The organism is Amycolatopsis saalfeldensis (assembly GCF_900110575.1).
Taxonomy (GTDB): Bacteria; Actinomycetota; Actinomycetes; order Mycobacteriales; family Pseudonocardiaceae; genus Amycolatopsis; species Amycolatopsis saalfeldensis.
Map to the genome: position 1 here is coordinate 1 of NZ_FOEF01000029.1, position 55,523 is coordinate 55,523.

Annotated in this window: 60 protein-coding genes; 31 read left to right on the plus strand and 29 right to left on the minus strand. The window is 68.6% G+C overall.

Features of this window, described 5'->3' with window-relative positions; genetic code table 11:
- Positions 1-363: 363 nt before the first annotated feature.
- Positions 364-621: a hypothetical protein gene (locus BMY97_RS40655; protein ID WP_091628342.1), complete on the minus strand. Its 258-nt coding sequence runs from the start codon at positions 619-621 to the stop codon at positions 364-366.
- 279 nt (positions 622-900) lie between these two features.
- Between BMY97_RS40655 and BMY97_RS40660 the strand changes: the two genes are divergently transcribed.
- The 5 genes from BMY97_RS40660 to BMY97_RS47475 are packed head-to-tail and all read left to right on the plus strand — an operon-like array spanning position 901 to position 4,776.
- A complete protein-coding gene (locus BMY97_RS40660; RefSeq protein ID WP_091628343.1) occupies positions 901-1,380 on the plus strand; it encodes a hypothetical protein in 480 nt (159 codons plus the stop codon).
- Between the two features lie 2 nt (positions 1,381-1,382).
- Positions 1,383-1,931: a hypothetical protein gene (locus BMY97_RS40665; RefSeq protein ID WP_091628345.1), complete on the plus strand. Its 549-nt coding sequence runs from the start codon at positions 1,383-1,385 to the stop codon at positions 1,929-1,931.
- 24 nt (positions 1,932-1,955) lie between these two features.
- Positions 1,956-2,510, plus strand: coding sequence for a hypothetical protein (locus BMY97_RS40670; protein WP_143086417.1), 555 nt, complete (start codon positions 1,956-1,958; stop codon positions 2,508-2,510).
- A 5-nt stretch (positions 2,511-2,515) separates the two neighbouring features.
- Positions 2,516-3,664: an MAB_1171c family putative transporter gene (locus BMY97_RS47470; RefSeq protein ID WP_091628348.1), complete on the plus strand. Its 1,149-nt coding sequence runs from the start codon at positions 2,516-2,518 to the stop codon at positions 3,662-3,664.
- Positions 3,661-4,776, plus strand: coding sequence for an FAD-dependent oxidoreductase (locus BMY97_RS47475; RefSeq protein ID WP_091628349.1), 1,116 nt, complete (start codon positions 3,661-3,663; stop codon positions 4,774-4,776). The genes BMY97_RS47470 and BMY97_RS47475 overlap by 4 nt, the downstream gene beginning before the upstream one ends.
- Before the next feature lie 136 nt (positions 4,777-4,912).
- Here BMY97_RS47475 and BMY97_RS40685 read toward each other — a convergent pair whose 3' ends face one another.
- Complete coding sequence (locus BMY97_RS40685; protein WP_091628351.1) at positions 4,913-5,383, minus strand: NUDIX hydrolase; 471 nt, start codon at positions 5,381-5,383, stop codon at positions 4,913-4,915.
- 8 nt (positions 5,384-5,391) lie between these two features.
- Positions 5,392-7,104 (minus strand): vitamin B12-dependent ribonucleotide reductase, encoded by a 1,713-nt coding sequence (locus BMY97_RS40690; RefSeq protein WP_091628352.1) that lies wholly within the window; start codon positions 7,102-7,104, stop codon positions 5,392-5,394.
- A gap of 182 nt (positions 7,105-7,286) precedes the next feature.
- Here BMY97_RS40690 and BMY97_RS40695 point away from each other — a divergent pair, with 182 nt between their 5' ends.
- Positions 7,287-8,672, plus strand: coding sequence for a helix-turn-helix domain-containing protein (locus tag BMY97_RS40695; RefSeq protein WP_091628354.1), 1,386 nt, complete (start codon positions 7,287-7,289; stop codon positions 8,670-8,672).
- A 175-nt stretch (positions 8,673-8,847) separates the two neighbouring features.
- Here BMY97_RS40695 and BMY97_RS40700 read toward each other — a convergent pair whose 3' ends face one another.
- Positions 8,848-9,420 (minus strand): kinase, encoded by a 573-nt coding sequence (locus BMY97_RS40700; RefSeq protein WP_091628526.1) that lies wholly within the window; start codon positions 9,418-9,420, stop codon positions 8,848-8,850.
- A 136-nt stretch (positions 9,421-9,556) separates the two neighbouring features.
- Here BMY97_RS40700 and BMY97_RS40705 point away from each other — a divergent pair, with 136 nt between their 5' ends.
- Positions 9,557-10,414, plus strand: coding sequence for a helix-turn-helix domain-containing protein (locus BMY97_RS40705; protein ID WP_091628355.1), 858 nt, complete (start codon positions 9,557-9,559; stop codon positions 10,412-10,414).
- A 22-nt stretch (positions 10,415-10,436) separates the two neighbouring features.
- Here the strand turns inward: BMY97_RS40705 and BMY97_RS40710 are convergent, their stop codons facing one another.
- The gene (locus tag BMY97_RS40710) at positions 10,437-10,658 is read right to left on the minus strand and encodes a hypothetical protein (protein ID WP_091628357.1); all 222 of its coding nucleotides are present in this window, start codon (positions 10,656-10,658) and stop codon (positions 10,437-10,439) included.
- A gap of 136 nt (positions 10,659-10,794) precedes the next feature.
- Between BMY97_RS40710 and BMY97_RS40715 the strand changes: the two genes are divergently transcribed.
- Positions 10,795-11,625 (plus strand): hypothetical protein, encoded by an 831-nt coding sequence (locus BMY97_RS40715; RefSeq protein WP_143086418.1) that lies wholly within the window; start codon positions 10,795-10,797, stop codon positions 11,623-11,625.
- A gap of 160 nt (positions 11,626-11,785) precedes the next feature.
- On the opposite strand, the gene BMY97_RS40720 is transcribed toward BMY97_RS40715, so the two are convergent.
- Positions 11,786-13,099: an ApeA N-terminal domain 1-containing protein gene (locus BMY97_RS40720; protein WP_091628361.1), complete on the minus strand. Its 1,314-nt coding sequence runs from the start codon at positions 13,097-13,099 to the stop codon at positions 11,786-11,788.
- 254 nt (positions 13,100-13,353) lie between these two features.
- On the opposite strand from BMY97_RS40720, the gene BMY97_RS40725 reads away from it, so the two are divergent.
- Positions 13,354-13,764, plus strand: coding sequence for a hypothetical protein (locus BMY97_RS40725; RefSeq protein ID WP_143086419.1), 411 nt, complete (start codon positions 13,354-13,356; stop codon positions 13,762-13,764).
- Positions 13,765-13,793: 29 nt separating this feature from the next.
- On the opposite strand, the gene BMY97_RS40730 is transcribed toward BMY97_RS40725, so the two are convergent.
- Positions 13,794-14,786, minus strand: coding sequence for a hypothetical protein (locus BMY97_RS40730; protein WP_091628364.1), 993 nt, complete (start codon positions 14,784-14,786; stop codon positions 13,794-13,796).
- A 226-nt stretch (positions 14,787-15,012) separates the two neighbouring features.
- Here BMY97_RS40730 and BMY97_RS40735 point away from each other — a divergent pair, with 226 nt between their 5' ends.
- Positions 15,013-15,420, plus strand: a complete 408-nt coding sequence (locus tag BMY97_RS40735) for a hypothetical protein (protein ID WP_091628366.1) — start codon at positions 15,013-15,015, stop codon at positions 15,418-15,420.
- Between the two features lie 83 nt (positions 15,421-15,503).
- A complete protein-coding gene (locus BMY97_RS40740) occupies positions 15,504-15,749 on the plus strand; it encodes a hypothetical protein (RefSeq protein WP_091628367.1) in 246 nt (81 codons plus the stop codon).
- An 87-nt stretch (positions 15,750-15,836) separates the two neighbouring features.
- Here BMY97_RS40740 and BMY97_RS40745 read toward each other — a convergent pair whose 3' ends face one another.
- The 12 genes from BMY97_RS40745 to BMY97_RS40805 all read right to left on the minus strand — a co-directional run bounded on the left by BMY97_RS40745 (position 15,837) and on the right by BMY97_RS40805 (position 25,867).
- Positions 15,837-16,685, minus strand: coding sequence for a hypothetical protein (locus tag BMY97_RS40745; RefSeq protein ID WP_143086420.1), 849 nt, complete (start codon positions 16,683-16,685; stop codon positions 15,837-15,839).
- Between the two features lie 187 nt (positions 16,686-16,872).
- Positions 16,873-18,027 (minus strand): hypothetical protein, encoded by a 1,155-nt coding sequence (locus tag BMY97_RS40750; RefSeq protein WP_091628370.1) that lies wholly within the window; start codon positions 18,025-18,027, stop codon positions 16,873-16,875.
- A 170-nt stretch (positions 18,028-18,197) separates the two neighbouring features.
- Complete coding sequence (locus BMY97_RS40755; protein ID WP_143086421.1) at positions 18,198-19,061, minus strand: LppA family lipoprotein; 864 nt, start codon at positions 19,059-19,061, stop codon at positions 18,198-18,200.
- 74 nt (positions 19,062-19,135) lie between these two features.
- Positions 19,136-19,546: a hypothetical protein gene (locus tag BMY97_RS40760; RefSeq protein ID WP_143086422.1), complete on the minus strand. Its 411-nt coding sequence runs from the start codon at positions 19,544-19,546 to the stop codon at positions 19,136-19,138.
- 304 nt (positions 19,547-19,850) lie between these two features.
- Positions 19,851-20,333 carry a hypothetical protein gene (locus tag BMY97_RS40765; protein ID WP_218157000.1) on the minus strand — a complete coding sequence of 161 codons (483 nt, stop codon included), beginning with the start codon at positions 20,331-20,333 and terminating at the stop codon, positions 19,851-19,853.
- A gap of 28 nt (positions 20,334-20,361) precedes the next feature.
- Positions 20,362-20,631: a hypothetical protein gene (locus BMY97_RS40770; protein ID WP_143086423.1), complete on the minus strand. Its 270-nt coding sequence runs from the start codon at positions 20,629-20,631 to the stop codon at positions 20,362-20,364.
- A gap of 5 nt (positions 20,632-20,636) precedes the next feature.
- Positions 20,637-21,338, minus strand: coding sequence for a hypothetical protein (locus tag BMY97_RS40775; protein WP_091628379.1), 702 nt, complete (start codon positions 21,336-21,338; stop codon positions 20,637-20,639).
- A gap of 56 nt (positions 21,339-21,394) precedes the next feature.
- The gene (locus tag BMY97_RS40780; RefSeq protein ID WP_091628381.1) at positions 21,395-21,718 is read right to left on the minus strand and encodes a hypothetical protein; all 324 of its coding nucleotides are present in this window, start codon (positions 21,716-21,718) and stop codon (positions 21,395-21,397) included.
- A gap of 261 nt (positions 21,719-21,979) precedes the next feature.
- Positions 21,980-23,170: a hypothetical protein gene (locus tag BMY97_RS40785; protein ID WP_177231776.1), complete on the minus strand. Its 1,191-nt coding sequence runs from the start codon at positions 23,168-23,170 to the stop codon at positions 21,980-21,982.
- 334 nt (positions 23,171-23,504) lie between these two features.
- Entirely contained in the window at positions 23,505-23,996 is a 492-nt protein-coding gene (locus BMY97_RS40795; protein WP_091628386.1) for a GntR family transcriptional regulator, read from the minus strand.
- Between the two features lie 701 nt (positions 23,997-24,697).
- Complete coding sequence (locus BMY97_RS40800; protein WP_091628388.1) at positions 24,698-25,480, minus strand: hypothetical protein; 783 nt, start codon at positions 25,478-25,480, stop codon at positions 24,698-24,700.
- Positions 25,481-25,510: 30 nt separating this feature from the next.
- Positions 25,511-25,867 carry a hypothetical protein gene (locus BMY97_RS40805; RefSeq protein WP_143086426.1) on the minus strand — a complete coding sequence of 119 codons (357 nt, stop codon included), beginning with the start codon at positions 25,865-25,867 and terminating at the stop codon, positions 25,511-25,513.
- Positions 25,868-26,112: 245 nt separating this feature from the next.
- Between BMY97_RS40805 and BMY97_RS40810 the strand changes: the two genes are divergently transcribed.
- Together BMY97_RS40810 and BMY97_RS46540 are read left to right on the plus strand one after the other, a co-directional pair.
- On the plus strand, positions 26,113-26,448 hold the full coding sequence (locus tag BMY97_RS40810; protein ID WP_091628391.1) for a hypothetical protein: 336 nt from the start codon (positions 26,113-26,115) through the stop codon (positions 26,446-26,448).
- Positions 26,449-26,489: 41 nt separating this feature from the next.
- A complete protein-coding gene (locus tag BMY97_RS46540) occupies positions 26,490-26,846 on the plus strand; it encodes a hypothetical protein (RefSeq protein ID WP_143086427.1) in 357 nt (118 codons plus the stop codon).
- A 253-nt stretch (positions 26,847-27,099) separates the two neighbouring features.
- Here the strand turns inward: BMY97_RS46540 and BMY97_RS46545 are convergent, their stop codons facing one another.
- From BMY97_RS46545 to BMY97_RS40825, 3 genes are all read right to left on the minus strand, one after another.
- Positions 27,100-27,561 (minus strand): hypothetical protein, encoded by a 462-nt coding sequence (locus BMY97_RS46545; RefSeq protein ID WP_143086428.1) that lies wholly within the window; start codon positions 27,559-27,561, stop codon positions 27,100-27,102.
- A gap of 104 nt (positions 27,562-27,665) precedes the next feature.
- Positions 27,666-27,938, minus strand: coding sequence for a hypothetical protein (locus BMY97_RS40820; RefSeq protein WP_091628395.1), 273 nt, complete (start codon positions 27,936-27,938; stop codon positions 27,666-27,668).
- Between the two features lie 201 nt (positions 27,939-28,139).
- Positions 28,140-28,922 carry a hypothetical protein gene (locus BMY97_RS40825; protein ID WP_091628397.1) on the minus strand — a complete coding sequence of 261 codons (783 nt, stop codon included), beginning with the start codon at positions 28,920-28,922 and terminating at the stop codon, positions 28,140-28,142.
- Between the two features lie 131 nt (positions 28,923-29,053).
- Here BMY97_RS40825 and BMY97_RS40830 point away from each other — a divergent pair, with 131 nt between their 5' ends.
- The 4 genes from BMY97_RS40830 (at position 29,054) to BMY97_RS40845 (ending at position 31,841) form a co-directional block, all read left to right on the plus strand.
- The gene (locus BMY97_RS40830) at positions 29,054-29,854 is read left to right on the plus strand and encodes a hypothetical protein (RefSeq protein ID WP_091628399.1); all 801 of its coding nucleotides are present in this window, start codon (positions 29,054-29,056) and stop codon (positions 29,852-29,854) included.
- A 201-nt stretch (positions 29,855-30,055) separates the two neighbouring features.
- Positions 30,056-30,496, plus strand: a complete 441-nt coding sequence (locus BMY97_RS40835; protein WP_143086429.1) for a hypothetical protein — start codon at positions 30,056-30,058, stop codon at positions 30,494-30,496.
- Between the two features lie 151 nt (positions 30,497-30,647).
- Complete coding sequence (locus BMY97_RS40840) at positions 30,648-31,145, plus strand: hypothetical protein (RefSeq protein ID WP_143086430.1); 498 nt, start codon at positions 30,648-30,650, stop codon at positions 31,143-31,145.
- A 30-nt stretch (positions 31,146-31,175) separates the two neighbouring features.
- A complete protein-coding gene (locus BMY97_RS40845) occupies positions 31,176-31,841 on the plus strand; it encodes a hypothetical protein (protein WP_091628405.1) in 666 nt (221 codons plus the stop codon).
- Between the two features lie 633 nt (positions 31,842-32,474).
- Here the strand turns inward: BMY97_RS40845 and BMY97_RS40850 are convergent.
- On the minus strand, positions 32,475-32,732 hold the full coding sequence (locus BMY97_RS40850) for a hypothetical protein (RefSeq protein ID WP_091628406.1): 258 nt from the start codon (positions 32,730-32,732) through the stop codon (positions 32,475-32,477).
- A gap of 251 nt (positions 32,733-32,983) precedes the next feature.
- Here BMY97_RS40850 and BMY97_RS40855 point away from each other — a divergent pair, with 251 nt between their 5' ends.
- From BMY97_RS40855 to BMY97_RS40890, 8 genes are all read left to right on the plus strand, one after another.
- A complete protein-coding gene (locus BMY97_RS40855; protein WP_091628408.1) occupies positions 32,984-34,267 on the plus strand; it encodes a coiled-coil domain-containing protein in 1,284 nt (427 codons plus the stop codon).
- Positions 34,268-34,455: 188 nt separating this feature from the next.
- On the plus strand, positions 34,456-35,391 hold the full coding sequence (locus BMY97_RS40860) for a hypothetical protein (protein WP_091628410.1): 936 nt from the start codon (positions 34,456-34,458) through the stop codon (positions 35,389-35,391).
- An 82-nt stretch (positions 35,392-35,473) separates the two neighbouring features.
- Positions 35,474-36,748: a tyrosine-type recombinase/integrase gene (locus BMY97_RS40865; protein ID WP_091628412.1), complete on the plus strand. Its 1,275-nt coding sequence runs from the start codon at positions 35,474-35,476 to the stop codon at positions 36,746-36,748.
- Positions 36,749-36,945: 197 nt separating this feature from the next.
- Complete coding sequence (locus BMY97_RS40870) at positions 36,946-37,506, plus strand: hypothetical protein (protein WP_091628413.1); 561 nt, start codon at positions 36,946-36,948, stop codon at positions 37,504-37,506.
- A 330-nt stretch (positions 37,507-37,836) separates the two neighbouring features.
- The gene (locus tag BMY97_RS40875; protein ID WP_091628415.1) at positions 37,837-38,436 is read left to right on the plus strand and encodes a hypothetical protein; all 600 of its coding nucleotides are present in this window, start codon (positions 37,837-37,839) and stop codon (positions 38,434-38,436) included.
- Positions 38,437-38,465: 29 nt separating this feature from the next.
- Positions 38,466-39,023 (plus strand): hypothetical protein, encoded by a 558-nt coding sequence (locus tag BMY97_RS40880; RefSeq protein WP_177231777.1) that lies wholly within the window; start codon positions 38,466-38,468, stop codon positions 39,021-39,023.
- Between the two features lie 264 nt (positions 39,024-39,287).
- Entirely contained in the window at positions 39,288-40,400 is a 1,113-nt protein-coding gene (locus tag BMY97_RS40885; RefSeq protein ID WP_091628418.1) for a hypothetical protein, read from the plus strand.
- Positions 40,401-40,755: 355 nt separating this feature from the next.
- Positions 40,756-42,807 carry a nucleotide-binding protein gene (locus BMY97_RS40890; protein ID WP_143086431.1) on the plus strand — a complete coding sequence of 684 codons (2,052 nt, stop codon included), beginning with the start codon at positions 40,756-40,758 and terminating at the stop codon, positions 42,805-42,807.
- 328 nt (positions 42,808-43,135) lie between these two features.
- Here BMY97_RS40890 and BMY97_RS40895 read toward each other — a convergent pair whose 3' ends face one another.
- Positions 43,136-43,603 carry a hypothetical protein gene (locus tag BMY97_RS40895; RefSeq protein ID WP_091628421.1) on the minus strand — a complete coding sequence of 156 codons (468 nt, stop codon included), beginning with the start codon at positions 43,601-43,603 and terminating at the stop codon, positions 43,136-43,138.
- 347 nt (positions 43,604-43,950) lie between these two features.
- On the opposite strand from BMY97_RS40895, the gene ligA reads away from it, so the two are divergent.
- From ligA to BMY97_RS40910, 3 genes are all read left to right on the plus strand, one after another.
- The gene (ligA, locus tag BMY97_RS40900; RefSeq protein WP_091628423.1) at positions 43,951-45,990 is read left to right on the plus strand and encodes an NAD-dependent DNA ligase LigA; all 2,040 of its coding nucleotides are present in this window, start codon (positions 43,951-43,953) and stop codon (positions 45,988-45,990) included.
- 443 nt (positions 45,991-46,433) lie between these two features.
- On the plus strand, positions 46,434-46,883 hold the full coding sequence (locus BMY97_RS40905; protein ID WP_091628425.1) for a single-stranded DNA-binding protein: 450 nt from the start codon (positions 46,434-46,436) through the stop codon (positions 46,881-46,883).
- A 55-nt stretch (positions 46,884-46,938) separates the two neighbouring features.
- Positions 46,939-47,133, plus strand: a complete 195-nt coding sequence (locus tag BMY97_RS40910) for a hypothetical protein (protein WP_143086432.1) — start codon at positions 46,939-46,941, stop codon at positions 47,131-47,133.
- 203 nt (positions 47,134-47,336) lie between these two features.
- Here BMY97_RS40910 and BMY97_RS48890 read toward each other — a convergent pair whose 3' ends face one another.
- The 3 genes from BMY97_RS48890 to BMY97_RS40925 are packed head-to-tail and all read right to left on the minus strand — an operon-like array spanning position 47,337 to position 50,307.
- Positions 47,337-48,809 carry an ASCH domain-containing protein gene (locus BMY97_RS48890; RefSeq protein WP_245787762.1) on the minus strand — a complete coding sequence of 491 codons (1,473 nt, stop codon included), beginning with the start codon at positions 48,807-48,809 and terminating at the stop codon, positions 47,337-47,339.
- Positions 48,809-49,414, minus strand: a complete 606-nt coding sequence (locus BMY97_RS40920; RefSeq protein WP_177231778.1) for an AAA family ATPase — start codon at positions 49,412-49,414, stop codon at positions 48,809-48,811. The genes BMY97_RS48890 and BMY97_RS40920 overlap by 1 nt, the downstream gene beginning before the upstream one ends.
- A complete protein-coding gene (locus tag BMY97_RS40925; protein WP_143086433.1) occupies positions 49,411-50,307 on the minus strand; it encodes a hypothetical protein in 897 nt (298 codons plus the stop codon). The genes BMY97_RS40920 and BMY97_RS40925 overlap by 4 nt, the downstream gene beginning before the upstream one ends.
- A 313-nt stretch (positions 50,308-50,620) precedes the next feature.
- Here BMY97_RS40925 and BMY97_RS40930 point away from each other — a divergent pair, with 313 nt between their 5' ends.
- From BMY97_RS40930 to BMY97_RS40940, 3 genes are all read left to right on the plus strand, one after another.
- Positions 50,621-51,166 (plus strand): hypothetical protein, encoded by a 546-nt coding sequence (locus BMY97_RS40930; protein ID WP_091628432.1) that lies wholly within the window; start codon positions 50,621-50,623, stop codon positions 51,164-51,166.
- Between the two features lie 147 nt (positions 51,167-51,313).
- A complete protein-coding gene (locus BMY97_RS46550) occupies positions 51,314-52,126 on the plus strand; it encodes a hypothetical protein (protein WP_143086434.1) in 813 nt (270 codons plus the stop codon).
- 101 nt (positions 52,127-52,227) lie between these two features.
- Positions 52,228-52,437 (plus strand): hypothetical protein, encoded by a 210-nt coding sequence (locus BMY97_RS40940; protein WP_091628435.1) that lies wholly within the window; start codon positions 52,228-52,230, stop codon positions 52,435-52,437.
- A gap of 110 nt (positions 52,438-52,547) precedes the next feature.
- On the opposite strand, the gene BMY97_RS40945 is transcribed toward BMY97_RS40940, so the two are convergent.
- A complete protein-coding gene (locus BMY97_RS40945; RefSeq protein WP_091628436.1) occupies positions 52,548-53,165 on the minus strand; it encodes a hypothetical protein in 618 nt (205 codons plus the stop codon).
- Positions 53,166-53,200: 35 nt separating this feature from the next.
- Entirely contained in the window at positions 53,201-54,967 is a 1,767-nt protein-coding gene (locus BMY97_RS40950) for a 3'-5' exonuclease (protein WP_177231779.1), read from the minus strand.
- Positions 54,968-55,523 lie beyond the last annotated feature (556 nt).

Consider the following 55,523-nt stretch of genomic DNA (forward strand, 5'->3'; position numbering starts at 1 on the left):
CCAGGATCGCCGGCAGCAACTCGATCCGGCGGCCACTGTGGTCACCGACCTGCTCGAGAAACCCCTCCAACGTGAACGGCGCCGGAATCGGCAGCCTCCGTACCGCGGACTCGCACCGCTCCCGCAGCTTCCGCGGTGTTGCCGCGGCCGGCAAACGGACCCTTCGTGATGCCTCTGCTTCTCGAGACCGCATAGACCTTCCCTCCCAAGATCACGTGCTTGCCCTTGTGCATGGATTTCCTGGCTGGTGTCAGCACCTCGCCGGAATCAGTTCGTGTTGACTGATGCGGGGGCACTGGCCGAGACCCGCCATTTCTCTCGTCGGCGCCGGGGTGACCGGCTGATCGCGGGGGATGGACCTGTTCACCGGAGCGTTCCGGAGTAGGCCAGCAGGCCCAGCGCGACCATGGCGGCCACCATCGCGGCCACCATCAGCACCGCGGCGCCCTGCGCTGGCCCGGGTCGCCAGAGGTAGGGGATTTGATCTGCCACGTCCTGCTCCGGCGGTAGCCGCGTGTTCGCGTCTCGATCGTGCACGTGGGCGGCGCGCGAGGTGCCGGCGGTGGGGTCGCTGCTGTCCGGGACATCGGCGCGGCGTGGGACGTCGCTGAGTCGGATCACGACGTGTGCTCTCCTTCGCCTCGAGGAACCTTCTGTCCCCTGCGCGACGAGTACCGGCACGTGTCAGTGCGGACTGGGTCATAGTCGCGCTTCGGCATATGCCAAGGTGAGCGTCGGTCTCCATCACGACAGTTGAAGCTGGACGACTTACACCTTAAACTCATGTGAGGAAAACTTTCAACCAGCGTGACGATCTTTCTTAACTAGCGTGAGAGTTCTCGGGTGGCCTAGGGTGCGACCCGGGACGCGACGACACAGTGGACGGGGAGGCCCTGACAGGTGAACAAGCCCAAAAGGACCCTGGCCGCCAAGCTGAACCAGCTGTACGCATCCCACCCGCGGCCCGACGGCAAGGAATGGTCCAACGACCAGGTGGCCGACGCGATCGTCAAGAGCGGGATCGTGAAGTCGTTCTCCAACAGCTACATGTGGCAGCTGCGCAACGGCGTCAAGGACAACCCGACCATGCGGCACCTGGCCGGTCTGGCCTGGTACTTCGGCGTGCCCGGTGACTACTTCTTCGACGACGACGTTGCGGCGGCGATCGACGCCAAGATCGCGGTAGCCAGCTCCGAACCCGGTCAGCCTGCCACCGATCCCGAGATCCGACTGCTGGCGATGCGAGCCGGCGAACTGTCTCCCGCCCGCCGCAAGCAGGCGCTGGAAATGCTGTCCGTGGTATACGAACTCGACCGGCGCGAGCAAGAAGGCTCAGCGCAGACCTCGCCAGAAGATCCACAACACCGCACAATGGGCTGACCATGAGCGAACGACAACTGCGGCGTCGGTATCGCGACCTGCTGCGGAGTCTGGACGTCCAGCCACCGCTGGATGTCGCCGAACTCTGCCGCCGTCTGGGCGCGGTCCGGGGTAAGCCGATCGAGTTGGTCGCTCACGCGATTCCTGAACCCGGGCCGTTCGGTGCGTGGATCACCAGCCCGCGGGCGGAGTACATCTTCTATCAGAAGAACACGAGCCGGCTGCATCAAGACCACATCATCCTGCACGAACTCGGCCACATCCTCGCAGGTCATCCTGGCACCGAGCACGACGATTCGTTGGTCGCCGAGTTCTCCTCTGACGCCGACGAAGCCGGACTGCGGGCGGCCTACCCCGACATCCCGCTCGATGCCGTGCGCCTGGCCAGCCGCCGCAGCGAATACGACTCGGAGCAGGAGCACGAGGCCGAGACGGTGGCCACGATCATCCTGGACTGGGCTTCCATGCTCGATGCCACGGCCTCGCGGTCGTCCCAGGGATGGGCTCGGGGGATGGATACCGCCCTCGGCGACCGGCTCGGGTGGCTGTGATCAGGTCGCACCTGGGGGTCGAGGATGACAGGCACACCGAACTTGCCACGGGCATGCCGGCGGCTGCTGCGCGGGTTGGATATCCGACCTCCCCTCGACGTGGGACAGCTCTGTGAGCGTGTCGCCGAGCATCGCGGACGTGCCATCCGGCGCGTGGCTTGCGACATTCCTGCTGGTGGTCCGTTCGGCGCCTGGCTCAGTGGCGCACGAACCGACTACATCCTCTTCCAGCAGTCCACCAGCTCGGTGCACCAGGACCACATCGTCCTGCACGAGCTGGCGCACATCCTCGCCCGCGATCTCGGGGCCTCGGCCGAGGACGCCGCTCGCGCCGAGCAGACCGCGATCGTCGCGCCCGAGCGGTGGACCGGCTCCGCCGGTCGGGCTGAACCCGAGCTCGACATGGACGCCGTCCGCCGCGCCTTGCGCACGGGACGGTACGACCAGGCGCACGAGCGGGACGCGGAAACCGTCGCCACGATCATTCTGGTGTGGCGCACGCTGCAGGAAAGCATCGGTATAGAGCCAGGTGACCAGCGGTTTGCGGCACTGGGCGACGTAGTGGGGTGGGGGATATGACAGTCGTGTTCACGGTGCAGTTCATCTTGCTGGCCGGCGGCCTGCTGTGGAAAGGGTCGCAGGTGGCCCGGCGGCCGCGCGATCTCCCGCTGTGGGCGGTGGTCGGCACGCTGGCTGCGGGCCTCATCGGATGGTTCATCACCACCTACGCCGGCGGCCGCACCAGTCAGCCCTCGATCACCCCGAGCACGCAGATGTTCTGGCTGGGGCGGGTGTTCAACCCGTTCCTGATGGTGTTCGGTATCGCCGTGTTCTACATCCTGGCGAGCAACACCCGGGTGAAGCCGCGTCTGCTCACCCACACGGCCTTCCTGCTCGCCGCCCTGACCCTCGGCACGGTTCTCGCACTTACCGCGCCACCTGGCCCGGCGCCGAACCACACCTACCCGATCTACCTCACGTCCTTCACCTACGCCGGCACCACGATGTTCGTCGTGGTGGTCATGCTCACCCGCCGCTATGCCCAGGCCGCGGCGCCCCGCCTGCGCCACGGCCTCTACATCGCCGGAATCGGCGCCGGCCTCATCTCAGCCGCATGCCTGGTCCAGGTGGTTCTCTTCCTGCTCCGGTGGCTGAAGGTCTTCACCCTGCCCGCCTCGGCGTCCGGCGTGCTGGGACTGCTACCGCTCATCGGCGGCCTGATCTTCGTGATCGGCCTGCTCTACCCGGCCACGATGATGCGCGCGGCCGCTGTTCGGGCCTGGTACCAGCACGGCCGCGACTACCGCCGGCTGGCTCCGCTGTCGGACGCCCTCTACGCCGCCTACCCCGAACTCGCCCTCAGCCGCGTGCCCAGCGCCGCCCCCGCGCCTCAAACCGACGAGACGCCCTCCGCTCACCGCGTGGCCGACACCGGGTGGAGCCGAGTCAGCCCCTTCGGGATCAACCGGCGCCGCTACCGCCGGATCATCGAGATCCGCGACGCCCTCGTGAAGATCTCGCCCTACCTCGGGGACAACCCCCCGACCGACCCCACCGCCCTCGCCGAACGCCTGCGCGACGCACTGGCCCGCCGCAGCCGCGGCGAGGAACCCCACAACGAAACCGTTTCGCCGCTCGCCCTGCCAGACCAGGGCGGCACCCGGGCAGAGGTCGACGCGTTGCTTGCCCTATCCGACGCTATGGCGCGCACCGCGCCGAAGGGGGATCGATGATTCGTCACGCCATCGTGGCCGGCGGTGGAATCGCAGGCCACGCCGCCGCGATCGCACTGCGCAAGGCCGGCATCGACGTCACCGTCCTCGAGCAGCGGCACGCCGAAGACGGCCTGGGATCGTTCATGCGCCTGAACCCGAACGGCCTCGACGCACTGGCCGCACTCGACGTCCTCGATCCCGTCATGAACGTGTCCTTCCCCATGACGCACGTCGAGGCCTACGGACCGGACGGAACCCTTCTCGTCAACCGCCCGCTATCCGACCCGGTGCCCGAGCGGGGACTCGGAGCCCGCTTCGTCACCTGGACGAACCTCGAGCAGGCTCTGCGCGCCGAGGCCGTGCGGCGCGGAGCCAGCGTTCGGCATGCTGTTCGCGTCACCGGAGCGACAGGAGCCGATGACGGCGTAGCGGCGCTGCTCGCCGACGGCGGTCGCGTCGACGGTGACGTGCTGATCGGTGCCGACGGGACTCGATCGGTCATCCGCGCCGCTATCGACGACGAGGCCCCGGCGCCGGAGTACTGCGGCTCCCGCACCGTCTACGGCTACACCCCGAAAACCCCGGCAGACGTCCCGCCCGCTCCCGCTCAGCTGCGCGCCTACCGCGGCGAGGGACGGCTGCTCGCGCACATCGACGACCCCGTCACCGGCGAGCAGTACTGGTTCACCAACCTGAAAACACCCGACCAGCTCCCAGAACCCGGCCCCAGCACCGACGAGTGGCGCGACCAGTTGCTCGCGCTCTGGCCCGACGCCGACGCCCCGGCCGCCGGAATCATCGCCGCGGCGAGCAGCATCCGCGCAGCGGACGACAAAGCGTTGCACCACCTGCCCCGATGGCACGCCGATCGGCTCGTCGTCATCGGCGACGCCGCCCACGCCGCGCCCCCGGCCACAGAGCAAGGCGGCGCGATAGCCCTCGAAGACGCCGCGGTCCTCGGCCAGTGCCTCCGCGACCTCGAGCTCCCACTCGCCTTGGCCCGTTTCGAACAGCTGCGGCGCGACCGGGTCGAGAAGATCATCGGCTTCGCCACAGGAAGACTGACGACGACGGAGAGCCCGAACTGGTCCTATCACCACCACATCGACTGGTCTCGCCAGATCCGGTAGGCATGTGCTCGCGTCCACGCATGCCTGCATCGAGGTCCCTGGGCACGAGCACTCACCTCGACGGTAAGACGCGCAACTCGCTCTGAGCCACCAGTTGGGCCCCGCCCACGTCGGACTCAGGCCCGGGCGGGCTTCCTTACGCCGGGACCGGAGTGAAGCCGAATTCCCGCAACACGCGCCCGTTTTGCGCGTCGTTCCACGCGGGCCCGATGAACTCGAGCGCGTCCTCGGGCAGCTGCTCCGGGTCGGCCCAGACCAGTTCGGTGCACTTGTGCGGCTCGCGGATCTCCGGGGTGCCGTCCCACGATCGGGTGGTGAAGAAGATGTCCACCCGCGGTTCCTGGGAGTTGCGGAACATCGTCCCACCCGCCCGAAGCTCGCCCGGGTCCAGCGTGATGCCGAGCTCTTCGGCGACTTCGCGCACCGCGCACGCGGTCGGGGTCTCGCCGAGATCGACGTGCCCGGCCGGAAGTCCGAGCTGGCCGTCCGCGTAGCCGCTCCCGGCCCGACGCATCAGCAGGATGTTTCCTTGCTGGACAAGGAAGACGTGCACGGCGAGGGGGTAGCGGTCGTGCTTGGTGTCGAACACGTACTGCGGGGCGGCCATGGGTCTCCTCAGCTGGCGGTCGCGGTGGCGAGGGCTTGCGGCTGGACGTCGCGTGATCCGTCGACGTACACGGTAATGCCCTTGCAGCCCAGCTCGAACGCGGTGGCGTAGGTGTCGTACACCTCGATCGAGGTCGCCGAGGCGGGCAGGTTCACGGTCTTGGACACCGCCTCGTCGACGCAGGCCTGCACCGCGGCCGCCATCGCGAGGTGTCCGCCCGGGCTGATCTGTGTCGCGGTCGCCAGCACGGCCCGCAGCCGCTCGGGCAGCGTCGGGTCAGCCGGGAGTCGCCCGTGGGTGGACGCGAAGCTGAGCACGTCGGTGCGTCCGGCCGCCTTCAGTGCAGCTACGACCCCGGCCCGCTGGTGGCCGGGCAGGTCGTCGGAGAGCCGGAACAGCGGCTCGATACCGGTCGAGGCGCGCACGACCGGCGCCGAGCGGCCGGTCGGCGGGACCGCGATCGTGGAGGAGTTCCGCAGGTGCCCGGTGGTGGCGATCTCGTCGGCGAGGGCTGCCCAGTCGCCGCGGGTCACGCTGTCCACCTCGAGGTCGGCGAAGCGGCGCAAGAAGGCGGGGTCGGCGTAGCGGGACAGGCCGCCGGCCACGGCCGGGCAGCCGCCGCGGGTGCGGGCGAGCTCCACCGACGCCAGCTTGGAGGTGTAGTTGACCAGCGCCAGCACCTCCTGCGCCAGTCGACGGCCCTCGACGCTGTCGTACGGGAGCCCGGCGGCCAGCAGCAGGTCCGCCAGGCCGCACACGCCGACCCCGATTTTGCGCTTGGTGCCCATGACCTGCGCCGACAGCGGCGACGGATAGTGGGCGAGGCTGGCCTCGATCGCGTCGTCCAATGCCCTGACCAGCGTGCGGGTGGTGTCGGCGAGGGCGCCGAGGTCGACCGGGACGCCTGCGTCGCCGGTGTGGAAGCGGCCGAGGTTGAGGTAGCCGAACTGGCAGGTCTCTCCGGCGACCAGGCCGACCTCCGCGCACGGCGCGGTAGAGACGTAGGCGCCGACCTCCGAAGTCGGGTTGCCCTCGTTCATCCGGTCGGTGAACAGCAGCCCCGGATCCGCGCAGGCGTGCGCGGCCTCCGACGCGGCGGTCAGCAGGTCCCGCTCCCGGCCGGGGCCGCCGAGCGCGGCCCGCATCTGCGCGTCGGTGATGTGCAGGGAGATGTTGAACTTCCAGGTCTCGCCGCGGGCGTCGGCGCCGACCTTGCAGCCGATGAACTCGGCCGCGGCCGGGTGATCCAGCGCGAGGATGGCCATGTTCCCGACCGGCCGGTCCTCCGTGCCGGAGTTCGCGCCGGCCACCGCGACGTCGTTGAGGTAGAGCAGCACACTGACTGGGTCGTCGAGCTCGTCGAGGTTGAACCCGGTGCCCATCCCCGCCCGGTGGTGGTCGTCGACAACGGTTTTGACCTGTGAGAGGTCGCCGCGCAGGTCTACCGGCGGCACCGCGCACGCGGCCAGCGGCCGGTCGAAGTGCCGTCCGGCGTTGGTCATGATCGGGGTGGAGAACACGATCCGTTCGGTGTCGCACGCCCAGCCGAGCCGCTCCCCGAAGGCCTCGGCCCCGGCCGGGTCGAAGCGGGCGTCGGCGTGTTCGAGTGCGGCGACGATGCGGGTGACCATGTCCTGTGCGGTCTCGTGCTCGGAGATCATCCGGCCGGACCGCAGGTATGCCTCCAGCTGCGGGCTGGTGGGAAACGTCGACTGGTACATGACGGAAGGCCCTCCTCGGGTGCGGATCATCAGGCCCTTGCCACACAACCGCCGTCGTTCATCGGCGGGCAGAGGGCTGCGCGGCCCCCGCGCGTGGTGTGCACGTCGTGCACATTCGGTTGACGCGCTGGAAAATCGGCTACTGTGAGACGGCTGAGCTGGACATTCCCGGGAGGAGTCCGATGCCCTCGACCACGCACCGCGGGGTCGTCGCAGCCCTGATGAACCAGCACCACACGCCCGGTGAGATCGTGCGGATCGCGCGGACCGCCGCCGGCTGGAACCAGGCCGAACTCGCACGCCGCTGCGGCTACTCCCGCAGCCAGATCTCCCGCTGGGAAACCGGCAGCTCCCCGCTGCGCGACGTCGAGACCCTGCGCGCCCTGGCCCGGGTGCTGTTCCTGCCGGTGGAGGTGTTCGGGCTGGCTCTCGACCACTCCACCGGGGTGTCCACCCGGCCCGCGGCCCCGCCAGAACATAAGGTGAGCGGCGATCCGATGCCGGTGTGGGAGGAGCAGGACCCGATGCGTCGTCGCACGTTGCTCGCGGGGATGGGAGCCCTCGCCGGCAGCGCGGTCCTGGGCACCCCCGCGAACGGGGCGGCCGCCGCGGCGGCCGACCCGATCTCGGCACTGGAGAAGGCGCTGCTCGCCCCGCCGCTGACCACGGGCGCCCCGGCCGAGGTTGCCCAGCTACGCCACGCCGTGGCCGTCGCCCGGTCCGTGTTCGCCTACGGCCGCTACGGCGAGGTCGCCGCGCGGATGCCCGGCCTGATCGTCGCCGCGACCGCCACCCGCGCCGATCCACGCGCCGGCGACACCGCCACCGCGGCGCACGCCCAGCTCGCCGAGCTCTACACCCTGACCACCGACCTCGCCATCAAGACCGGGCACGACCGGCTCGCCTGGACCGCCGCCGACCGCGCGTCACAGGCCGCCGACGCCAGCGGTGACCTGCTGACCCAAGCGACCGCCCGCCGGGTCTGGGCAATCGTGCTGCGCCGCGCCGGACACGGCGACACCGCCCAGCAAATGGTGATCGACACCGCGCACGCCCTCCAGCCCGACCTGCGTGGTCCCGAGCAGCTGTCGGTATTCGGGTCGCTGATGGAGACCGCCGCCTACACCGCCGCAGCGGACGGCGACCGCGACACCGCCCGCACCTTCATCGCCGAAGCCGTCGACGCCGCCACCCGACTCGGCACCGACGGGAACCACCGCTACACCAGCTTCGGCCCCACCGGTGTCGGGCTATACCAGCTCAGCATCGCCCGCGTCATGGGTGACTCCGGCGCCGCGATCGAGCACGCCCGCCGCATCAACCCGGCCAGCATCCCGAGCACCGAACGCAGGGCCCGCTACTGGGTCGACGTCGCCCGCGCCTACCACCAGTGGGACAAGCCCGAACACTGCTACCGCGCGCTGCTCGCCGCCGAACAGGCATCCCCGGACGAGGTCCGCTACCGCAAGCCGACCGCCGCGATGACCACCACCCTGCTGCGCCACCCCACCGCCAACCGGCTGCCAGGTCTGCGGGACTTCGCCCGGCGCACCGGCACGTCGGTCTGACGGCGGCACCCGGGGTGGAACCGATGTTCGGCTGGACGTTTCGGCCTGGTCGCGGCAGCCGACGGCGGTCCGCGCGATCCCGATGACCGTCGCTGGGCAGAGGCCGGCTCCACACGCAGGCTCACGCCCTGCGTTGTCGCCGCTAGGGCCTTTTCCGTTGGTGTTCGCAGAAATGTCAGGGAACCTGGGGGAGAGTGGACTCCGTGAAGAGGGCGATGACGCGGTCCACGGTGTCCTTTGCCGACGAGGACGCGGTGACGGTCTGCTCGCCTGGGACGTCCAGGCGGTCGCTCGCGGCGAACCAGCTGCGCATGTTCTCCGGGGTGAACTCGCTGGCTTGATCTCGGGTGGCGTGGCGGCGCACGGTCTCCTCGAACGGCACGTCGAGGTAGAGGAAGGTGGTCTGCCCGCGGTGGTCGGCGGCGAGCTGACGCAACATCGGGCCGTAGCGGGCCGTTGTCAGGATGCCGTCGAGGATCACGTGGTAGCCGGCGTCGAGGCTGAACCGGCACACCGTCGCGATGAGCCCGATGTTCACGCCGTTGGGGACGTCGCGTTCGCGTAGCACGACCCTCCGCAGTAAATCCTGCTGGACCAGGGCTACTCCGCGGCCGAGCCGGGCACGGGCAGCGGTCGCGACGGTGCTCTTGCCAGCGCCGGACGGCCCCCGCAGCACAACAAGCCGAGTGGCTGCTGAGCCTGTCGGCCCCGTGGGCAGCGGCTGCTCGGTGGGATGCTGCACGGTCATCCGCTGCTTCCCGCCCACCTTCTCCGCTTCTCGTCGCACAGCGCAGCCATCGTAGCTCGCCCAATCTTGATTCCCTGGTCAACGACGACGGCTATAAAATTTGGCGTCGCGCGGCGACTCAGGAAGGGTTGCGAAAATGGCCAGTCGGGTAAGCGATGACTCGGAGCAGCTCGCTCTGGCCGAGCGGATCCGCGACGCCCGCGCCGCGCTCGGCCTCACCCAGCAACAAGTCGCCGACGCGAGCGGCATTGACCGGGTCGCACTGGCCAACGTCGAACTCGGCCGCCGCCGCATCAACGTCCTGGAACTCCGCCACCTCGCGCGGACCTTGAGCACGACGATGGCCGTGTTGCTTGACCATCCCGATCGCGACGCCGTCCCCGCAACCGCGGTGACCCGGCTCGTCGTCGGCCTCACCCCGGCGCAGATCGGCCATCTCACCACCTACGCCCAGTTCCTGCTGTGGTTGCACAACCGGGCGGAGCCCGCTGAGATCGAACTGGGAGAACAGGAGCCAGAGATGCCCGATGACCGCGTTTCCGCTCACCAGCATGACGACGAACCGATGCTGCGGCCGGAGGTGACGGCCGTGATGGCCGTCGACGACAGCGCGAAGTCGATGGCGGCGGCTCACGGCGCGGTCATGGCCGCCGAGAGCGCGGTCGGCACGCAGCGAATCCACCAGCTGCGCGACGAACAGTCCTCGGCGATGAAGCGGTGGCAGGCTGCGCAACAGGAGCTCGCCGACGCGCGTGAGGCTGGCGACCCGGCCGCGATCCAGGCCGCCGGCGTCGCCGAGGCAAAGACCTACCGCGACTTCATGCTGCTGAGCGAGTCCTGTGTCACCGAAGGGCTCGCGATCAACCGCGTCCTGGGAGACGCCCTGGGCAAGCAGCTCGATCTGCTGCGCCAGTGCGACACGACCCACGTCACGGTGATGGACACACTTCGCGACACCAACCCCGAAGCCGACGGATCTCGCCATCCTGGCTGAGCCCAAGGAGTACTTTTCAGGCTCACTTCGCCACGCCTCTGAGGGCGGCGGTGATCTCCTCGGCATCAGCCTGCACCACCGCTCGGTACGCCTCGATCAGCTCCGCGGTCAGCGGCCACGACCCGACCTCTTCGGCGGTCACCGCGCCGCGGATCTCCCAGGCAACCTCGCCAGGGTCGGCGATCTGATCTGCCGGAACAACGTACTCCGCAGTGACCTTCTGGATAGCGATCGTGAGATCCATGATCCGAGGCACTCCCTGCCTCAGCCGTCTGCCCGTTCGGATTTCCACCTTCGCAGCTCGGTGGACGGCGAACAGCACGTCCGCAACGGACCGCTCGCGGAAGTCGCCCGAGGACTTGGGGCGCTACGCTGCGGAGATGACGTTGTCGCCTGACCAGGAACGTGCGCTCGGCCGGTTACGAGAGCTACGGCGCCTGGCTCCGGATCCCGCGCCAACAGCGGATTTCTCGCTCTGGGGCGAGTTGGCGCAGGAGCGCCGCCGAGCCGAAATCGACCAGGCCGAGCGGCTGGCCCGCAACGGCCTGGGGTTCGGCGACCAGATCGTCAGCGGTGAAGAGCGCGTGCAGCTGGCGAGCTGGCTGGCGGCAATGACGGGCTGGTGGACAACCCAGGAGCCGCTGGCCACGCTGGACGACCTGGTCGCAGAATTGCCCGCGGACGAAGTGGTCCGGATCTGCGGCGAGGAGGGCCTCGCCCTGATCGGCGAGCGTGAACACCACGGGGATCGCCAACTGTTCCTGGTGGACGAAGGCGGACTGCTGGCCGAGCTGTTCCTGGAACGCAGCCTGCCCGGCAACCCGGAGCCATGGTCGCTGACGATCTACGGCAACGTCGAGATCGTCGATCCGGTCCTGCTGGTTCTGGCGGCGCGCACCTGGTCGTGTACCACCGAATCGGACGGCAGGCGGCTGGCGGCGGGTTCGCGGGGCTGGCATCTACGCAACTCGATCGCGACTGGCGGGAGCTTGCGGGCCGCGCTGGCCGCAATGCGCGCGTCCACCCGGCCGGTCCTGCCGTGGAAGATTCCGCCGATCACCGGCTGGCTCGGCCCGGACTCACCCCGCGGCCTGGAGAAGCAGCCGCACGAGCAGATCGCCCTGGCGGCGCGGGCCGACACCCGCGCCGCGCTCGACACGCTTCCCGAGTACGTCCGCGCGAAACTCGGCCCGTGCTTGATGACTGCCTGACAACTCTCGGCATCCGCTGCCCGGGCTTCGGATCGAAAGGGCGATCCGGAGACTGTCCATCGCGGCCAGCACTCGATCATTGTGCGGACCGCCATTGCCAGGCACTGAGCTCCGGACCGGCCTTGAGGCCAACAAGCTCGTCATCGGATGTGTGGCGTCTCTACAGCAGAGGCCAGTCACCGCGGTCGATCGCGGAGGCCAAACGTGCGGGCGGAACACCGAAGGTGCGCAGGACCAGCCCTACGGCAACGGTGTGGCCGAGCCGGGTCAGCATCCGCAGCTGCTCGTCGGTCTGGCGGATGTTGCCGTGAGCGAGGTTGTTGCGCGCCTTGCCCATGATGTGCCAGACGTTGCGAGGCTCTTGCAGAATCCCCTGCAGGACAGGAGGAATCGGGGTAGTGGCTTTCTCGATCGGCGTGCGGATCTCCTCTGGCAAGCTCGTGGCGAGCTGGGTAAGTCGTTGCCACAGCTCGAATGCGGCATCGCCGGTGTCGACGCCGTGGAAGCTTTCCAGGGCGGCGACCAGGGCGATGAAGCGTGACGTCACCGGCAGCGGACGGGCGCTGATCGAGGTGAAGTAGTCGGCGAAGGTGACGTAGCGGCTCTTCAGCTCGGCCCAGCCGGCGAGCAGGTCGGTCAGCGGAGCTCCACCGGGCCCGCAGTGCACCAGCGCCCCAAGCGCACCCGGCCGCGGGCGTTCAGCCTCGTAGCGTTGCTGGGTCAGCTCGCGTCCGTATACAGAGGACTCGTCGCGGCCGCCGGATTTCACGCTGGCGAAGGTCACCGGCTGTGGCTCGCCGATGGCGAACGAGCTCAGCTCCGCGACCGGGCGGACGTAATCGTCCATCCAATCGTGCAGCGGTCGGCGGTGACCGGTCACGGTGATCACCGGCGTTGTGGTGAACGACAGTTTGTACAGCTGCGGCGCAGTGAACGACGCGAGGTAGTGCAGACGCATCTGGTCGCCGTTCGTGCCGGTCCACTCCTGCGTGGAGTCGGCGTTCCAGGTTCCGCCGAACGGCGCGTCGTCGCCGAACTGCTCGATGTACCGGTAGGTCTTGAGCGGGGTCACGCCGGACAGCTCGGTCAGGCCGCCCACCTGGAAGGTGATCTCGTCGAACTGAAGGTCCGTGTTCTCTCGCAACCGGGGTCCGGCCACGGCGAGCTCGGCCAGCAGCATCGACTGTCCCGGCAGCTGATGCGAGACGTAGGCCTCGGGGAACGCGACGTCGAGGTTGTTGCGCAGCTCCCCGCGGACGACCCCGTACGGCTTGACGCTCGGCTCCCAGACCGTCCACGACGGATCGATCCGCGCGGCGACGTCCGGCGACGGCGGCTCAGCCGGCAGTTCGTAGGCCATACCGGTGACGTTCTCCGCGCCGGCCAGGGAGAGGATGCCGGACACCGATGAGCCGTCGGCGAGCCGCCACTGCAGCGGATAGTCGCCGGGCGGCATCAGCGGATTCCGGTTCATCGCGCCACCCCGCGTACGACCGGAACGCTGGCGCGGCGATCATCGGCTCGGGTCTGCGGGCGCAGCTCGTGTGCGAACGTCATGTCACCAGCATGCCCGGCGCAGGGAATCCGTCAGCGCCCAGTAGCCCTCGGGGGCGCATACCGCGTTGACCAGCGGCGATGCGGGGGGATGCGCGCGGTGGCTGATGCGTCCGGGACGCGGCGGCTCTGTTTCGTCGTGTTTGTGCTGCTCGGAGCCGGTACCCTGATCGGGTGGATCGACATGAGATGGCCGTCGCGCAGCCGGTGGTCGGCGAGGACTTCCGGCCTGCCCCTGTCCGTCGGATCGTGAACACCGTTGCCGCGTGGTTCATGTCCGATGTCGACCTTCACCAGCCCGTCGACTTCACCTCGCAGCATGTGCACGTGGACGGTCACCGAATTACCCAGGTCTCCGCCAGCGTCGCGCGAGATCTGCTGAACCGGCCGTTCGCCTCGACCTCCCAGCAGGCGGTGATTCTGAATCGCATCGTGACGTGGGCCAAGCCTGTCGGCAGTGTCTACGAGGTGCCGGTCTTCCGCCGCCGGTTGAGCGGGTCGCTGCTCGTGGCGACCCTTCGGATCGCCCGCCTCAACATCCGCGGCAGCGAGGAGTGGATTGCCTACTGGCGGCACGAGGACTGACGCCTGGCGCCAGATCGCGGCCGGGCCGGTTACCCGAGTCGGGCTGCATCGAAGTGATCCGACTGGCTGTAGAGCAGCCGGTAGGCGACGGCGAACATGCGGCCGGAGCGTAGGCCCGGCTGAAGCCAGCGATCGGCGATCCGTTTCCAGCCGTCGGGGCCGTGCTGGTCGGCATGGCGGGCGACCTCGAAGGCCAGTGACGATGCGACCTGGACGTAGACGTCCGGTCCGGTGACCCACCGCAGGATCATCTCGACCAGTTGCTTCCGCGCTTGGTCGTTGACTCGGCCAGGGGAGATGTCCTCGCCCTCGCTGGCGAGGCTGAGAAGCGACACGCTCTCGTTGCGGCCATGCCCTTCTCCGGTCAGCGCCATCCGCGCGCGGCGGCGGGCGTGCGCGGGTTCTGGGTGCTCGGACTGCAGGACGGTCAGCACCTCGTGCAGCGCAGCCGCGATACTCGCCACCGCCTGGGTGCCGGCGGCGGCCAGGACCGCGTGCAGGTATTCGGCGTCGAGATCGCTGATGGGAACCACAGGCCGGATCGGTCCGCGATCGGCCTCGAGTTCATCGGCCTTGAGGAGCTGCTGGGCGAGATCGGACTCGTAACGGCCGTCGCCCAGCAGCCGCCAGCTTTGGTACGCCGCATCGACCACGCGTGAAGCACGAGGCCCCGGTCGGGGAGCCTTGACCGCGTCCGGGTACTTCCCGCGTGCCGACTGCCGGGTTATGCCCAGCGCGGCGCCGATCGCCGGGTATCCGACGGCACCGGTCCGGCCGGCACCGTGCACGGCAAACCTCACGATGACCTCGGCTATCTCGCGTACTTCCGCGGCTGCCGACGCCAGGGCAAGCCACGCAGCGGCCTGATCCCGGGGACTCGTGCCCGCGTCGTGGACGCTGAGCGGGGAGTCTGCGGGGCCGAGCCCGGTCTGGTGGCGAGCCAGCTGCCAAGCCAGCTCTTGCACCGAGTCGCTGACTTCTTCGCGTTCGCCCTCGGTCGGCTGCCGCCACGTCATCGCCATAGTTGACAGCTTATCCTGTCAAAACTAATTGACAAGGAAGGCTGTCAACATGCGGTGCCAAAGGCGCATGTCACCCGGACTCGTGATCGGGACGACGCTCGGCACTCGGCGGCGCGCTGCTCGGTATCGTCTGGACCATGCTGGACACAGTTGCCCGCACCTGCAGCCCTCACTGGATCGGCTGCCGCGCGCCGATGGCGTCTCGGCGCAGTGTTCGGAGGCCGGCGTGACGTTCTGGCAGACCCAGCTGGGGCCCTGCATCGAGAAGGACATTCCTGTCGACTCGGGCGACCAACGACTCATCGGCGAGATTTTCTGCCCTGAATGCGACAACATCCTCGCCCGGCTGCATGACCGCGCCGAGGGTGTCGGCCTCACCTCGTGGATGCGCGGCTCGTCGGTGGCCAACCCGCAGAGCCTGATCGTCGGATACGCCTTCTTCTCCCTCGTCACTGCGGCGGAACCCGCCGACGACGAGGCTGCTGACCTGGTGTGCTGGCGCGGCCACGGAGATCTGCGGATCACCGGTGCGGACTGCCGGGCGGTCATCGATCGCTACCGAGGCAGGGGCCGGAAAATCCGACACCCCGCCACGCGTGTTCCGCACTCGGACGGCGAACCTTCGGTACCCTGATCGCACAAACGCATGCCTGAGGCGGGACCGCTCGCCACGTCGGGTTTGAGGCACCCGGCACGTCATCCTCAATTGGAGGAGCCGTGTCGGCTGCCCACATTGCCTTCATCACCGTCGCTGCCCTAGCCGCGGTGTGCATCCTGATCCACACCGCCCTCGTCGTCTACGCCGTGGTGATTGCGCTCAACACCAGTGACAAGAAGCGCCGGCAGGCCGCTCTGCGCGTGCTGCGGATGTTGTCGCCGGCGCTGTCGCTCAAGCTCGGGCCCGTGGCGATCAGCCGCGGCGAGGCGCCGGAAACGCCTGAGCGGCGAGAGCTCAGCGAGTAACGCTCTGACCTTGTTCGCGGTGGCGGGAACCGAGACGGCGCTCGCCACCGCGAACGGTGCGGACGCGGCAGGGCCAGCACGAGGTTGTCAGCCTCGAGGGTCTGGCACGAAGGCGGTGGCCGTCTTGAGCGTCTCGATCACGCACTCGGTCAGCTCCGCGCTGCTGCGCAGCGATCCGAGCAGCGCCCGGGCCTGGTCCTCATCGTCATTCCAGACCGCCGCGATGAACCGTCCGGCCCACCGCGCTGCAGGCGGGACCTCGTCGGCGGCCAGCTCGTCATCAGTGCTGGTGGATCGCCACCCCGGATACGCCGGTTCGCCGGGGACGTCGTTGGCGATCAGTCCACGGGCCTGGCGGCACCAGCCTTTCATCGCCCCGATGACCGCGGGCGTCCCGTGTTCCGTGCTGAACCGCTGCAAGAGTTCCAGCGCGCCATCCGGGCCATGCCAGTGCTCGCGCGCCGCGGCCGCGAACAGCGTGCGGGCTTCCGGCGCCCACGCCGCCTCCGGCACCGTCGTGTCCTGCGGGCCCAGCCCGGTCCGCACCATCTCGGCGGACAGCCGCAAGGTGGCGACGACCGCGTCACGGAAATCCTGCTCAGGAAACAAATCTGAGCACAGCGTGTCGATTAGGGCGCGCTGCTCCTCACGGTCGTCGCCGAAGCCGGCGGCCAGGAATCGCCCAGCCCAGAGCATGCCAGCCGGAACGGCGTCGAGTGACAGTGTCGCGCCGGTGGAGACGTCGATGGGCTCGAGGGACGGCTTCTGGCCGTCGTGAGGCTCGAACCCGGTCTCGAACTTGGCGTGGTCGACCCATTCGCGCAACGCGACGAGCAGCTGGTTCCCGTGATCGCGGGTGAACGCCGCGATCAGGCGGGAGATCTCGTCGACGGCCGCCGGGCCACGCGACCAGTCCATACGCACGGCGGCATCCATGAGTGCTTGGGCATCCGTCGCCCACTTCGGAGGGTTCATTCCGACCATCCCATCGCACTCCGCGATCACGCTGACACAGGGTGACAACTATGGCAGGCGCCTTGGACACTTGCGGAAGGCAGCCCATGCGACTCGCACGCCCCCGTTTGTCGGCCCGATTTCAAGGTCGTGAGCGCGGGACCGTGCGTCACGGCGCGGACGATTTGGTGATGTACGGGGGCCGGGGCGCCGATCGTTCTCGGGGCACCCATTCGGCCGGCGGCTGACCGCCCTCGGCGGAGATCACGGGGCGGGCGAGCCGTAGGAACGCGTCGCGAGCGCCGCCGTCGGCACGGCCGGTGCCGCCGAGCAGCATGTCCGCGAACGTCACGACACCCCAGCTGGCGACGACGCCGTGACGAGCGAGGTAGATATCCACCGAGCCGATGTCGTGCCGGTTGCTGGTGTCGAGCCAGCTGCAGGCCAGCAGCCGCCACAGGCACCGCGCCAGCGCGTCCTCCTCGAGGGACGGTGCCGCGGTCACCTCGACCAGGGAACGCCTGATGATCAAGTGCCCCTCGGCCCAATGCGGCACGAACACCGGGGTGGCGCAGCCGAGCGGCCCCGGCTCGCGCGGCGCGCGGCCGGGTGTGTCGCCTCGCCAGTCCCGCAGGGTGCCGCTGCTCTGCAGCAGCTCGATCAGCGCGACGAGCTCGGTGACGGCGTGCTCGGGCGCGACCCGCCGTAGGTCGTCGGCGTCGAAGTCCGGTTGCTGGTGGACCGAGGCGACGTCGGCGGGGAGGTTCCCGCCGCGCGCGCACGACTCCCACGCCGCCAGCACCCAGCACACCCTGGCCAGCCCGGCCTCGGCGCCGGGATGGCCGATCGTCGCGGGCGGCATGTGCTCGCCCGCGTACGCGGCCGTGCGCTTGAGCAGATCAGTTAGGACCGGCTCGTGGCCCGCGTCGGGCGCCGCGTCGACGCGGGCGGCGTCCAGCCAGCCGCGGCGTCCGGCCAGGTACGGCGACCAGCGACCTGCCGTATCCCGCTCCGGCCGGGCCCCAGCGAACGACTGCCCCGCGTGCTCGGCCCACTCCCGGCTCGCCAGCCGCGCGCGGACGGCACCGAGAAGAGCGCCTGCCGGCGCCCCGCCGTCGACCAGGAGCCCGAGTCGCAGCCGGAACGCCGTCGCCACTCGAGCCCAGTGGTCGGCCGGCACGCGGCCCGCGGGAACGATCGGCTGGCGATTCCCGGCGGCGGCCAGCCGGCGCTGGATGTCGCCGATCAGATTCGGTGTGCCCGGCAGATGCTCGGCACACCATCGGCCGAGGTCACCGTTGTGCAGCTGCGTTGCGAGGGACACGCCTCATCTTGGCATCGCGCTCCGAGCACCGTGGCCGCGCTGTCCGGAGCTGCCACGGCGCGCTTGGCAAGGGGCCGTTCCCGTCCGGAACGACACGGCGACCAAGCAGCCCGCGCTCACCTCCGATCGTCGGCGTCCGCGGAGGTCGTTGACTGGATCCTCGGCGGGAGCTAGCGCTGCGCCTTCGGCAGATAGCACGGCGTGGTGAACGTGAGGCGGACGTCGTGGCCGAACCGCTCCAGGTATCCATCGAGGCGGGCGCCGTCAGGGCCGGACAACGAGAACTGGGGCGGCTCAGGTTCAGCCGGGCCCGTTGAGCGGTGGGCCGGCGGGCCCGTGAAGCCGTACCGCGCGGCGACATCCCGGATGGTCGCATCGAGAGCAACCCACTGGGCGTCGGTGATCGCCGCGTACCCGACAACGTTCGCCGCGCCGACTCCGTGAAAGCCGTGGCCGCTCGGGTGATCCCAAGTGCACAAGCTGCCGCTCTCATCCAGCAGCGACGAGTTCGGCCAGCGAAGTCCGGGCACCGCCGCGGCCGTGGCCCCGGCGAACTGCTCTTGCATCTGCCCGTAGCGGGCCTGAATGGTCTCGAAATCGGTCCGCGCCCGCATCGCGGCTACTCGCTCCGCCCGCTCGTCGGCCGCCTGCGCCTCCATCGCGTGCATGTCGGGCCCCGTGCCGAGGGCGGCCCAGGAGTAAACGCACCCGGAGAGGAACAGCAGCCACGCCCCGAGCACCCACCATCCTGCTGAGCGTCGCCGGTGGACGGCGATCCCGCCGCCGATCGCACCGGCCAGCAGTCCGGTGGTCAGCGTCAACATCGGCATGCTCGCGACGAGATTGCGGATCGTCCCGTTGCAGATTGGCTCGAACGTCGCGCACGGGAAAGGCTGCACCGCCACCGCCAGCATGGTGTACAGCGCGGCCGCGACACCCACGCATCCCAGCGCGACCAGCCCCCACACCAGCGGCCAGGGGCGCCGGCGTGACGCGTCGAGAGCGCGCGGGCGGTGATCATCCGGTGTGTCCACTGCGGCGACGGTAGAGAACAGTTCTTGGGCAGCCAAGAGGGAAACTACTCAACGTATCCGCTGGTGTACCGAATCTACGTGCCGTTTCCGCGCGTCGCTCGCCGGCACCTCGCCGCGGAGAGCAGGTCGAGCAGCAACCCGCCGTTGGGGCGATGCCGGGGCCCCTTCGCCGCGATCCGCGCGTCGAGCGCGGCGTCCCGCAGCGCGCCGGCCAACGCCGGGTTGGCCAGCAGAGCATCCCGATCGACGGCGAAGTCGATCTCGGCGGCGGCCAGGTTCGCCGCGGAGACGACGGCGAACCTGCGGGGCAGCGCGTCGGTCTCCCAGGCCAGCATCGGCAGCACCCAGCCCGAGGGCACGTGAACCAGTTCCCAGGCATCGAGCCCGCGCACCGCCTGCCGCAGCAGCAGGCCGTCGGCGACCGGGACGGTGCCGACCGCGGGCAGGAAAGCCGTGGTCGGCGTCGAGGTGTGTTCCGTGGTCATCGGCATGTCCCTCCCTGGTCCTCCCCGCTCACGAGATCCACGTGGTCCTTCTGATGATGATGACGCACGACAGCACGCGTTCGATCGCGACCACAATCGAATATTCCGATCAGGAGGGTTCTGGCGCTGCCGCGGCGACCGAGGCGCCAGCGGCAGGTGCGCATTGACCAGCACACCGACGATGGTGCGCTGGCCGGACCGCTGCCAGCCGGTGTCGCGTCGTGTCATACCCGGCGGGCTGCGGGTAAAGGGAAAACAGAGCGACACGAGATCTATGTCCACAGTGGATCAGTGGCGTTGTTGGTCACCGATTCGGCGGGGGAGCGTCGAGTGTGTCCGGTGCCGCGGAGGCCCCGTCGCCGAGGACCACACTGGTGACGTCGGCTGGGTCCGCCGCCATTCGCTGCATCAGCGGCGGCACCCGGGTCACGCGGTTGCCGAACACAGTGTGGGAGTCCCACACCGGCTCAGGCGTGCGCATCGCGGCCAGGACATCCCGCACTGTCGTGCCTCGCCCGGTCTCTGCCGCGGCACGCCGCAGGAGGTCCGGGGTTTCGTCGACGAGCACCACGATGGGTGAATCCGCCGTCGTGACGCGCCCAGGCTGACGACGCGCCCGCACTACCTGTTCGATCATGCGCAAGGCGTCAGCCGCCACCTCGACGTCGCCGGGAATCCACTGCACTGGACTCTGCGCCCTGCCATCCGTCGCGGTGACGGCATCGACGTCATGCGTGAGCTCGGCCGGCTGGCTCGAGGAGGGCCTGGCGGTGCTGTCGTTGTTCATCATGAGGTCCTTGTTCGTGAGGCGTTGCTCAGAAGTTGATCTCGACAGCCCACGCCTGTGGCGGGCCGGCCGGGACGAGGGTGACGCCGGCGACCTCCAGGCAGTCGGCGACCCAGCGTGCCACCACGTCGTCGGGGACAGCGCCGCCGGGGCCCGCGACGGTGACGGCAAGGGCGCCCTCGGCCACCGGGCCGATGCCCTCGTGCTCGCGCACGAGCACCCAGGCGGCGTCGGGCGTGCCGAGGTCGTTGATCTGGACCTGCCAGTCACTGGGGATGGTCTGTGCTTGATCGGTCATCGTGGTCACGTCCTGTTCGTCATGGTGATGGTGGCCCGCATCGCGGACTCCGGGGCGGGCAGGGGAGCGGCGAGGGTGTCCGCCAGGTGCCGCAGGTGCGCGGAGCCGACCGTGGCCGCGCCCCGCGGGTGCCGCTCACGAAGGTCCCTCACGAACTCGGCGACCACCGGATGGTCGCCGACGACACGGGCGCGGACCGAGACCACGCACTCGTGCAGGATCCCGGCCACCACCAGCTGGACCGAGTCGGGTCCAAGGACTACGTCCACCTGCCCTTCGCGCAGGACCAGGCACCAGGCGAGCAGGGCACGCACGGTCGCGGCAGCCGGGCGCGACCGCAGCTGCAGCGCGACCTCCGCCACGGCCGCCAGCTTGTCCAGCGCCACGTCGGCCGGGGCCACGTCGAGGTCGGGACGGGAGGCGAGCAGGGTGCGGATCTTCGGAACACCGCGCAGTACCACCGCGCGAGCTTCGACGTCGGCGGCGACCTGGGCGTAGACCCCGGCCTCGAGCGGTGCGCCCTCCTCCAGCCGGTCCGCGACGCGGCGCCACACCTCGGCGATCGCGGTGAGCTCCTCCGCGGCCCGGCCGTCGCCGACGTCGGCGGCCGCGACGACCAAGTCGTCGCGCTGGCCGCGCGCGAGCCGGCTGACCCAGCCCGCCCGGCACAGGCGCGTGAGGATCCGCTGCATCGTCGTGGTGGCCACCCGCTGCGTCCCTTCGCTCGAGCCTGCCCGGCGGGGCGCCGGGCAGGCAGCGGCGTTCACAGCACGTGCGTGTCGACCTTGGAGGCCAGCCAGCCCGCGGGGCTGGACAGGTTCTCCGCCAGCCAACGAACCCGGCTGAGGTTGACCACGCCGCACTCATCGCGCAAGTCCTCGGCCCGCGCGACCTCGCTCAGCGCGTCGGTCCGGGTGATGCCGCGCTCCTCGGCCTGACGCAGCCGTGTGGCGAGCGCGCCGAACGCGCTCTCCAGGTCTGTGTCGGCGAGCAGTTTCTCGACCAGCTCGGGAGCGAACCCGAGCGCGTCGCTCACGGCATCCTCGGCCAGCACGCACATCTCCTGTCGATCCATGTCGATGTCCATCGGTGTTTCCTTCCGGTCGCGGTCTAACTTGGGGTTCTGTGGGGTTTCGCGGCTTCCCTGGCGGTGTCCGTGTTTGGCGGGCACGGAGGCAACGACCAGGTGCATGCTCGGCGGTTCAGCCGAGATTGCCGGTGACAGCCAGCGTGATCATCATCGCGACGAACGCAACGATGATCGCCATCATCAGCTTGTCGAAGCCGCTGGGCTGCGTGCTCATCGGGTAAGTTCCGATCCTCCTTTCCGTTGTCCGGCACCAAATGTTCATGCGATCACTGTGACGGTGATCGTGGCTGCGGTGTCGGCGAAACGCCCGTTGGCCGCCAGCGTTTCTGCGACGTGGCTGCGAAGCTCCTCTGCCAGCGGCGCCGTCGAGGACCCAGCCGGCGCCGTGTCACGCCAGCGTGACTCGATCACGCTGACGGTGAGCTCGATCGTCACCAGGGTGTGCATCGGCGAGGGTGGCACCGCCGGAGACTCGGCCCGCTGCACCCCGATCGTTGCGGGTGCCTGATGGATCCGCTGCGAGCGGACGACGGTCCGCTGCACCAGGTCGACGATCTCCCCGGCACGATCGACCTCGGCCGACGCCGGGCCACCGGGATTCCAGCGCTGCCCTTCGACCTCGATCTCGATGCGCAGCTGGGTCAAGGTCGGTCGATCAAGCGGGGCACCGACCACCTCAAGCCCTCCGAGTTCATGACGGATCCCGTCGAGCCAGCTGTCCAGGTCGCTTGGCGGCCGCGCCATCCCGTTGATCAACTCAACCTCCGCGCCCTGGATGCTGTAGCCCAGCGAAGCCAGGTGCCCGTGATCGCGCAGGACGAGCGCCACGACCAGTTGCTGACGCAGGCTCCAGCCGCGGTCGATCCGGCCGTCGTGCACGTCGCGAGCCATCCGGCAGCGCTGCACCACCTGCTCGGCGAACCGTTCAGTGCCGGCGTAGTCCAGGAAGGCGGCGCGCGCCGAGCCTTCGTCGAGCTTCGGCGGCACGAAGCCCGGGGGAGGACCGTCGGGGGCCTTGTCCACGATGAACGGGAAGGCCGGCTCGTCGCCGACGGCCATCCAGCCCACTCGCAGGCGCAGCGCGGCGCGGATCTCCTCCAGCCAGGCGGGAACGTCCTCCGGCAGATCGGGCAGTGCCTGGGCCAGCGCGGCGATGCCGCTCGCCGTCGTGTGCCCGAGCCCGGCGAGGTGCTCGCCGAACTCGAGGACCAGCGCGACGGCGAGCTGGTCCTCGACTGGCCACGCCGCCGGAATGACGTGGTCATGGGTCTCATGCACGGCCCGGCACCGACGGAGGGTCGCCGCGGTGAGCCGCTCGAGGCTCACGACCAGCCGTCCTGTTCGGCCAGCGCCGCGGCGAGCCCGCGGTCCAGCGCCGTCACCGCTTCGACCATCCCGGCCGAGTTGTTCGACCTGATCCTCGGGCGCTTGTAGGACGTCTCCGCCCACCAGCTGTCCGGCACAAGCTTGCGATCCCGCACGATCTGCCCGATGGCCACGACGTTCACCCCGGCGCGGCCAAGGGACTGCAGCGCGGCTCCCAGCTCATCCAGATCGGTTCCCGGCGGAGTCATGTTCGGCAGGAGCTCCAGCCGTAAGTGATCGTCGCAGGCGAACTCGAACCTGACGAGCTGGTGGACGTACAGCCGCCCTCGGAACACCCAGCGCCAAGCGCTACCCAGGCCCTTGACGAGTCCTGACTTCCTCATCGGCCGCGCGCCTCCCCGTGTGTGTCCTGCTGCCCCGGGCCTTCCGGGGCCGGTCGTCGCCTGCTTCTTCCAGTTCATAGTGCGTCGTCGATGCGATCGAGGAGGGTCTCGGCAGCAGACGCCCACCGCAGCCGCTTCTCGCGCAGGAGTTCATCCGGCTCGTCCTTGGCCTCGTGTCGTTGATCGCTCGCCCACTCCCGCAGCGCATCGGTGAGCACGAAGTAGGTGTCGTCATCTTCAAGATCAAGGTCGATCGTGATGCTGCGCCGAGGTGCGGTCATCGCGGCTATCGCGGTGACCAGCGAGTCGCGGGCTTTGGTGAGGGTGGCCACGACGTCGACCTGTCGCAGTGAGGTCGTGCCGATGACGAAGGCGCCGACCCCCTGTCGTGTCTCCAAAATCCCCTCCTCGACCAGGATTTGCTGGGCGCGTCGGATTGTGTCGAGACCACGTACGGCGAACTCGTCCTGCAGGGCGGAGATGCCCGGCAACTGGCTTTCGACGGGATACTCGCCATTTTGAATGCGAGCGCGGAGCACGTCCGCGATCTCCCGATATCTGCTCACGGGACAAACTTACCACTACCCCTCATGGGGTGCAATAGGGAGTGCTTTGGCTGTTCGTTCCTCGTCCGACGTGTTGATCCCGGAACGTCGCATCGGTAGTTCGTCGGTCGACCCGAGCGAGCTACGCATTTTCGTTTCCAGGAAAGGAAATCTCGATGATCCGTTAGGACGGCTTGTATGGTGAGAGTGACTGTCGGACCGGAGGAGCGATCGTGAGTCACCTGGCTGCTTGGCTGAGGAGAAGCAGCGTGCGGACGTTCGCCAGCTGGTTTCGCCGGCTCGGGCACGCGAGAGCTCTCAGGAGCGGACAGGCCCTCGCCGGCGCGGTGACGGTGCTGGGCGGACCGTATCCGGGGCGAAGCCCGGTACTGACCAAACTCGTCCGCCAGAACCTCGCGGCCGTGTTGGCTGATGCTGGGCTGCGCCCGGTCTTCCCTGCGATGCGGGCGAATCCTTGGCGTGGCATGCAGCCCAGTGAAGAAACGGTCGTTGTGGTTTTGCACCCGCGCCGTGGCGATGCTGGACCGGGCAGCGGCGGTCTTGACCAGCGCATTGATGCTAAGCGCTAGCCGGTCAGACACTCGTTCACGTCGCCGCGGCGCAGGGTCATGGCGCTGCAGCCTGCGGGCAGGTTCTCGGGTCCCGATCAGCTGCTGCTGGCGCTCGGCAGGACGCTCCTTCGCGGTGGCGAGCCCAGGTTCTCACGACCTCGACGGTGTGGATCGTGCGTTGTTGTGGCTGTTGAGCGGGGCGGGGGCGCTGGGTACTTCTTCGGCAGTGACGACGAGGGCGAGGCGCTGGTGGCGGGGCAGGAACCGGACGTCGCCGGTGAGCCAGTCGTCGCGGCAGAGCCCAGCATCAGGCCGGGCCCAGCCAGGCCGGGCCCACCGGTACAGCCGCTCCAGGGGCTTGGCGGTGAAGTAGCGCGGCAGCCAGCCGCCGGTGTTGGGGATCGGCGGATCGAGCGGTTCGCCGCGGGCAGCGATCTGGTGCAGGACGCGGTCGGCGTCCTCGCGATGGCGACGGCAGAAAGCGTGCAGCGCGACGATGTGTCCGGTGGCCAGATCGTGCTCCTCGACGCCGATCGTCGCCTGGCCGCCGCACACCAGCGCCGTGTTCGGCGGGGTGCTCGCCGTCGCCGTCGCCGGCGCGCTGCCGCGCGGGCGGTATGGCCGGATGCGCGGGCCCTGGCAGGTCACGCCGGAGCGCAGGTGGTGCTCGCGGCCGGGTTCGTAGCGCGGGGCGTCGGCGGCGAAGCCGAGCTTGTGACGCCACCGGCCGGTCTCGTCGCAGCCGAGCAGCCGGGCTGCCCGGGTGAGGCTGCTATCGGCGTCCGGGGCATGCCGCGCTGGGTCGCGCAGCCTGACCCAGGCCAAGGCAAGCGCGAGCTCGCGGATCTCGCCGGGCAGATGGTCGGCGTAGATGCGGGCCACCAGGTCGTCGTGCGCCTGGAGATCGGCAAGTTCGCGCGCAGCATCACGCATGGGACCGGTGCAGGGCGTGCTCGGTCGCGGTCATGACGCCCCGTTCTGGATGGATGAGTGCCGGGCGCGCAGGGCCTCCCAGCGGCAAGCCAGCTCGGTGGATGCTGGCTCGGTCAGCGAGGCGTGGCGGAGGTTCCAGTAATTCGCTCGGCCGGCCGGCAGTTTAGTGAGCTGGAATTGCCGGACGAAGGCTCGGCCAGCGTCGGTAAGCAAGATCTCCGGTGCGTCGTCGGCGATCGGTTCGGGCGCAGGTAGCACCAGGCCGAGCTCCTCGGCTACGGCGAGGTGGGCATCGAATCCCAGCAGGGAGCCGAAGTGCGCGTAGACATCGCCGTCGGGCCGGGCGGCGCCGACGACGACGGCGAGTACGTGAGTCCAGGAGGTCATCGCGCTATTGAAGCGTAGAGGATGATCGCGGCGCCTCGACTCGAGGCGCCGACAGACGTACGCGGCAGTGCCGGCGAGATGGAGGGCGCTGCTATCCATCCGGTTGTCGATCTACGACCACACTGACAACTCCCTGGCCAGCCAGCGACCCCCGCCCACCTCGCTGCGGCCGCTACTTTCGCACCCCCGGCAAGCGGCACCATCTCGCCGTGTCCACAATCTACGACTGAGAAAGGAGCGAGGACATGATGGCGCGGTTCCAGCGGCTCACCCGTGACGACCTGACCACCCACACCCGCGACGAGCTCCTGCCGCGGCTGGAGGCCGAGCAGGAGTACTGGGCACGCAAGGAAAAGCGCGGCCTGTCACCCGCTGATCAGCAAGCTCGAAAAGAGTTCTCCAACATGCTGTTCATCGTGCTCAATCCAGCCGAGCTCGCCGACTCGATGGCGGAAACCACGGCGTGGCTCAGGGGCGAGCGCTCGACGGATTCCGCGTACTTCACGGAGAAGCCCCTCCATGGCATGGACCGCCAACCTGATGCCGTGCCTGCGGCCGCAGCACGGCGGACGTGTCGCTGATCGGGCATCCCGGACGGCGGTTCGCGGCTATGGTGACCCCTGTGACGGAGATCGATATCGCCGGCCTGAAGAAGGAGCAGGTCCTGGCCGCGTTGTACAACAACGCAGGTGCAGTCGGCCTCGGGTCTCTGCACCCCCATCAGGGAACGACCGCCACCGAAGGCTGGGCGCGGCAGGCGTGGCGCACTCAGGGCGAAATGGTGGGTCGATCGTGGCGAGGACTTCGCCGAATCAAGCACATTCGCTTCGACTATCTCCACGGCCGTCTGCTGAAAGTCACTTTTCGCGGTACGTCGGTGGACGTCACGGACTTTGACCGCCAGTACGGTCCCGGTACCGCGAGCTGCACAATTGATCGTCTCCGCAGAGGTGGATCGATCGACGACTCCGGCAGCTGAGTCCGGGTCAAGGGCGCATCCGCCCAGTTGCCATTTTCCTGGAACGCCTCAGGAGTTCACTCCCGGATGCTTAGGCGTCGATGGGCTCTGGAGTGCTGGAGCTAGGCGTGCAGTTCGGTCAACTCCTGGTGGGTCGCGATGCCGGCGCTGGCACGGCCCGGAACGCGAGGGAGCGAGCGCCAGCCTCCGGCTCGCCCTTGGCGAGCAGGTGCGCGACGGTGCCGTCGGCTCACCTCGGCCCAGGGCTTCGGGTTCAGGAGCGGCCCGCGAAGTCGCCCAGGTAGGCCCCCTCGGCGTAGCTGCCGCCGCCCTCAGGGGCGATGACCATCTGCTGACGCTGACCGTCCCCGGCAAGGAATGACACGCGGATTTCCCTGTCCATGCCGCACTTCTCTGCGACGATGTCCGCGCTGGCGCCATCTGAGTCGAGGCCGCTCAGCCAGCCCCGGACGAACCGTCGCTGCTCAACGGTCGCCGACGCGGGCATGGTGACCTTCTTCTGGCCCACCCGGATCACGTTGATGTTTGCCGCGTTCATGGGGCGACGATCCTTCCAATCGGTGCAACTTCGTCCGGGGATGACCCGCGGGCGGGTGCCGCCACGATCCTCCTCCGCCACTTCCGTCGAGAATTCACCACCCATCGGCCTGCCGGTCTCACCGACTCGATGGGCGGAAACGGCGTGGCTCAGGGGCGAGCGCTCGACGGATTCCACGTACTACACGGGAGACGCCCCGCACATGACCCCGCTGAGGATCACGAGTCGGCCGATCGTGCCCGGCTCGGGCGCGCGGCCGAGCCCGTCCCGACGGGACAGCGTCATGCAGGCGACGGGCCAGCCAACTCGCGTAGGCGTCGAGCGGCCCACTCCAGTCCGGCGATCATCGTGTCCAGCTCTGCGTCTCCGGTGATGCGAATCGTGCCGCCGCTGGCGTCAGCGGGTTCGAAGACAACCGCACCGGAGTAGTCGGGAGTCGTCACCGTCACGGCGTGCTGACTGCCGTCACCGCCTTCAAAACCGGAGGTCTCGACGGTTACGTCGACCGTGATGGCCAAGCCACCGAAAGACTTGCGATCACCCTGCATGCCCACGAATTCGCAGCCTCTCCCGGTGCACCGACTGTTGCGGACCTACAACGTACCGTGCCGACGCTGGTGCGGTCCGTGTGCGGGCAACCCACCCGGAGTTCAGGTCAGCGCTGATCGTGTCGATCCCGCGGACCCGCCCCGTAGGCCACGGCGACCTTGAGGACGACGACCAGGCCCGATGCGTCGACGCTTTGTCCCGCGCGGTTAGGTCCCATCACGTGGGACTTCGCCCGCCCCATCACCGCCCGACGGTGATGGGGCGGGCAAGTCATGGCGATGCAACGTCTCGACCGGGCCCCGAGGCGATCCGAGGACCCGTTCGGCGACGGTGGCCACGACCGCGTCGGCGGGAGTGCTGGCCGGGGTGATCGCGATGAAGTGGTCGTGGGCGTCGCCGCGGCCAGGGTGCAGAGAGACGTGACGGCCCTCGGGTAGCCCGTCGACGACCAGGACCCAGACACTCGCGGCCGCGCGGTCACGCATCATGCGGCAGCGCAGATCCAGGGTGCCGCCGGGTTCGTAGCCGAGTCGCTCGGCCACGGCGAGGCTGTCGGCCGCCAGCCCTAAGCGGATCAGCCGCCCGGCGATATCGATCTCCGATGCCGGCACCGCGTCGACCAGTTCGGCCAGCGGTCGGCGGTCCTTCCAGCCCTGGGTCAGAATCTCGTCCCGCTCGGGATTCCAACGCCGGGCTGTGTTGTGGTCGAGGTTGGCCTCGGCGTCGAAATCCGGGTCGGACGCGAGCAGCCCTCGCAACACCACGTCGGCGTCGGCCCGCAGCACGGTGGTCTGGAGTTCGGGCGGGAGCATCTTCTTGCAGCGGGCCTGGACCGCACTGACCCGGCGCTGCAACGTCTCGGCGAGATCGTCGAGGGGGACACCGTTGCGGAGCCCATCGAGCAGGGTCGAGCTGTCCTGGGCCGACCAGGTCGCCCCGGCGCGCTGAGGGGCGGGTTCGGAGGTGGTGTCCTGGCTGTTAGTGCTCACATGGTCACGCTAGCGGTCTCGGCCAGTGCTGCCTTCCGTGTCGGCGGGACACCCCAGCGCCTTCGGTGCGAGATGCTCGGGCGAGTGTTCAATGACTTGACATGTGCAATCACTGAACATACCGTTTTCGCATGGTGAAACCGAAGCCCGAGAGCGTCCTCAGAGACCTCCAGGCCTGCGACCGCATCCGGAACTCTCTGCCCGGCCTGCGCGCGACCGTGCTCGCCCTTGGCTGGTCCGTCGGTCTCCGCAACATCAACGAACTCGCCCGGGAGGTCGACCTCTCCCGTGGCACCATCTACAAAGACCTGCGCAGCCGGGGCATCAACCCCAAGCTTCGCGACGAACCCGTCGAACCGACCTACCCGCCGATGTCTGGTCAGGTGATCGCCGATCTTGCTTCCCTGATCGCGGCGTACGCCGCCGCGTTCAGGCAGGAGGGCGAACCCCCGACCAGCGATCCCAAATTCGTGTTCTGCGCCGGCGCCCTGCTGCAGCTCGTCGGCCGGCTCGTGGAAACCCCGCCCGATGACGCGATCGACGACGACTGGAAGCACGAGGACAGCCGGGCATGGCGGCTGGTGGACATTCTCGACGACCTGGAGACGCTGCTGGAGATCACCTGCTCCGCGCTCGCCGAGAACACGACGGACGCGCAGGCGGCCAAGGCCTTTTCGCGAACGGCCATGACCGACACCGCGTTCGACGCGTATGTCGAGGCCGCCACCTTCCGGCTTTCCCTGCCAGACGGGCGAACCGTCAACGTCGAGATCACCCGGGACGAGGGCGAGCTGCTCACCATCCGCGGAGACGATCCCCGCGAGGACACCCAGGCAGACCGCCGTGAACACCTCGCCCTGGTGAACGGCTTCCGATTGATGGCGGAGGCCATGAAACCGCGCTTCTCCACGAAGTCGCCGCAGAATCCCTGAAACCCCTGGGTCGCCGGGGATGCTGGGAACCCAGGGAACACCAGGGGCGCCGGTGCGAGCCGAGGTGCACATCAGCAGACCCAGACCGGGCAGGCAAGGCCGCGCCGCTGCGCGGTCGGCTGCGCCGAGCCTTCGCCTGCCCGGCTTCAGCCTGCTGACCGCCACCGCGTCCTCGACCGACACGCCACCTGGAGGTTCCCAGTGACCATCGTGACCAGCTCCGCTACCTCAGCCGAGCGGGCAGCGGCTGCAGCCTTCGCGCACGTGCCCCCGCCCGCTGCCAGCTCACCCGAGGCGGATCTCTTCGATCGCTGGTTCGTCCTCGCCCGGCACGGCGGTCCCATCACCTTCGACCTCGTCGGTCGCGCCCTCACCGACCTGGCCACGGACGCCGGTTGGCGCCTCGACCAGCCCGCCCGGCTTTTCGCGCCGACCTCGGATCACGGGCCCGGAACGACCGGCGTCAAGTTCACCTACGCCCGCACCGGCCCGGATGGCGAGACCGACTACCTGGCCGTCGCCGGCCTGGACAACCAGCCCGCTGAGATCCACCTCAATGGCACACCGCTCACCTGGGCCGAGCTCTGCGCGCTGCTGGCCCGCAATTCTCACCCGCTCCAGCCGACCACCCCGCGCCTGTGACACCACGACCGGATCGGTGAACGACACCGATCGCCCTGCCTTGCCGAACCACCCGCCCGCTACCGTGGCGCCTCAACGACCGCGAGCCACAACGACTCCGAGCTCGCCCTTGTCGGTCCGGCGCCGATCACATCCGCGAAAAGGGAAAACCATGCCTTTGCCTTACACCACAAGGAAACCGCTCGATGTCGCGCCGGACCTGTTCAACGCCGACGGTGTGCTGGCCATCGTCCTGCACGGCACCCGCGACGACAACGACATCTGGACGTTCAACCTCCACCCCACCGGCAGCCCTACTGGCAAGCCCGCCGACGCGCTCGCGATCGTGTACGGCTCGTTGAGCGCCTCCATCGCCGACACTGACGACCGCCAGCACGACGAACTGCGCGCCGGACCGGAGTTCCGCGACCTTGCGCTGGAATCGGCCCTGTTCTGGGTGATCGGCGAAACACGCAAACGAGGATGGCGCCTCGCCCACCTGGACGATCAGACCAAGATCATCGACAGGGCGCAACAGCCAACCCTCATCATCGCGCACCTGGTCCTGGTGAACGAGACGTTCGAGCCCCTGCCCGGCACCGTGCTGCTCGACGAGCAGATCACCGGTCTCACGCCCGAGCGCAATGCCGACCGCGTCGTCGGCGACTGACGCCCCGCGACAGGTCTAGAGTCCGCGGGCATGGACCAGGCAGCGCTGATTGTGGCGATCGTCTCCGGGCTCATTTCGCTCGGCAGCGTCGGCTACGCCCGCATGGCGGCGCGGGCCAACAAGCGCTCGGCGGTCGCCGACGAGACCACAGTCGCGCTGGAGGGCGACCGTCGGCACGCCGAACTCACCCCGCGGCTGCGGGTTCGGTGTACCCCGGCCAACGCCGGCTCCCCGGACTCCAAGCTCACCGTGGAACTGCTCGGCCCGCCCGAACTTGGCGGGCTGGAAGAGCTGGTCGTGACCATCCGCAACGACAACCCGTGGCGCGGTCAGAGTGCTCCTCTTGCGGGCGGCCCGTCTTCCGAAGCCGGCGCAGCGCACCTGTGGAGCCCGCTGAAGTTCGTGCGGGGCACCGGTCCCGGCGCCGATCCAGCGTCCGGCGTGCCCGGCGCCGATGACACCGGCCGCACCACGCCGACGAGCGGGTTGCCCGTCGGCGAGATGTTGCCGTTCTTCCTTGAGCCCACCACTCCGCCGGTCTGGTCGGAGGGCCAGACCAGGCAAGACTGGCGACGCGAGCGCGGCACGGTCCTGCGGTTGAGTTTTCTGTGCCGCAAGGACGGCGCGGAGTGGACGCTGGTCGGCGAGATCGACACTCAGACCGACAACCCGGTGATCATCCCCGAACGGCACTGATCGCGCAGTCACTCCCGGGCGCCCAAGAGCGGGGACTCATGTTCCTGCCTGCGAGAATCCGGCCCAGCTGTTGACCTCGGAGAAGGTCGGGGACTCAGCAGCGAGCCGGTGATCACCGGGGGAGTTCGGGTGACCGAGAGCGCGCACGTGTGCGTGCCAGGTTGCACCCGCCGGTCGGGAGTCGGCCTTCGAGCGGGACGCGCCCCCCCCCGGGGGCACGCCGCACCTCCGCAGTGCCAGCACACCTGCCGCACGCTGGAACGGCCGCGGGCGCATCCGCACTTCCCCGGGGCCCTCGCCAGTCGTCACCGTGACGAAACGACCCGGCCACGAGGCCGGTTCGGTCGAGCTTGTCCCGTCCGGTCAAGCAGAACACCAGCTCGTCGTCGTTGAGGTGGTTGAGCGCCGCCAGCCGACCCCAGGAATGACGGCAGCGTCTCCTCGGTGAACGGCCGGTCGACCAGCGGGAGACGCCGCAAGCGCGGCAATCCGGCGCCCGGGGCTACCTCGTCGAGAACAGCCGACCACACCTAAAGGTCCTGGTCCAGGCACGATCAAGGCGGCCGACAACACTGATCGAACTCACGAACTCATCGACTGTTGCGCTCCTATTCCGGCGTTTGCCGACCCGGCCTACGGTTCCAGGTGATCGTCCAGGGCGGATTGGATCTCGCGCCGCATGTTGTCCACGCTGCCGGGGTGGCTCCTGGCATGCGCCCGGATCAGCGCGCCGACGAGTTTCGGCAGGTCGAACAGGCCTAGATCAACCGCGTAGTCGGTCTCTGTGCCGGGAATGTCCTCATCGTCGTTGTCCCGTTCGGGACCACGCCACGTTAGGTCCCGGCGTCCGTCACCGACATGCACGATCGCGAAGTTGACCCCTGCTTCCATGCCGTCATTGTTCCTCACCGTGCCGGCGCCGCGCGGCTCACCGTTCCGTCACCTTCGGCCCCATGTTTTCTGAGCCGTCGTCGCCACCTTCAGCGAGCCGGGACACGCGTTCGGCGCGCGCGAGACGCCGCATAGATCAACTTCTATTCGATAACACAGGTTATCGAAAACGACGGGTCTAGTCATGTTCAAGTTAGAAAACTAAGACTACAAGTTAGAGTTTTCTAACTTGATCCTGTAGAATCTTGATCATGGAAAGTGACGAGCCCGGCCCGGCCGTTTCCCCTGGTGACGCCGTTGACGACGAGACGAACGCGCTGACGGAGCGGGCTCCCACCCCGCCGGCGTTCCGCCGCGGCGACGAACGGCGCGAGCAGCTCGCCGACCCGGAGCTGTGCGAGTTTTGCCAGCGCCACCCGCGCAAACCGGCCAGCCGGGGCGGCGGACCACGTCCCAGGCACTGCGCGCACGTCTGGGGCCAGGACCACCGCGGCAAGGACGTCACCTGCGCCCGGCTCGACGACGCACACGACCTGTGGCTGGCCGTCTACGGCGGCACCGGGCCCCTGTCCCAGCTCGACATCGGCGCCCAGGCCCGCCACCTCGCCGACCTGCGCACCGCCCTCGACGCCCTGTTCGTCGTGCTCGACCCGGTACGCGGCGACCTCACCCAGCTCGACGAGCGCCTGGTCGGCGAGGTCGCCCAGGCGCTCGCTCGCGCCGAGCAGGCTGTCGCCGACGCGGACCTGGCCCGCAGGGAGACCCAGGCCGCCAACGCCGCGCGCAACAACGCGCTCGCTGCCCAGCAGACGGCCGTCAACGAAGCCGCCGAGGCCCGGCGCAACGAGGGCATGGCGCTCGTCGAAGCCGACGAGGCCCGGACCGCGAAGAGGGACGCCGAGACTCGGGAGAAGGACGCCAACACCCGAGCAGAGGCCGCCCGGCAAGCCGCCAAAGAAGCCACCGAGTCGCTGACGACGGCGAACGAGACGATCTCCGAGCAAGCCACCCGGATCGGGGAACTGACCGGCGCCAACAACCAGCTCACCGCCCAAGCCCAGCAGTTCACCAACACGACCAACGAGCTGCGCAGCCTGATCGACCAGCAGCGCACCGCGCACGAGACCGCCCTCACCACCGCGCGGACAGAAGCGGCGACGGCCCTGCAGGAACAGCGCACCGAACTTGAGGGCAAGCTCGACGACCAGCAAGCCAGGTTCGATCGCGAGCGCAAGGACACCGAACGCGAGACGGCTGCCCGGGTCGCCGAACTGAACAGCACGATCACCGACCTGGCCGGCCAGGTCGCCACGCTCGCGACTCGCGAGGAACAAGCCACGGCCGCCGCAGAACGCAATCAGGGTGCCGCCGAGGAGCTGAGCCGGCTTCGCGCGCAGCTGCTCACCGCGCTTGCCACGGCCAGCCCGGGCGACGACGCCGGACTTCGGGCCCACCTCGCCGAGCTCGTGACTGCGGCGCAAGACGAGGATGACGACGCGGTTCCCTCGAGCGGCTCGACCGGGAGTTCGGATTGAACGAACCGTCGCACTCTGATTACCGGGAGCTACTAGAACGCTGCTCGCAAGCCCTGAACAGCCTTCTGACATGCAAAGATTGACGAACTTGGCTCGCTACTCGAAACCCACCAGCAGTGCCGCATCGACGTGACCAGAGTGGTCGACCGTCTTCACTGCGACCATCGACCAGGAAGGACTTCATCACCGTGACCGAGGACGAGGCAGCCCGTCGACGCGCCTACCAGGAGCTGTACGAGCGGCACCGGCGGCAGCAGCTCGCGCGGATCTCGACCGGCGGTTTCGTCTACATCCACGACCGGGTCGACCCGCAGGCGCAGCTCGCCCGCCGGATAGGCGCCGCACTGGTCGAGGCCGGGTTCACCCTCTACGACCGGGTCGCGGAGAACCCACTCGGTGGCGCGATGATCATGCCGCGCACCGACCCCGAGGGCGGGGCGTACGTGGGCTGGACCATCCCCGACGCGCTCAGCCACGACTCCAGCAGGCCGGCGCTGCGCGCCCACATCACCAGGACGATGAACCAGGCCGTCCACGACGTCCTGGAGGCCTACGGCTTTGACGTCGGCGAACACCGTCACCCAATGCTGGTCACCTTGGGCCCGGATCCCGAACGTGCCCTGGAGGAAGAGCTCGACGAGTTCGGCGAGCACGTGGCCGACCTTTGCAACCAGGTTCGCCCCGGCGGCCACATCCCCGGCGAATGGCCCGCCGCCGACCAGATCGCCGTGGCACTCGTGCTCCTGCAGCATTGGCACATCCAGGAGATGAATCGCACGCCCCGCGACGCAGCCCGCGAGCTGTTCGACGGGCAGGAAATCAACCCGATGACCTGGATCGAGTCGATGCGGACTGCGCTCGGGCTACCCACGCGAAGCCTGTGGACCGCGGACTCGATCGCTGGACTCCCCGCCACGGCACTGCGCGTTCGGGTGGAGGGCCTGGTCGACTTCGAGCCGACCGACGAGGAACTCGCCGCGGTGTGGTCCGACGAGGAGTTCGCGTCCGAGGCCAGGATCTTCGGCTGGGACGACGTCGAAGTCCGCGAGCGGCTGCGCGCGCACCTCACCACCCTGGGGTCCCTGCGGGCGCACGGGCGCGACGATTGGCAGGACAAAGCCTGACCTGCAGTAACCCGGCCCGACGTAGACAGCGAAGTCCCGACGTCCATCGCGAACGTGCACACCAGCCCAGAGGAGGAAGAACGTGAGCACCAGCCTCGTGCTGGCCGAACCGGCGTTCGTGCAGGAGTACCCGGAACTGCAGAACGCCGGCGTGCCGGACTGGTTGCCGTTCGCGATGGAGCAGACCGTGAAGTGGCTGACCCTGAGCTACGAAGGCAGCCACATCAAAGGCGGCAGCGAGAACACCACCAAGAACTACGCCATCGACCTGGGCGTGCCGCGGGCGATGCAGACCTGGCGCGAACCGGTCACCGGCAAGCGCGGGCGCCGTTCACCCGGCCCGCTGCCCCAGGCTTTCCTGCGCTGGTGCGCGGCCTTCGACGTCAACCCGTTCACCGACGTCGACGTCGACCTCGCGCACGCCTGGACGCGGTACGGCCGGTTCTGCGGTGACGCGGATACCACGCTGCACCGCCGTGTCGGCGCGATCAGCGCCTGGTACTCGGCCATGCGCCGCCGCGAGCACACCACGATCGTGTTCGCCGACCTGATCACCCGGCAGGACCGCGAAAACCTCGGCATCACCGCCGTTCCGGCCTCGCCGACCGTGGCCGCGCCGCTGGCGGTGGTGCAGGCGGTGCAGGTCGCCGCGCTGCTGGACCCCTCGCCCATGCGGACCCGCAACCGCGTGATCGCCGAGCTGCTGCCGGGCACCGGCCTGCGCGCGGCCGAGCTGTGCAACCTGGACATCGACGACCTGCACCGTTCCGGCCCCGGTGGCGTCCCCGCGCTCTACGTGCGCGGCAAGGGCGGCAAGTACCGCTGGGTCGGGCTCGACGACCACCAGCTCGCGCTCATCGACGACTACCTGCTCGACCGGGTTCCCTCGGATACCGGCACCGACGTCACCCTCGCCGGACAGGTCAGCAACCGGCCCGCCGTCGCGCAGCCGCTGCTCACCTCAATCAACGGGCGGCGGCTGTCGACGCAGGCGGTCACCTACGTCCTCAACCGGCTCGGCGGCCTGCTCGATCCCACTTCCGATCACCCCATCGTCGCCGAGGCCGCGCTCGTCCTGGCCAATGCTGGTCGGCTGCACCCGCACCAGCTCCGGCACGCCCACGCCCAGGAGGCCGACGACGCCGGCGCCTCGCTCAACCAGATCCGCCTGCAGCTTGGACACGCCTCGCTGGCCACAACACAGCTCTACCTCGACAACAGCACCAACCTGCGCAAATCCACCTCCGTGGTGGTCTCCCGGCTCATCCGCGAAGGCGTCGACCTCAGCACGCTTCCCACCGACGGCATTAGGCTCCGCGACCTCCCCGAACTCGAGGACGAGACGGAACACTCCTGACGATGTGCTGCGCGCCACCGAGGATTTCAGTAGCCGGGGCCCCGTGACCTGGGCACTGAAATCATCCGGGCACTCTCCGTCCCGCCGTGGGTGCTGGCGAAGACTTCAGTACGGCAGCAGTCAGAGACCCGAGCCTGTCGGAGGTCAGCGCTAGCATCTGGCTCAGTAGCCCACACGAGCACAGCCGAGGACCACGAATGATCACTGAGGTCGACTTCGACATTCCGCTAGAGATCGCGGAGCGTCTAGCCGCCGGCGAACTGATCCGCTGGGGCGGCGTGGTGCGTAACCCCGCAGGACGCCTCGTGGCCCACCTCAAGGAGATCTCGGCTTCCAAGCCGAACGAGGATGTGGTTGAAGCGGCAGCCTGGATGCTCAAGAAGCCAGTCGTCATCGCGGGGCTCGCCACGCTGACTGTCGTCGGGACGGCCACTGCAGCCGTCGCGATCGTCCGCAAGCGGAAGCGGGCGCAACCGGAGTGCGTCAAGAACTACAACGACTCACTTCGCACCTACATCGAGGCTGTCCGCAACCAGAGCCTCGATGCCGAGATCATCGACCGCCTCATCGCCGATCTTGGTGCTGTTAAGGCGTACTCCGAGAACGGCAACATCACGGTCGACTTCTCTGTGGAGCAGTCCGACTCGATCGATCTGGATGAGTTTCCGGAGTCGACCCCGACTTCGACGGACGCTCCCGTCGTGGACCTGCGTCGCTACCTTGAGGTCCAGCGGAAGCTTTTCAACGACGCAGCCTGATCGACTCAGCGCCAGGCCCCACTGAAATCTTGGGTGCCGGACTGAAATCTTCGGTGGGCACCCGACACGGTGGCTGCCGAGACCCCCATCGCTGCTGCCACAAGGTGGCAATCAGATTGCCACCCATGCCGACCTGGGATTTGGTGGTGGGCGCGGCGACCGGAGCCGAGCGCAGCAGACCCGGTGGCCGGCGGCAAGGCGCCCGCTGCCGCGGGCGGCGCACGCGCCAAGCCTGGCCGCCGGCCACCAGCGCCCGCTGCTCAGGTCCCCGGGCGCACCCGCCCAGCCACACTTCATCCAGCACCGGCACGCACCATGGAGGGAAAGCCGATGTCCAGCCCACAGCCCGACGACGACGGCACCCAGCTCGAGTTCACCCGCACCGTCGATCTCGACGACAGCCGCTACGTCCTGACCGCAAGCACTGACACGACCGCGGCCGACACCCTCATCATCGAGGTGCTCGGTGCCGGACCGGACGCCGAGGTCAGCATCGAAGGCCGGCTCACCGTGCGCTCCAGCGCGCTGGAGCACCTCGGGCCCATGTTTAGCGAGGTTTTCCCAGTTGACCAGCCGGCGAAGGTGCGCAAGCCGCGCCGGCGCGGCTACGGCAAACCCACCAGGTCCTACCAGCCCTGGACCGATGAGCTCAAGGCGACACTGCACGCTGCGTGGATGGTCGCCGACCCTGCGGCCCCGCCCCAGAAGATCGTCGACGGTATCGCCGAGGCCCTCGGCACGACGCCGGATACGGTCAAGGACAAGTTCGGAACGCCCGAGGCAACCCGGGAGCCCGCGAAGGTCATTGCCGTCATCGCTGGGCTGATGCAGCGCACCGACGGTGCGATCTCCAACCAGCTGCCCCGCCAGGACCTCGATCCGGAGCGACCCGGCCACCCGGCCCAGCAACACGAGGAAGTAGAGACGTGACAACCGGATCTAGCGCCCACCGCTCCGAGTTGGTCGCCCTGCTGCCGCAGCTGCGCCAGCAGCTCACGCAGCTGCTGGCGACGCTGGACAGCGCACGCACCACGGCCGAAGTCGGTGAGCTGGGGGAGCGGGCGCCTGAAGCGGACGCGATCAGCCAAGCCCTGACCGCCGCCAGGTGGACGCTCGACGCGCTCGATCCCGCCGCGACTCCGAAACAGCGCGCCGACAACCTGACCGAAGCCGCGGTCCGCTGCGGGTACGTCATCACCGCGGCACACCGGCGTCTGGCCGAGCTGCAGACCCCGGCGGACATCGCCGCCCAGGAAGAGGAACGCCGGATGGGCGCCCTTGAGTTGGGCGAGCTGCTGATCAACCAGGCCGATCTGATCGTGTCGCAGTTCGATGACGACGACGCTGAGACCCGCCACCGCGTCACCATCAGGATCGCTGACGACGGCCGCCTCGCCTGGGAGAGTGACACCCTTGCGCTGCGTACTCCGTCGAGCCATGACCAGCTCGCCCTCACCGCTACCTTGATTACGCAGGCCGAAGCGCTGCACAAAGCGTCATCGCAGCCAGCTGGATAAGCAGCCCGACGTCCGGCACCAGGACGGCGCCGACTCGGTTCCGGCTCACGGCGTCCGGCTATCGCTTCGCGACCGCGACCGCGGCCGGCGTCGACCGGCCTCGTGGGCGCTGTGGGCGACTGGACCGTGGTGGCGATGAATGCGGAGCGCCGCCGAGCAGGATGCGCGGCCGGTCCGGCTCGCTGAGCTGAAGCCCTGTTGCTCAGGCTCCGTCCAGCCAGGCTTGGCGATGCGACGGACAAATTTAGTCGATATCGTTTAAATGTGACATCCAAGACCTTCGTGCCGTTCGTCGACCAAGGCGAAGCCCTGCGCGAGCTCATGCGCGCCGAGCAGATCCGGGTGAGCCAGTGGAAGGCGCCACGCAAGCGAGAAGCCAGCAAGATCGAGAACCCGACCGAGCGCGCGATGCTGCGGGCCCAGCAGAAGAAGGATTTCGAGGAGGAGGTCAAGGCCGGCAGGCTGATCACCACGCGCGACACACTGATCGGACCCGCCGTCAAAGCCGAACTCGACGCCCGCGGCTGGACCGGACCCTATGATCCAGTGCCGCCACTCGGCCGCGGCGGCGGTCGACGCTGGGGCTCGACCAACATCCACGGCGACAAGCGGCACCAGATCAGCGTTCGGCTCGACGACGACCTGCACGAGCGTCTCGAAGCAGCCTGCTTTCATGAAACGGCAGACCTGGTCAACCAGCTCGAGGCCTTCTACGGCAACTTCGGCGATTCGTCCCACCTGCCTGACGCCCGGCCCGGTGAGGAGCCCACGGCACTCGCCGCCCGCTACCGGGACCAGTTGCGCTCCGAGATCATCACCACCGGTGACATTATGCGCGCCGCGATCGACCGAGTCATCGGCGTCATCCCGGCCGTCGTCAACGTCACGCAGGACCAGTACGTCGCTCTGCACGTGGTCCTCTTCGCGGAAAAAGAACGCGCACGCCGCTGGTGGCGCCCGCGAAACAAGACGATGAAACGCATGACGGACCCACAGGAACGCAAGCGGGCTCGCGATGGACACGAGGCCGCGTTCACCGCGGCCGTGAACGCCGGCGAACTCATCGTCACCATGGACGGCCTGCTCACAGCTGCGGTTCATGCCGAGCTTGAGAGCCGTGGCTGGACCGAGAAGTACAAGCCACTGCCACCCGAGGCTGCGCGCACGGCAGGGCAGAATGCGCCTCGGCCGCCCGACGCGGACCAAAACGAAGCTCGCGATCACCAAGTCCGTCTGCGCCTGGCAGGACCGTTCGGTATCCACCTTGAGCGAGCCTGCTACTGGGAAAGCACGAAAGCAGGGCACACGGTGACACCGGCCGACGTCCTTGCCGACGCAGTCGCCCTCCTCGCCGCCACCGGTTTGTCGGACACCTAACCTGCACGAACCTGGCGAACCTCGGCCATCGAACACTTATTTAGTCGATATCGATTAAATAATCCCGTTCTACCTGCTCAAGCGCCACAGGAAGAGCCTGAAGCGCTTTGCGCCGCAGCTGCCCTTGTCCCGGACGAAGGTGACGGTGCTCGGACCCTAGAGGCGGAGGCAGCAGCGGGGGTTCGGAGGTACATGGCCTATCGCCTTGCCGGTGATGTCTCGCGGCCGTGGGTATGCTGTCGTCGCAGGCCGGACGGCGGCCCTGCTGGCGCGGTATCCCCGGCATTGGATGCTGCATTCGGGCTGGCAGAACTAGCTGAAGCTCGCCGTGCACGTGTGGGTTTTCTATTTGTCGGTGCGTGACTTCGACACGACCGAGCCGGGCGGGGTGTGTCGAGGAAAGGCGTCGGCCATGGCCGTTCAGCGGCGTTTGTTTGATCTTCCTGCCAAGCGCAGGGTTTACACAGGGGAAGCACACCAGCTCGCGCGTCAACGCGTAGTGGAGCAGCACCAGCACGGCGGCGGTCCGCTTGTTCCGGCCGCGGCGACCACGGGACAAGCGACGATCGAGGCCGTTGTGCTTGCCGGTCTGGCCCTCCACATTGGCAGGCACCGACCCGCGCAGCTCGGCGGCGTCTACGCCATCCGCAGTGTCTCGCCGACCATCACCAGTATCGACCTCGACCTGACCGAGGACGGGATTTCCCTGCTGGCCGAGGCGATCCTGCCCCGCACGATCCCCGGCGGCGGCGAGACAAGCGGGGAGGACCGGCTGATCGGCGTGCCGGGGCTGCGCTTTACCGCGCTGTCGCGGGGTCGAGTCCGGCTGTACCGGCTCGACGGCGGTGGCGAGATTGTCCTCACCCGGGCGGGGCAGAGGTGGCGTCGAGCCTGCATGGACCTTGCTGCGCAACAGCCTGCGGGAGCGTCGGCGTGCTGGTTGGCCACCGAACGCGCCGACGCGGAGTACCAGGACGCGCTGACACCGTGGCTGATCGCCAGGTGGAGCAGCATGCTGCGCCGCATCGCGCTGTGGCGGGACGCGGACACCGTCGACTTCGCCGCCCAGCTGCCCGAGCCGGAGTTCCTGGCAGGTCCCTATGCCGAGCTGATGGCCTCCGCTGGGCTGGGAGCGCGGCGCGGAATCACCGTGGCGTGCCTGGCCCGCCGAGGAGGACTCGGACGCTCGACGATGCTGCTGGAGGTGGCCGCGGCGTGGGCAAGGCAGGGCAAGCGGGTGTTGCTGGCTGACCTGGACCCTCAGCGCTCGCTTGAGAACGCGGTGAAAGGCCAGGCATTGGACGGCGGAACGACGCCGTGGGCGGCCGGCGGTGGGGAACGGATACTCCACCGTGGCGACAACGATGGTGAACTGCGGCTGCTCACCGGGCTGGTAGGCACCAGCGTCGAGTATCAGCGCCGAGCGTTGGAGGCGGCGCAGGCCCACGCTGACTTGATTCTGCTCGACACCGCTCCCATCGGCGCAGGCCCAGAGGTCCGGTTCGCGGCTGGGTTCGCCGACGTCGCGATCACCTGTGTCCGCATCTATGGTGATCTGTTCGGATGGACCGAGACCGTGTACTCCGATCGTTACTGGCCCATCCACCAACGTCGGCAACGTCGCACGGCGATGATGAACTGGCTGGACGACGCCTACGACGTGTACGTGGAGATCGGCATGGATGCTGGCCCCGAACCTGTCGCACCGACTGCCCTGCTGGATGACGCCGTCGTGCAGGCGCGCACGACCGGCACGCCCCTGGCCGACACGCTGTGGGACCTGCATCCGCACAGGGACACCGACGTCGAGGTGCTGGCGCGGCCGGGCGATGACGGTGCCAATTGGTCGGGCGTCGAGGATGCGGACGACGGTCTCACGCGGGTGGGCCCATGGATCGAGGCGCAGCGCGAACCGTTTCTGACCGCGGTCGGCACCCTGGGCCGGGAGCTGTTCGGCATGGAGTGGGATCCGGCCGGATGGATCGAGCACCAGCGCGCCCCGCTTGAGGGGCCCGAACAGCCAGGGATCGAAGCCGCAGACGATCCAGAGGCCCCACGGCCCGGCGACATCACTCACGTATACCGGTCCTATGAGGACGAAACGGCGATCGCGAACGTCAACACCAGCCTTGTCCGCGATGGACTCGATCCCTCATCCGCCGCAGGGAGAGTCATCGCGGCCGTCCCCATCTTCGACCAAGAACTGCCCCCTGAGGCCCTGGAGCACTGCGCGCGCCTGGCCAGTTCCTTCGTCTACCCGGTTCTGGACACGGGTCTTTCATGGAGCCAGGTGATGGGCATGATGTGGGACCACGGCATGCCGCTCACCCTGACCCACCCCGATCACCCCGCGGCGAGGGAAGTGACCGCCACAGCGGATCGACTATTCGAGCGGATCACCCGTTGATCATGGTGGTGCCGCGCGGAACGCTGGGCGCGGCACCACACAAAACGAAACCAAACCGTGGGCTGGCAAAGACGAACGCCGGCCCGAGAAGACGCCCCAACTCCGACGAGCGTGCATGCAACGGTCCACAACATGAGATCACCGATTCCGCCAATCAGGTCTGGACATTCAAGCCAGTGGTCGTTCGGACCGACATGACGGACCACAGTTTCCTGTCCGACCGGACTTTGCGAATGCGCGCGTCGTTGACCTGCTGCACGAAAAGTAGATCCGGGCAGCGGCGACGCATTTTCTCCGGGAACCTTGCGGATTCGGTGCCCAGACGAGGTCAGTCCCGTGGTGCGCAGGTGCGGAAGTGCTTGAGGGCTTGGTTGGTGAGGTGCTGGTGGCGACCACGTTCGAGGGGCATGACCGAGCTGGTGATGGTCCCGGTGTGCGCGGCGTCGATCTGAACGGCGATCGCCTGGTAAGCCGCTGTGATCAGGTCGGTGCTGTCGTCGGCGACCGTGATTGGGTCTGCATACAGGGTGACTGTGTAGGACAGCTGCCGACGTGCCGGCTGGGTGTGTCGACCGCCGGGGTCGATGACGTCCAGGTCCGCTAAGAGTTCCGGATCCTGTGGAGGGTCGACGATGTCCAGGACGAGGGCGACGGTGGCGACCATCGACAGTGTGGCCGCGGTGACCGCATCGGCGATGAGTTGGCCTATCGCGGAGGCGTTCGTGTCGACGGGGCAGTCGGCGGCGATCAGGATCGACACCTCGTGTCCCGTGAACCGCAGATCGTTGTCCGGCACTGGTGAGCATCCCTCGTTCAACACGGCCTCGTCGACTGCCGCTGGGTGAGCGTCGAGTATGCCAGGGCTGGGCGACCCGCAAAGTAGGCCCGGATCCCCGCAAGGTTCGAGCGGACGGAACACGCAGGTCCGCGGTCAGCCGTTCCGTCAGCCTCGGCCGGACAGGACGACAGCGCCTCCTCGGCGCGGGCACCGTGGGCACCCGGCAGCGGAGCACACCCGGGGGGCCGGGCGGGTGGGCAAGCCCGCTGCTCCGGCGCGATGAAGACCACCTTGCCCGCCCGGCCCCCCGGGCGTGCTTCCCGCGCGTGGTACCCCGTACCCGCACGCGCGAGGAGCACGTACCCATGCCCGCGACACCGACGCAGCCATTCGCTGACCGAGCCGAATTTGATGAGGCCGTCCACGACGTTCACGTGGCCGGCGTGACCTACTACGACAGCGACGTCGCCCCCATGCTCGGCGACTCCGACTACGACAACCTCGTGGCAAGGATCGCGGCGACTGTGGCGCTGCACCCGGACTGGCAGGAGCCGGGCGCCGCCATGGGCGTCGCCCCCGGCGCCTCCGCCGGTCCGGTCAAGCACAGCCCGCCGATGCTCAGCCTGGATAAGGTCACCACCAATGTTGAAATGGCGGAGTTCGTCCGCGCTCTCCCTGCCTGCGAGACCATCGTCGAAGTCAAGATTGACGGGATGGCCGTCCACGCCGACTACCGCGATGGTCGGCTGGTCCGTGCTGCGACCCGCGGCAACGGACTCGCGGGCGACGACATCACCTCGCAGGTGACTCGCGATCCCGGCATCGCGGGACTTCCCGTGACGTTGCCCCGCTCGTGGACAGGGGCCGTCCGCGGGGAACTGTTCATGTCCACAAAGGACTTCGAGGCGGCCAACGAAGCGCGCGTCAGCGCCGGCAAGACGCCGTTCGTCAACCCGCGTAACGCCACCGCAGGTTCCATTCGCAAGGTGGACCGTCTCTACATCGCGCCGATGAGCTTCGCAGCCTACGCCATCAGCGGTGATGAACTCGACCATTTCGACAACCACCTCGAGCGCATGGCGTTGGCCAAGGCACTCGGGTTCAGCACCGCGGCCATGCTCACAATCGGTGCGCTGCCCGCCGATGTCTCCATCTCGTGCCGGACGGCCCGCGACGTCCAAGCGGTCATCGACACCATCGGTGACCGGCGGCCGAGCCTGTCCTTCCCGATCGACGGCGCCGTGGTGAAGGCCCAGTCCCGAGCCGTGCGCAGCAAAATGGGTAGTGGATCCAGCGCGCCGCGCTGGGCGACCGCGTTCAAGTACCCACCGGACACGGCGTTCTCCGTCCTGCGCGACATCGAAGTCTCCGTCGGAAGGACAGGACGCGCCGGGTTCCGCGCCATCATCGACCCGGTGACCGTCGGCGGCACCACGATCAGCGCGGCCACGCTCCACAACGTCGCGTGGATTCGGCAACAGGGGCTGGGGCTCGGGTCGCGCCTGGCGGTGATGCGGGCAGGCGATGTGATCCCGAAAATCACGGCGGTGGTGGGCGAGCGACCGGAAGGCATCGCGCCCTGGGAACCGCCGCCGAACTGCCCGCAGTGCGACGAGCCCTGGGATCAGTCCAGCCAGCTGTGGCGGTGCACCACGCCGGCCTGCTCACTCGTGTCCCTGCTGACCTACGCCGCATCGCGCGACGTCTGGGACATCGACGGCCTGGGCGAGGAGATCGCCGCCGCCTTGGTCGAGTCGGGCCTGGTCACGGGGATTGCCGATCTGTTCTTCCTGACTGCCGCGCAGATTTCGGCCGTTTCCTACGTGCGTACAACCGGTGCTCGCCACATCGGCACCGCCACCGCGGAGAAACTCCTTGCCGGGATCGCCGCAGCGAAAAGCCAACCGCTGGCACGGCACATCACCGCACTGGGGATCCGCATGACCGGCCGCCGGATGGGCCGCGCTCTGGCAGCTCACTTCCAGTCCTTCGACGCGCTGCGCGCAGCGACAGCAGAGGAACTGGCGGACGTCGACGGGGTCGGGCCGGAGAAGGCACGGTCTATCCACGCAGGACTGCGCGAGCTGAGTGATGTCATCGACAAGCTGGTCGCGGCCAGCATCACCGGTCAGATCGAGACCGCACCGGTCGCGCTGAGTTCGCCGCTCACGGGCAAACGAGTCGTGATCTCCGGATCGGTGGACGGAATGAACCGGACTCAGGCGCAAGAGGCCGCCGAGCGGCTGGGAGCGACAGTCTCGAGTTCGGTCAGCGCCCGCACCGATCTGCTCATCCTCGGACCCGGAGCCTCGGCGGGTAAGGAAGCGAAAGCCGGTCAGCTCGGCATCGCCACGATGCCTGCCACAGAATTCGCGGCCTTGCACACCGAACTCCTCGGCAAGTAGCCAACCCGGCAGCGGTCTGGCCGGCACCTCTTCCGGGTGCCGGCCAGGCAATGCCGCTTGCCATGACGCGCATGCGCGTGTTTGCAAACCCGGTTGGCCAGGTAGGCGCAGATGGATGGCATGCCCACGACGCGAACGGGGACGGTCGTGGCAAATACGCATCGTCTAGGTGCGTCGGTTTCCCATACCCGACGCAAGTTGTGTTGCCCGCCAACAGATCCACCTAGTGCCCGCGGTGCCTGGTGCCCCAGAGGGCCTGTGGCGATTCGGGAACTCGCTGCACGCCAGCAGACCGAGACTGGCGGGTCAAGGTAGACCGCTTCGCGGTCGGCGCAAGCGCCGAACCTTGTACTCCGCCAGCCCTGGCCCGCTGTTCGGCGCGTGTTCACGCACCACCACCTACCCCAAGGGACACAGAGTCCCTGCAGAACAAGGAGAAACCCATGGCTGGAGACACCGTCATCACGGTGATCGGCAACCTCACCTCCGACCCGGAGCTGCGCTTCACTCCGTCCGGTGCGGCGGTCGCGAACTTCACGGTCGCGTCCACGCCACGCACGCTGGACAAGCAGTCGGGCGAGTGGAAGGACGGCGAGGCGCTGTTCCTGCGCTGCAGCATCTGGCGCCAGGCGGCGGAGAACGTCGCCGAGTCCCTGACCCGCGGCGCCCGCGTCGTCGTGCAGGGCCGCCTGAAGCAGCGGTCGTTCGAGACGAAGGAAGGCGAGAAGCGGACCGTCGTCGAGCTTGAGGTCGACGAGATCGGGCCCTCGCTGCGCTACGCCACGGCGAAGGTGAACAAGGTCAGCCGTGGCAGCGGCGGAGGTGGCGATGACGCCTGGACCAGCGCTCCGCCCGCCGCTGGGGGCGAGATCCCGGACGAGCCTCCGTTCTGATCCTGCCGACCTCGCCGGCTACAGGCCGGTGCCCACCTCGGGCACCGGCCTGACGGTGCGATTCACCCAGGCCACCAGCGCCACTGTGGCGGTCCCCTGGCGCCGTGCGGAGAACGCGGACCTGCGCAAGCTCGTGCAGATCTACGAAGAGTCCATCCGGCAACTCACCCTGACCACCCATGACCTGCGCGAAAAGGTGAACACCGCAGCGACCCTGCCGACCCTGCCGACCCGCGGCTCGGAGCGATGACCAGCAGCTTTCGCTGGGTCGCGAGCTGGCACACGCTCAACCACGTCGGCCCGTACCCGAGCGTTGTCGCCGGGACACGGGCCGGTTTCCGGCGGTAGACCACCGGTCAAGCAGGATGGGGCTCGCCCCGGACACCAAGGCCCGGGGCGGTGGGTGGTATTCCCGGTGTCGCGCCGATAGGCGCGACACCGGGAACCGGCAGGTCAGGCAGGCCGGGGCGGGTCGACCAGCTCGATGCCGATCGCGACGACGCCGAGGGCTTCGCGTTCGGGTGGGTAGATCTGGCGGATGTTGGCCAGCTGCTCGTCGCGGGTCGCGAGCGGGTTGACCGAGGCGACGTCCTGGTGGTTGAACATCTCCTCGAAAGTGGCGTACCGGTTGACCGCGGTCACGCGGGTGAGGACCTGGTCGCCCTGGCAACGGAACCGAATGAGCGACCCCTCCTTGATCTTGCGGCGGCTGGAGTCGTTGACGCGGATCTCCGTGGTCTTACGACCGGTGGCAATCAGGTCGAAGTAGCGCTTGTAGATGCCCATCTCGTGGGCACGGACAACGGTTTCGGTGGGGCGTGCGGTCATCAGACGTCCGAGTTCCTTGACGGTGAACGAGCGGAAGAAGTGTTTCGGGTCGGTCAGCAGCTCACCGACCAGCCAGACCAGCGCGTCGACGTAGTCGTCGATCGAACCGGGCCAGGCGGTGGTGTCGAGCATCCAGGGCTCGACGTCGGCTGGGAGCGCCCCCTTGCCCTGCTCGCGCAGCAGCGACTTGGACAGCTTCGCGCCGGTCGGGGCGAGCACCTGCGGGGTGAAGATCCGGCTCGGCATGTGCGCCGGTGGGGTGTCCAGCGCACCGAGCGCGCCGTCGACGAGCTGGCAGCCGAAAGTCCAGTCGCCGCCCTTCATCATCACGTGCAGGGTGCCGTCGTCGCGGCCGAAAGCGCGTTCCTTTACCAGGTTCCGGTAGAGGGTGGCCAGGTCGAGGTAGGGCGTGTCGTCCTCGGGGTCGATGTGCGCCTCGTACGGGCCGTGGTCGAAGCAGACCGCGGTGAAGGTGGCGCCGTCCTCGTCCAGGTGCGCGAGCTTGGTGCGGTCGCCGCGTTTCTCCGCCCACCCGCATTCCGGGCACGGCACCCGGACGTGGACCTGGCCGTGGGAGGGTGCCATCCACCAGCGGATGTCGTCCAGGTGCTCCAGGGTGCGCAGGAACTCCGCCCGGAAGCCGGGGGTGGCCTGCTGGTCGGTGTAGGTCTCCACCACGTAGTCGGTGTCGGTCGCTTCCGACAACGACCGGAAGAACTCCTGGTAGTAGCCCTCGATCAACTCGCTGATCTTGTCTTTTCCCAGGGCGTGGTAGTAGGTCTGCTGGTAGGCGTGGTGGGTTTCGGGGTCGAGCACGACGTCGTGAGGGGCGTTGTCCAGCGCGCTGAACCGCACGACGGTGTCGATGGAGAACTCCCGGCGGGCGATTTTGGCCAGCAGGAACGCCGCAGTCTGCACGAGATTCGTCCCGAGGTGCGGGGCACCGTTGATCTGGGTGCCCACCACGAACTCGATCCGCGCGGGTCGGGCGGCGAGGACGCGGGGGCGCAGGATGTCGATCGAGCGCAGCAGCGCGTTGGCCAGCACGCTGTTCGGCGAGATCAGCAATGCCGGTTTTCCGTTGCGGGACAACATCATCACGCTCCTCGGCTGGGTTTGGGCAAGCGGAGGTTGGCGCAGATGAAGTCCAAGCGGGCCGGCGGCGAGTCGGGGGCGACGAACACCGGCTCGTAGCCGGCGTCGTAGTAGCCCTGCACGATCAGCTCGTGCACCCGGCGGATCTCCCGCTCTTTGGCCCAGACGATGTCGTCGGGGTCCTCGAAGGTGTCCAGCGGGTCCAGCACGAAGATCGCGTCGTAGCGGTAGCGTGCGGTGGCCTCCTCCAGTTCGGTGGTCGGCTTGAGGCCGAAGAAGCCTTCCCAGCCGTAGCCGTCGGGGATGCCGCGGTTGTAGAAGCGAATCCCGTGCTGGTGGGCGGTGTACTCGGCGACGAAGGCGTCCAGCACCTCCAGGGAGTACTCGCGCCGGTCCTCGCGCAGCAGGTGGCGGCCCAGGCGCTCTCGGTGCTTGCGGTAGATCTCCCGGCCGGGCTCTTCGGCCATGCAGGGGATCCCGGCGGCGTGGACCGCCTCGATCAGGTCGTCCTTGCCGGAGCTCGGGCCGCCGGTGATGACGTAGCGGCGCGGATCGCCGGTCGCCGCCGCCTCCAGTGCGGAGGTCAGGGCGGTGTTGGTGCTGGTCACGACAATGATCCGTTCTTCTCGGGTCCTTCGGAGGGCGCGGCGCGGGCCAGGAAGCCCTCAGCCCAGGTGTTGCCCAGGCCGGTTTCGCCGTGCAGGGAGTGCACGAACTGCTCGCGGCTGGCGCCGCCGCTGGCGGCCTCGGTCAGCCGGGATGCCTGCGCTTCGGTGAGCGTCGGGATCCAGCCGGGCAGAGCGATCAGCCCGTCCGGTTCCAGATCGGGGGCGAAGGCGGTGGTGTAGCCGATCGCCTCGGCGCGGGCCACTGCCCAGCGCCAGGCCGCGGTCACCGCGGTGTGCAGGATGTCGATCTGGTCGGCGTCCAGGCTGATGAGCCGTTCTACGGCCAGTAGTTCGGCGCGGGCGGCGTAGATTGCCGACCACAGTCGGCAGAGGTGTTCCTCGTGCTCGGCGACCTCCCACGCGAACGGGTCCGCCTGCACCGGCTGCCGCTCGGCGGCCGGAGCCAGCCGGGGGGCGATCATCCGGGACCGGGTGAACCGGTCGGCGTCGGCGAGCAGTTCCCAGGCGATCTTCTCGATCAGCCGGGGCTCGACCCGTTTGCGGAAGTGGTGCACTTCGTGCCCGGCCTGTTCGGCGGCCAGGTCGCGGCGCACGGTGAGGGTTTGGCCGGGTGTAGCTGGTGGCAGCCCGAACAGCGCTCGCGCCGCTGGTGCGTAGCGGGTGTCCGGGAATCGCGCGAGCAGTCCGCGCAGGGTGCCGTCCAGTGCGGCGGTGCGGCTGGTCTCGTCGGCGGGATCGACCGCCCGCGCGATGATGCCTCGCAGATCGAGCAGCACCGGATCCGCGGCCGCCGGGGTCACCGGCAGTCCGCGCCGCAGCAGCCTCCCGACCGCGGCGACCACCTCATCCTCTACTGGGCTTTTTGTGGGCATGGACTGAGTCAAGCACGATGCCCACAAAAAGCCCAGTCCTGCGAGCAGGTCATTCCGTGCTTCGGGCCGCCGACGGCGCCGCTCCGACGGACGCCAGCCGGAGTCGAGGTCTGGAACACTGCGGGGATGCTGATCTCGCTACGGCAGCGCCGGACGCTCAACCAGGTGTGGCACGGCGCCAAGATGGTCCTGGGCCTGCTCGTGCTGCTGCTGTCCTGACCCCCGACACCCGACGGCGACGGCCCTGACACCCACCCGCTGCGGCCCCTGCTTCGTTTCTCCCAGGCCACAGCTGCCTGGCATCCTGGAGCGGATGACTGATCAGGATCGCCCGAGCGGGTTCATGGACAGGCGGATCGTGCCCCGGAAGAACCCGGGTGATCCTTCGGAGTACCGGCCGATGTACTTGTGTGTCGACCTGGTGCGCGCCTACGCGCGGGGCTGGCGCGAGGAGATCGTGAGGCTGACGGCCGAGTCGAGCGACGTGGAGCTCATCGACATGAAGATCATCTTGCCGAGGTTCTTCGACGAGGTCGGCCAGTGGCACCACGAACTCCTCCACGACCCCGAGCGCGAGCCTGCCTTGATCGTGGAGACCCAGCGGCGCTCGAACCTCACGCCACCCGAGCATCGGAAGGCGTGGACCGTGGCCTTCGCGGAGGCCGAAGCCACCGGGACCGATCTCGCCGACGTCAGGCTGCCGACCGTTGTCCAGGTGCACTTCGACGCGTCGACCATGGCCGCGGCCGGGATCGCCTACATGGGGATCGCGCGATTCGAGCAGCACCTCAACGAGAAGAACCGGTCTGCCGCGCGCCTGCTCGGCGTACCGAGGTCGTACGCATTCCCCGAATCCTGAACCAAGTGTTTGCGGCGGAGTGCGCCGTGCTCTCAGCTGGCTGGCCCCGTCTCGCACTAAGGCGTCGGTCGGCGCCAAGCCCGCCCGGCGCGGGGTTGACTTGCCTCACGGCAACGGCAGGGTGGTAGGGAATCATGAGGGGGATCGATGGGCTCGAACAACATCGCCGTTGGAATTTCAGCCCTCAGCGCGGCCTTCGCGTTCGCGAGCTTGTGGATCTCAGCGCTGTCCTACCGCCGCGGCCGACCTCGCGCCGTTATTCGCAGCTCCGGCGTCGTCACCGCAGTCTCCGGTGACTGCGCAACTCAGCGCGAGGAGTTGCAGGTCCACGCCCTGCTGGTCAATCGCGGACAGTCCCGCGTGCAGCTGGCTGATCAGCCTGTGGTTCTCGAGTTCCAACGAGCCCGTAGCCGCCGTCGAGCATTTCGGCGTGGCCGACCGGACGGCCCGCCCGTGTTCATCTCGATCACCACCCAGCTGCCACGCGCGGACATCGGCGGGTTCGAGGGTCTCGAAATCTCGGGCGCCCTGCCGGACGAATTCGTCACTCGCGCAGCTGGAGACGCATGGCTGTGCCAGCTACGCCTGCGCGTCAAGCTCAGCACCGGCGACGTGGTTGTCGGCCGGTGGTTCCCACCGCCGACCGGAGCTGAACGCTCAATCGAAGGCCGGCGGGACGAACTGCGACAGGAAACGGGCCCGGCGATGCGAGACCTCGTTGAAGCCCTTGGCGGCGTTCCCGGCGGGACGATTTGGCTAGCCAAACTGCGCGGAGAAACGCTGGCCGACTACGTCCAGCGCGTGCAGAAGAAGCCAACGTGGTTCGCGATCGCCCGGATCATCGATGTCCTCGAAGCTCAGAAAGGCGTGCCTGCACCTGGACTCGAAATCTGGAAACGACGCTGGAGCACGTCGTTGGCCGCAGCGAAGACAGACGACGAGCTCCGAATCGAGCGGTGATCTGTCCGCCGCAGGTGACGCCCTGACGTCAGGGAATAGCGCACGGTCGGAATAACTGCTCTTCCCCAGTTGCCAACGGCGAGTTCGTCTACACCCCCGGTGTGGAGCATCGCACCGGGGACATCAACCACGTTGGCCGCGAGGTCTTCCACGAAGTCATCGATATCGAGCCCGGGTCGATGAAGTACATGATGTACGGGCCCGGAATGAACCACTGGGGCTACCTTGATGCCGATGGCAACTACACCAAAGCTGTACCGCCCAAAGGGTTCCTGACGCGTCTGAGTGAGCTGAACCCGCACCAGAGGTAGCGGGTCACCGGCCGTTGTTTGCGGGCAGGGGACGGCGATGGACCGCGTAGACAACGAAGTGATCGCTGGCGCCTTGCCTGGCCGGAGGGGTTTGCCGCTGGTCGACGCGTCTACTTGGGAGCCTCGATGGCCCAGGTCCGACGCAGCGCCTCGTCCGCCACCGCGCGCAGCCGTTTCGGCATCCCCGTCCATGCCGGAGTGCCGCGCCAGGTTTGATCCGATGTTGCACGATAGGCCAGCACGACACCGGTCGTGCTGTTGGGGAAAAACGCTCGTTGCCCAGTCATCCAGGCTATTGGGTTCTGTGGGCGGGCGACGAACGGCCCCATCACCGGCATGTTCCGTTCTGGGCTTCCGAGCTGATCGGCGGACGGATCGATCAGTACGTCGGCGTTCGGCGACCTCAAGATGAGGTGCCCGTCCCACGCCCTGCCGGCGGCGACGAGCGGCAGGGGTTCCTCTCCGGGCATCGGGTCGCCGACTCCGAACGAGAACCCCCTGCACTGGTCCTGAGGGACGCCGGATGACATGTCGGCCCACCACTGCGGGCAACACGCCCAGGCTCCGACGGGCTGCGGCTCGAACCGTAGCCCGTGCGCGCGGAGTACGTACTCCATCGCGCGGGTCGTCTCCAGGCATGTTTGCACCTGATACCCGGCGTCCAGAATGTGTTGCCGCACAATCAAGGCGGCGTGCTCCAGCCACACCGTGGACACGGTCTTGCTCACGCTGGTTCCTCCTGTGATGGGACGTGGTTACTTGGTCACGGTGCGGTCATCCGCAGCAAGTGTTGGCGGGTCTGCTGGACGTCGCCCAGGGCGCGGTGGCCGCCGCCGTTGCGCAGCAACCGTCTGGAATAGGCGTGTTCGGACCGCGGCACCATCACATCGGCCCAGTGCTCAGTGTTGGCCAAGCGGCTGCGGCGCATCCCGTGCCGTTCGCAGTCGAACGTGATCACGTTGCGGTCGTAACTTGCGTTGTAGGCCAGCACAATCTTGCCGGCCGTGGCGCGTAGTAGTCTCTTGTAGACGATGGGCCAGGTTGGCACGCCTGGGGCGGTCACCTCGCTGTCGGTGATGCCGTGCACCGCGTAGGCGCCCGCTTCGATCGGCACGCCCGGGTTGACCAAGGTGTCCAACAATGTCCGGCCCGTGCAGGCGTCAATCACGGCGATCTCGCACACCGCGCCGCCCAGCGACACCGTCTCGGTATCCAGGATCACGGCGACGCCCTGCTCCAGCATGGCGCGGGCGAAGTTGACGGCGGCGCCGGCGGCTGAGCCGATCGTGATCGACTTCCGGTGCGGCGTCAGTTCCGGGCGGGAGATGAGCGAGGCCATCACCTGGTCCCGGGTCAGGGCGGACTCCGGGGTGCGCTCCCAGTCGATCTCCCACGCTTTCGCCCCGGGCCGGTACCAGCCCCACACTTCGACGCCGTGAGCGTCGCCGAGGTCGCGCAGCCAGCGCCGCAGCAGGGTCGCGCGCTCCGGCGGGCGCTCGGTGACCAGGTCCCACAGCGGGGATCGCTGGCCGGGGCCGATTTCACGGACCAGGTGCCAGACCGAGTTCTCGGCCAGGGACTCCACATCGCCGGTGCGATACAGCGGGATGGTGATCCACTTCTCCCGCCCGACCTGCTTCTCGTGGCTGTCTACCGCTCCGATCAGCTTGGCCTTGACCGCGAGGTCGAAGTGCCGCCGCGCGCCCTGCACGTCGAGCAGGTTCTCCAGCAGCGACGCAGCCGCGTCCGCGGTGATCGTCTGCTCCGCCCGGACCCGTTCCCGCAGCGCAGTGTCGGTGCGCAGCCGTTCGGCCAGGGCTTCGACATCGCCGGTGCGGTAGTGGGGGCCGGTGAACGAGTGTCGCCGTCGACCGTGCATCGCGGGGGCGGGTCCGGTCGTGAGCAGGCCGAGCGTGACCGCCGCCTCGACATGCCGGCGCCCGTCCTCAACGTTCAGCACCCGCTCCAGCAGCAGTCCGGCCGCGACCACGGCCATGGGCCGGTCCGCATGAACGCGCTCGCGCAGCGCGATGTCGGCACGAAGCCGTTCGGCCACCTCGTTCGCGATCCGCCAGTCCTGGCCGGCCCGCACACCGCGCTCCGCCAGGACCGCGTTCAGCTCGTCCCGGCTCCAACCCAACTCCTGCGCCAACTCCTGGACCGGCATCGAGGCGTTCTCCCAGCCCAGCCGAGCATCTACGACCTCGGTGACCAACTTGGGCGGGAGGGCGTCGACCTGAGCAGGGGCGTAGAGGTCGTAGCCCTTGAACACCTCGACCGCCGTCAGGTGCCCGGCCTGTACGAGAGCGGCCACATCATCGGCCTCGACCGGCCGGTCCAGGCGCGCGGCCAGCCGAGAGGCGCACTTGTGCAGGCCCACCGGGCGTTCGGCGCCGAACCGCTGCACGATGCCGGCGACCAGCCCACGCACCTGCTCGACCTGCTCGGGCAGCCAGCCACGGGAGTGATCCCGGGCCGGGATCATGCCGGCCTCCTGGGCGCGTTCAAATTGCCAGCGGGCCAGGCCCACCTCGTCGGCCAGGGCAAGGGGGCCGAGGTAGCCGCGTGTGCTCGCCGTCATCGGTGTTCGTCTCCTCCTGCCCGCAGTCGTCTGACCACGTCCTGTCACCGGTCGGAGGGAGTATCGCAGGGGGGACCGACAAGATCGGGTTGCGCGCCAGCGCGAGCGGGCAGCCAGCCGGAGTCGTCCCTGCTCGCTCAGCGCCTCGCCGGAGCGCGTCGCCCTCCAAAAGTGACTGGACATGCTGGGTTCAGGACACGCACCCGTCGGACCAGCCCCAGCCCGACTGCTGTCCACTCTGAGCAGGTTCACTGATCTCGACGACCGCTCGACCGTCGCTCGGCGACCTGGACACCCGTCGCGACATGAGGGCTCGCCGACGCTGGCAGGCCCCGCCGGCTGCGCCCGAAGCCCCGCCAGCCCGCGCCGACCGGGGGAGACCAGCCTCGCTGCGCTCGGTCGCCTCCGGCGATCCCACCCCGGTCGGCCGAGCGCGGCACCCCGGCCGGTCCGCAGGGCCTGCCCTGCTGACGTTGCCCTCAAAACCACGACGGCCGCCAAGGGG

Bases quoted from the DNA above. Each gene is read 5' to 3' on its own strand.
- BMY97_RS40665 (WP_091628345.1), top strand. From the start codon at position 1,383: ATGAGCGAACGACAACTGCGGCGTCGGTATCGCGACCTGCTGCGGAGT.
- BMY97_RS40670 (WP_143086417.1), top strand. From the start codon at position 1,956: ATGACAGGCACACCGAACTTGCCACGGGCATGCCGGCGGCTGCTGCGC.
- BMY97_RS47475 (WP_091628349.1), top strand. From the start codon at position 3,661: ATGATTCGTCACGCCATCGTGGCCGGCGGTGGAATCGCAGGCCACGCC.
- BMY97_RS40685 (WP_091628351.1), bottom strand. From the start codon at position 5,383: ATGGCCGCCCCGCAGTACGTGTTCGACACCAAGCACGACCGCTACCCC.
- BMY97_RS40690 (WP_091628352.1), bottom strand. From the start codon at position 7,104: ATGTACCAGTCGACGTTTCCCACCAGCCCGCAGCTGGAGGCATACCTG.
- BMY97_RS40695 (WP_091628354.1), top strand. From the start codon at position 7,287: ATGCCCTCGACCACGCACCGCGGGGTCGTCGCAGCCCTGATGAACCAG.
- BMY97_RS40700 (WP_091628526.1), bottom strand. From the start codon at position 9,420: ATGACCGTGCAGCATCCCACCGAGCAGCCGCTGCCCACGGGGCCGACA.
- BMY97_RS40705 (WP_091628355.1), top strand. From the start codon at position 9,557: ATGGCCAGTCGGGTAAGCGATGACTCGGAGCAGCTCGCTCTGGCCGAG.
- BMY97_RS40710 (WP_091628357.1), bottom strand. From the start codon at position 10,658: ATGGATCTCACGATCGCTATCCAGAAGGTCACTGCGGAGTACGTTGTT.
- BMY97_RS40715 (WP_143086418.1), top strand. From the start codon at position 10,795: ATGACGTTGTCGCCTGACCAGGAACGTGCGCTCGGCCGGTTACGAGAG.
- BMY97_RS40720 (WP_091628361.1), bottom strand. From the start codon at position 13,099: ATGAACCGGAATCCGCTGATGCCGCCCGGCGACTATCCGCTGCAGTGG.
- BMY97_RS40730 (WP_091628364.1), bottom strand. From the start codon at position 14,786: ATGGCGATGACGTGGCGGCAGCCGACCGAGGGCGAACGCGAAGAAGTC.
- BMY97_RS40745 (WP_143086420.1), bottom strand. From the start codon at position 16,685: ATGGATGCCGCCGTGCGTATGGACTGGTCGCGTGGCCCGGCGGCCGTC.
- BMY97_RS40760 (WP_143086422.1), bottom strand. From the start codon at position 19,546: ATGACCACGGAACACACCTCGACGCCGACCACGGCTTTCCTGCCCGCG.
- BMY97_RS40765 (WP_218157000.1), bottom strand. From the start codon at position 20,333: ATGAACAACGACAGCACCGCCAGGCCCTCCTCGAGCCAGCCGGCCGAG.
- BMY97_RS40770 (WP_143086423.1), bottom strand. From the start codon at position 20,631: ATGACCGATCAAGCACAGACCATCCCCAGTGACTGGCAGGTCCAGATC.
- BMY97_RS40780 (WP_091628381.1), bottom strand. From the start codon at position 21,718: ATGGACATCGACATGGATCGACAGGAGATGTGCGTGCTGGCCGAGGAT.
- BMY97_RS40800 (WP_091628388.1), bottom strand. From the start codon at position 25,480: ATGCGTGATGCTGCGCGCGAACTTGCCGATCTCCAGGCGCACGACGAC.
- BMY97_RS40805 (WP_143086426.1), bottom strand. From the start codon at position 25,867: ATGACCTCCTGGACTCACGTACTCGCCGTCGTCGTCGGCGCCGCCCGG.
- BMY97_RS40810 (WP_091628391.1), top strand. From the start codon at position 26,113: ATGATGGCGCGGTTCCAGCGGCTCACCCGTGACGACCTGACCACCCAC.
- BMY97_RS40830 (WP_091628399.1), top strand. From the start codon at position 29,054: ATGGTGAAACCGAAGCCCGAGAGCGTCCTCAGAGACCTCCAGGCCTGC.
- BMY97_RS40840 (WP_143086430.1), top strand. From the start codon at position 30,648: ATGCCTTTGCCTTACACCACAAGGAAACCGCTCGATGTCGCGCCGGAC.
- BMY97_RS40845 (WP_091628405.1), top strand. From the start codon at position 31,176: ATGGACCAGGCAGCGCTGATTGTGGCGATCGTCTCCGGGCTCATTTCG.
- BMY97_RS40850 (WP_091628406.1), bottom strand. From the start codon at position 32,732: ATGGAAGCAGGGGTCAACTTCGCGATCGTGCATGTCGGTGACGGACGC.
- BMY97_RS40855 (WP_091628408.1), top strand. From the start codon at position 32,984: ATGGAAAGTGACGAGCCCGGCCCGGCCGTTTCCCCTGGTGACGCCGTT.
- BMY97_RS40870 (WP_091628413.1), top strand. From the start codon at position 36,946: ATGATCACTGAGGTCGACTTCGACATTCCGCTAGAGATCGCGGAGCGT.
- BMY97_RS40875 (WP_091628415.1), top strand. From the start codon at position 37,837: ATGTCCAGCCCACAGCCCGACGACGACGGCACCCAGCTCGAGTTCACC.
- ligA (WP_091628423.1), top strand. From the start codon at position 43,951: ATGCCCGCGACACCGACGCAGCCATTCGCTGACCGAGCCGAATTTGAT.
- BMY97_RS40905 (WP_091628425.1), top strand. From the start codon at position 46,434: ATGGCTGGAGACACCGTCATCACGGTGATCGGCAACCTCACCTCCGAC.
- BMY97_RS48890 (WP_245787762.1), bottom strand. From the start codon at position 48,809: ATGATGTTGTCCCGCAACGGAAAACCGGCATTGCTGATCTCGCCGAAC.
- BMY97_RS40925 (WP_143086433.1), bottom strand. From the start codon at position 50,307: ATGCCCACAAAAAGCCCAGTAGAGGATGAGGTGGTCGCCGCGGTCGGG.
- BMY97_RS40930 (WP_091628432.1), top strand. From the start codon at position 50,621: ATGACTGATCAGGATCGCCCGAGCGGGTTCATGGACAGGCGGATCGTG.
- BMY97_RS46550 (WP_143086434.1), top strand. From the start codon at position 51,314: ATGGGCTCGAACAACATCGCCGTTGGAATTTCAGCCCTCAGCGCGGCC.